The following is a 54811-nucleotide window of genomic DNA, read 5'->3' on the forward strand; positions in this document are numbered from 1 at the left end:
CTCCCGACGCGGGCCTGCCCGCCCCCAGCGGACGGCTCACCTTCACCGAGGGCACCGACGAGGACTTCCTCGACGTCTTCCGGCGGATCGCCGTCGGCAGCCTGGACGGGGAGACCCGCCGCAACCTCGCGCTGGTCGGAGCCGAGGCCACCGCCCGCGAAGAGGTCGACTTCTACCTGAGCTGCCCGGGCGAACGCTCCTGGTGGCGCCTGGCCCGCACCCCCGACGGACAGGTCGCCGGACTGGCCCTGCCGTCCGCGACGCCCTACCACCGCAACGTCGGCTACCTGGGCGTCGTCCCCGAACTGCGCGGCCAGGGGTACGTCGACGACATCCTCGCCGAGATCACCCGCGTCCAGGTGGAAGCGGGCGCCGAACTGATCACCGCCACCACCGACACCGACAACGCCCCCATGGCCGCCGCGTTCGCCCGGGCCGGCTACCGCACCACCCAGACCCGGATGATCTACTCCGCCCCGGAGCCGGCCCGTGCCTCATGACGCCAGCAGCGCCGCCAGCTCCGTACGGGAGGCGACACCGAGCTTGGGGAACGCGCGGTAGAGGTGGTGGCCGACCGTACGCGGGCTCAGGAACAGCTGCCCGGCGATCTCCCGGTTGCTCGCCCCGGACGCCGCCAACCGGACCACCTCACGTTCCTGGGGGCTCAGCAGGCTGATCAGGCCGTCCTCCTTTACGCTCAGCCCCGTCTCCCCGCCCGCGGCCGCCAGTTCGGCCCGCGCACGGGCCTCCCACGGCGCGGCGCCGAGCCCTTCGAAGGCCTCCAGCGCCGTACGCAACGGGCCCCGGGCATCGACCTGGCGCCTCAGCCGGCGCAGCCACTCCCCGTACAGCAGCGCCGTACGGCCCCGCTCGTACGCATTGCCGTCCTGGTGCAGCGCCAGCGCCGCGGTGTAGTGCTCCTCGGCCATACCGTCGGACCCGGTCAGCGCGCGGCAGCGGTGGCTCAGCGCGAGCAGGCCGGGCCGCCCCAGCGAAGCCGCCCACGCGGCGAGCAGCCGGGCCGGTTCCTCGGCCCGCTCGGGACGTCCCGCGCGGCACTCCGCCTCGACGAGATCCGGCAGCAGGGGCAGCGCGAACAGCGGATGGGCCGCCTCCCGGACGGCAGCCGTCAGCTGCTCCGACGCCGCCTGCGCCCGGCCCAGGCCCAGTTCGAGGGCGCCCAGCGCCCCCAGTGCGTCCACCGTGGCGCGTCCCACACCGCGCGGCCGCGCGTACTCCAGGGCCGCGCCCGCCAGCGCACGGGCCTCCCCCTCCTGCCCGCGCACGGCCGCCAGCGCGGCCAGGACGGCCTGCAGGTGCGCGGCCCGGTGGGCCAGGTCGTGGTACTCGGCCAGCCGCAGCGCCTCCGCGGCCGACACCGCCGCCTCCTCGAACCGGCCCCGGGCCAGGGCCGTCCGGGCCAGCAGGTGCAGCGTGGTGGGGAGCCACCCGCCGATCCCCTGCTCCCGGCAGTGGGCGACCGCCGCCGAGGCAGCCCCGTACGCCGCCTCGTGGTCCCCCGCCAACTGGCAGTAGATCCCGGTCATCAGCCGCTCCATGACCCCCGCGTCGGCACCCCGGCCGCCGGCCACGAGTCCGCGCAGCGCCTCCAGGGCGCCCGGCACGTCACCGCCGAACAACCGGTCCGGCACGGCCATGACGGGCAGCCCGGGGGCGCGGCCGGCGATGTCCCGCATCAGCGCGGCGTCCCCCGCCGCGAATGCGGCGTGCACCGCGTCCACCAGCAGCGGCTCCACCAGGTCGGGACGGCCGGCGCCGCCCGCATCGACGCTGTTGATGCTGTCGAGGCAGCCGATGCTGTCGATGCTGTCGAGCAGGATGCGGGCCGCCGTCTGCGGCCTGCGGAAGCCCAGCTCCACCACCGCCCGGGCACGCGCGAAGCGGGCCGCCACACCCGGGTCCGCCAGCGGCAGCGGCACCCGGTCGGCCAGCGCCGCGCACCGCTCGTCCTGCCCGGCATCGGCCGCCCGCTGCGCCGCACGGACCAGCCGGTCCGCATGCAGCAGCGGGTCCTCGCTCAGCTGCGCCGCACGCTCGTAGGCCGCGGACGCGGATGCCATCGCCTGCCGGCTCCCGGCCCACTCGGCCACACCCTCCAGCTCCGCGGCGACCCGCTCGTCCGGACCCGTCGACGCGGCCGCCAGGTGCCAGGCCCGCCGGTGCGCCTGGCCCTCGGCGCCCAACGCCTGCGCCAGCGCCCGGTGTACGGCGATCCGCCGGCCCAGCGGCGCGCCCCGGTAGGCGGCGTACCGCACCAGCGGATGACGGAAGCGCACCCCCGTCCCGGACGTCCCGGACGTCCCGGACAGCAGTACGAACCCGGCGCGTTCCGCGGGTTCCAGGTCCTCGACGGCCACGCCCAGCACCGCCCCGGCCCGCAGCACCGTACCGATGTCCCCGGTGTCGTCGGCGGCGGCCACCAGCAGCACCGTCCGGGTCGCCTCGGGAAGCAGCCGGATCCGCTCCGTGAAACCGTCCCGGAGCCGGTTCGACAACCCGGAGGACGCCTCGGGGAGGGCCAGCGGTCCCAGTTGCCCGGCCCGCTGGGCCGGGGTGAGCGCCGCCGACAGCTCGATCAGGGCCAGCGGGTTGCCGCGGGCCTCGTCGATGACCCGGTCGGCCACGTACGGGGGCAGGCCCTCCAGCAGCGCGGCAGCCGACCCGTCGTCGAGGCCCTCCAGGAGGAGCTGCGGCAGCCCCTCCACGACGGCGCCCGCCTCACCGTCGCGGACCGCGAAGAGCATCACCACCCCTTCCGCCCGCAGCCGGCGCGCGGCGAACGCCAGCAGGTCCACCGACAACTGGTCGAGCCACTGCGCATCGTCCACCAGGCACAGCAGCGGGCCGCCCGCAGCCGCCCCCGACAGCAGCGTGAGCACCGCGAGCCCGACGGTGAACCGGTCGCGCACCCCGTCACCGCTCATCCCGAACACCGCCCGCAGGGCCGCCGCCTGGGGCGCGGGCAGCGTCTGGACGAGGTCCAGTACCGGCAGGAGCAACTGGTGCAGGCCGCCGAAGGCCAGCTCCATCTCCGACTCGATGCCCTCGACCCGCAGCACCCGCCCGTCCGTCGCCTGCTCGGCCGCGTAGTCGAGCAGGGCGGTCTTGCCGATGCCCGCCTCCCCGTGCACGAGCAGGACACCGCTCTCGCCACCCCGGGCCGCCGCGAGCAACCCCCGTATCCGCTCCCGCTCCCCGTCCCGGCCCTGCACGCCCCGCCCCTCGCCCGAATCTCGGAATCTGACTCTCTGAATCTGACCCTCTGAATCTCTGTCCCTGAATCTCCCGAAGCCCGCACTCACCACGCCGCCGACCGGTACGCCACCCTGCGCCCGCCAGCGTGCACAGCCGGCGCCGGGCGGTCATCATCGCAGCTCAGGCGGAGGCCGGGCGCCGACCACGGCAGACGGGAAGGCAGACGGGAAGGCAGACGGGAACGCAGACGGGAACGCAGACGGGAAGGCAGACGGGAAGGCCGACCGTACGCGAGGGCGACATCGGGAGGCGTGGCGTACGGGGGTCGCCGACTCCGGAGGGAGGTCGCCGAAATGTTCAGCGAGCCCGGACGTTTGGAAACCCCGGAACGGCGCAGACGCTCACTGACACCGACTTTATCAACCGAGGTAGGAGAAGCGTCGTGGGCATCATTGCTTGGATTCTGATCGGACTGCTCGCGGGGTTCATCGCGAAGGCGCTCATGCCGGGCAAGGACCCGGGCGGCGTCATCATCACCATGCTCATCGGCATCGCGGGCGGTCTGCTCGGCGGCTTCCTCGGCAAGGTCATCTTTGGCGTCGACTCCATCGACGGCTTCTTCGACCTGTCCACCTGGATCGCCGCCATCATCGGCTCGGTCATCCTCCTCGCCGTCTACCGACTGGTCACCGGCAACAAGCGACACCACAGCCACGCCTGAGCACCCCGCTCAACAGGCGCCCCACGGAAACGGCTCCCCCTCTGTGCGAGAGGGGGAGCCGTTTCCGCTGCCAGCGGCAGCTGACGCAGGAGACGCACGAGAAGTCCGGGGAGGAGCGGGCATGGCGCTGGTCACGAAGGGGTCGCGGCTCATCCACGTGGACGGCACCAGCTACCGGTGGCGCCTGCGCGGACGGCCGACCTACGACAGGGGACTGGCCGCCACGCCGCTTGCCTACGCGGTCGAACTCGCCGAAGCTCCCGGCACCACACTGGTGGTCACCACCGACCAGCCGCACCCGGGCAACTGGATCGGGATCCCCGGCAGTCCCGTCCTGCCCGCCCACGTGGCGGACAGCATCCGCACCGCGCTCAGCGCCGGCTGGACCCCCGAGACCCCCGGCTCGCCGTTCCACCTCGCCCCCGTACGCGACTGAGGCATCCGACGCGGGGCTGGGACTGGGGCTGAGGCCGAGGCCGAGGAGTCAGGCCTTGGCGATCTGGGTGTTCTGGCAGACGGTCAGGAGCCAGCGGCCGTCCTCCTGCTTCGTCATCACGTACGTCGGAACGCCCTCGTCGCCGGGTCCGTCGGCCAGGTGGTAGACCTGGCTGACCTTGACCGCGGCCACGTCCGGGCGAAGGAACTGCAGGTGCGTGACGGTGTAGCTGACCCGGCCGTCCCAGGTCGCGCCGGGCAGCACCGCGCGGGTGAACTCGGCGATGGCGTCGAGGCCGATGAGGACCTTGCCGGCGCCGGTGGTCCACAGGGCGTCGGGGTGGAACAGGGAGAGGAAAGCGTCGGGGTCCTTGGCCTGCTGCGATGCCTCGACGGCAGCCACCACCTGGCGGATGGCTTCGACATCGGCGAGCCGGGCTGCGTTCTCTGTCGTCATGGACATCATGATCAGACCTCAAGAGCCCTTGAGGTCAAGGCACTTCACCCACTCCCGAACAGCCCCCACCCACACCCAAGCGCCACCCGGCCCGCCCCCTGCCGACGAGCCCCGCGCAAGCGGCAAAAAACACGTTGGCCGGTCCCCGGCGGAGCTGCAACGATGCCCCCTGCTCTCTCGGAGGACATTTGTTCGTTTTCGCCTGTGCGGGGTGCGGTTCCAGGCTGACCGTCCCGCTGTCCCAGGTCGCGCTGCCGACCCACGCGCATCAGAAGTACGGGAACGGGATCCGGCTCCCGGTGCTCATGGAGTCCGGCACGTTTGCCGTGGAACCGGAGCCCTGGGGGCCGCCGTGGCGGAGGTGGGAGGAGGTCACTCCGGAAGAGGCGACGGCCCGCGGCATCCACGCTGCGGTCTACTCCCTGTCCGACGGCGCACCGGGCAGCATCGTCATCGCACCCGGCGATTCCCGCGGCATGGTGTTCCTTCCCGAGGAAGGCGGCGGCTACTGCTGCGGCCTCGCCTGGGGTGACGGCCCCAACATGGCATGTGAGGCATGCGGCGTGCCCGTTGCGAGCCGGATCGACGACTGCTCGCTCTGGCAGGCCGTCTGGCTCGCCCCGGACGCCGTACGCCGCCTCCCCGCCGACGACACCGATACGGGTACGGGCACCGGCCCCGGTTCCGCCTTCGGCTCAGGGTCCGGGTCGGGTCCTGCACCGCTCGGCTGGGCGGAACTGCTGGCCGACGAGTACGGCACGCCCCCTGTCGAGCCCGTCGTCAGTTGGGCCTCGGCGCGCGGGATGGACCACTGGTGGTCGTGGAGCCCGCAGTGGGAGGCGGCAGCCGGACAGGCCCTGGCCCACATGTTGGCAGCCTCCGACGGCCGGTCGGTGACCGTCCCACCGGGCCTGACCTCGGAAGTGTTCCGACGCGCCCTCGACGCCCTGTTGCCCGCGGTCCTTCCGGCCCGACGCGCCGTCCTGGCCGGCCCCGGACTGCCCGCCCCCGGCCCGGACGCCGACATGCTCCTCGTCCCGATGCACCCGCAGACGGGGGAACTGTGGAGCCCGGCGGACGCAGCCGACCCGCCCGCGCCCGTGGACCAGGTCGACCGGGCCGCAGCGGCCTACCGGGTTCCGCTGCCGTTCGGGGTGTGGATCCGGATGGCCTACCCCGAACCGCGCCTCCGCCTGCCCGCGCCGGGGGCCATCCCCGCCGGCGTACTCCGCGACGACCCGCCGGCACCGCGCCCCCGCCACCCCTTCCGGATCGACTCCGGAACCTTCGAGCGCACACTGGTCCGCTTGCCGGCCGTCCGCAGCGACTGGCTGCACGACATCCTTGAGAACCTCACCCACCACATGTGCGCCGGCCTCTTCTGACCGCTGCCGGGCATGCAGACCGCAGGCCTACGGGTGAACGATCATGTGACGCTGGCGATGGTGATCACGGTGACGGCGGCCATCGCCGCCTGCATGTCACGTATGGCGGCGCGGACACTCTCGGCAGCCCATCGACCATCGGCGACCTCGGCCATCCTTGCGACAACCGGCTTGAGCGGGATGTCCGGGAAGACCAGCCGGTGCAGCTTGGCGGAGTGGATCAGCGCGATGAGGCCCGCCGTGCGCACGTCCGGCTCGGCACGGTCCAGAACGACGGCTCGGAGCCGGTCACGGAGTTCGACCTCGACCGTGCCGTCGGCTTCGGGGTAGCGCCGCACGGGAAACATCCCGAGAGCCTTGTGCTTCTCCTCCACGACCACCCCGCGCCGGCACAGGCTCTCGAGAGTCGCTGCAACGGCCTTGGGCTGGTCCTTCGTCAGCCATTCCGTCACCCGGCGCTTACCGCGGCCCTGGAGCCAGGTCTCGATCAGGGCCATCCGGCTGTCCAGCAACCGGTCCCCGATCGGAGCCGCGCCCGCCCATGCGAGGTGCTTGCCCGCAACGGAGACCCGACCGGCCAGGACCAGGTCCAGCAGGATTCCTCCTGCCACCGCCCAGCCGACGGCCTGCCGCTGCTGCGTCGAGCCGGTCCTGTCGTCCAGGGACAACAGCATGATCTCTTCGGCCAGCGTGACCGTCACCGCCATGTCCCCTACCCCCATATGCCGTGTGATCGCATGCCCCACCGGGTATGACGACCTGCCGTCCGGAGGAGTTCCCCGACGGCTGAGCCCATCGCGCGCGGCTCACATGGCCTGTGGATCCCCGAGGGTGGTGAACAGGTCGGCGAGGGACGCGACGGTGCGGACCGCCGCGGCCGCCGGACGGCCCTCCCCGTAGGAGCCGACCACGATGCAGGGCGGTCGGTGCACGGCGACGACCCCGGTGCCGCCGTGCCTGCCGTGCAGGAGGCGACCGCCGGCCTCCGCCGCCAGGTAGGTCACGCCCCCGACGGTGATGCCCGCGCTGACGGCGTCCGACGGAGCCCGGAGCAGGGCTGCCAAGCGCCGGCCCTCCTGTTCGCTCGTCAGGGGACGCCCCACCGATCTCCACACGGATCCGTCCTCGTGCAGGACCTCGACGCGGGCGACGGCCCCGGAGTCGAGCGCCTGCTGCAGAACCAGCATCCATTCGTCGATATCCGTACTCCTTCTTCGCATACCTTCGAACGGACGGTGAGGGCGGTGCGCCGGTACGGGCCGGCGGCGCTCCGGCCACCGTGCCCCGCAGCGGCGGGCGCCGCCATCGCGCTTGCTCCGAACGGCCCGGCACGGCCCGGTCTGGTCCGGCCCGGTCTGGTCCGGCCCGGCCCGGGCACGGCACCGGTGTGCGGCCTGCCACCGCTCGCGCGGCTGCAGCGCAGCCCGGGTCGGGTGACAGGCGCACCGAAAGCACCGGCCCATCCCCGCCGGGGCCCGAGACGGCGTAGACCGGCAGGCCGGCTGCACGGCGACGAGCCCATGACCACCGGTTCGTCCGCGCTTTCCTTCGTGCCGTCGGCGGATACCGCCCGCAGCACCCGCCGCGGTAGCGATGAGAGGGTCTCTCAGCCCCAGTTCTGCAGCTGCTGGAGCAGGTCGGCATCGCCCTCCGTCTGCAGCGAGTCGGCCGGGATGCGCATGTACATGAGCAGGGCCACCTCACTCGCCGTGCCGTAGACGGCGGCGGTGGGCTTGCTCTCAGCGGCCTCCGCCGCGGTGAGGCGGGTGAAGCGGGAACCGGCGGCGTCCACCGTCTGGCGCCAGGAGCCGGCCTCGGCTGCGTGGTAGTCCATGGTCGCGGGCTCGCCCGGCCACGGGACCGTGACGGTGCAGACGGTGGCGAGGAACTCCTCGATGGCGTCGACCGCCTCGGTCGTCGGCAGCTCCTGCGGGTTACCGGAGGCCAGCTGGGCGTCGTAGGTGTGGATCAGCGACTCCGGGACGCGGCGGCGGGCCACGGCGGCCGCCGTGTGCGGCGAGGCCAGCGGCTCCCACCAGGCCCAGCAGCCCCGCTCCGGGCCGGCCTCGCGCAGAGTGGAAAGCAGCTGCTCCGTCGAGTCGGCCAGCCAGGATATGAGGGCATCGCGCTCCCTGGGCGCCGCCAGCCCGTCCTTGCCGGGCCGCTCGTCGCCCGGCGTGGTGTTCCGCACGATGTGGGCCCAGAAGCGGTCCCCCTCACTGAGGTGGTTCGCCAGGTCGTACAGCGTCCAGCCCGGGCAGGACGGGACCTCGGCGTCGAGGCTGGGAGCCGCGGCGACGGCGTCGCGGAACGCGGCGGACCACTCGTCGATCATCCGCAGCAGGGTGGGGAATGGGAGATGCTCAGTCACGCAGACCTTGTACCACCCGGACCAGAACTCTCGCACGCGGTTTAGCCCCCGGCCGGGTACCTCCGGGTCGGCCGTCGACTGAGGTCGACGCGTCAACTCCCGTCCGCGGGCTATGACGTGGGTTCTGTTCTTGGCTCTTCCGGTGCCGCGGACCGCCGGCTCAGGAGCTGCTTCGCTGCCTCGAACGCTTCGCGGTCGAGTTCTTCAAAGGACGTCCCCCAGCTCTCCTGGCAGTCAGTCAGCTGAAGGCCACAGGAGGCGAGGGGCTCCAGTTCTGCGGGATGGCCCAGGTCGTAGGCGAGGTCCGCCCAGATGATGTGGGCGCCGGTGGCGGGCTCCAGTGATCCGTCCACGATCCGCTGGGCGACCCAGTAGGCCATCGCCCACTTCGCCGCGCGCGGGTCGGCGGGCGGTTGGAAGACCAGTCCGAGCTCTTCCAGCACGTGGTCGAACAGCGCAGGCGCCTCGGGCTCTTCCTTCCGGAGGAGTCCGGCCAGCAGGGGCAGGGAGGGGCACTCCACCCCGGCCAGCAGCGCGTCCAGCCCGGCTTGGATGAGCCGGTCGGACCCGACATGACCGCAGAACGCCCTCTCACGCGCGAGGTGGCCCAGCTGCTTGACGGCTTCGTCGTGGGTCATCGAAGTCTTCCCGGTCGGCATCTGCGGGGGAGGTGAGGGTCCCACACCTCGTACGTCGCGGCCGTGCGTTGTGGCCGTACGTTGCGGCCCTGCGTCGCGGCCGTGCGTTGTCGCCGTACGTCGCGGCCGTACGTCGCGGTCGTGCGTTGCGGCCGTGGTTGCGCTGCTCTGCGGTCAGCGCCGGCCGGGCGCACGGCTCGCATCGGCCCCACCCGTCCCACGTACCCCAGGCCGCGGGTGCCGCCGGGGCGTCACCCGCCCTCAACTCCCGGCCGGGTTCGCGGCCCCCGGTCGTCCAGGGGTGCGGGGGGCGGTGGGGTGAGCCAGGCGCCGATGCCCGGGAGGGCGTCGGGTCCGTTGTCCCGTTCCACCGAGCCGACGAGGTCGGCGATGGTGACCCCGCGCAGCGACGCCCTCCAGGCGTCCTCGGCGGCGGCCATCACGCGGGCGATCCCGCACGCCTTCGTACACGCCTCCGGCGGGGATCCCAGCGGGCCGCGCTGGCGGATCTCCGTACAGACGAACGCCGGGCCCGCCCCGTCGACGGCCTGCACCACGTCCAGCACGGTGATCTCCGCAGCGGGCCTGGTCAGGGCGTAGCCCCCCGTCTTGCCCTGGACGGAGGCCACCAGGCCGGCCCGGGACAGGGCCTGCATCTGCTTGGCCAGGTAGCTCGGTGAGACGTCGTGCAGCAGCGCCAGGCGGGCAGCGGGCACCGGCTGGCTGGCCGCCGTCAGTACGACGCAGCAGTGCAGCGCCCACTCCACGCCCCCGGACAGTTTCATGCGCCCTCCATTTGACTCGGACACATACTATCCGAGTAACATCTCAGACAAGAAGTGTCCGAGTTTGTGGTGGCGGTCGGAGCTGCCCCGGCTCGGCCCCCCGCACGGAAGGGCGCACTCATGAAGATCACCGTCATCGGCGGTACCGGACTCATCGGTTCCCAGCTCGTCCGCAGGCTCCGCACGGCCGGACACGAGGTGGTCGCCGCCTCGCTGTCCAGCGGGGTCGACCTGCTCACCGGCGCCGGACTGGACGAGGCGCTCGCCGGCGCGGACACCGTCGTCAACGTGACGAACTCGCCTACCTTCGACGAGACCTCCCCGGACTTCTTCCGCACCACCATGGGCAACCTGCTGGCGGCGGGCGAGCGTGCGGGCGTCCACCACCAGGTCGTCCTCTCCATCGTCGGCGTCGACCAGGTGCCGCAGCTGGACTACTACCGTGCCAAGACCCTCCAGGAGGAACTCCTCCAGCAGGGCCCCACGCCGTACTCGATCGTCCGCGCCACCCAGTTCTTCGAGTTCATGGACGCGGTGCTGTCCTGGACCGCCGACGACCAGGCCGTCCGGCTGCCCTCCACCCCCGTCCAGCCGATCGCCGCGGCCGACGTCGTCGCCGCCCTCGCGGACGTCGCCGTCGGCGGACCGCTGAACGGCACCGTCGATGTCGCGGGCCCCGACACCTTCGCCCTGGACGCACTCGGCCGCCTCACCCTGTCGGCGCGGCAGGACCCCCGTACCGTCGTCACCGACGAGGAGGCCGGCATGTTCTCCGCCGTCGAAGGGGACGTCCTGACCGGCGGCCCCGACGCCCGCCTGGCTCCCACCTCCTACCGGGACTGGCTCGCCACGGCCCGCTGAGAAAGCCCTCCGGCGGACGCGCCGGCCCCCGCCGCCCTCACCGCCGGCCGGCGACGTACCAGCGGGCCGGAAGTTCCACCGGGGAACCGTCGAGGCGGGTCTCGCTCATGGCCAGGGCCGTCGCACCCTCGGCGAACACGGTCAGGCCGGCCGCCCTCAACAAGCCGGCGACTTCGCCCTCGGCGACCTCACCGGGGCGCAGGTCGTGCTCCTTGACACGGCGCAGCTTGGAGGAGGGACCGCCCGGCTGCTCGGCCAGGGCCGCGATGACCCCCTTGGCCTCACCGGTCGGTTCCAGGACGAGAGCGCGGCCGCGCGCGCCGACCAGCCGGGCGACGGCCGCGGCCACCGCGGGGCGGTCTTCGGGGTCGCTCTGGTGCAGGACGGCCCGCAGGTAGACATGGGTGTCGCCGAGCCGCTCGTGCAGGGTGGCGGCCGCGGCCGGATCGGCGAGGTTGAGCTGCTCGTACGCGGCGACGCCGTCCGGGTCGGCGCGGCGGGCATGGGCGACGGCGGCCGCGGAGAGGTCGACGCCGACGGCGCGGGCGAAATGGCCGGCGAGGAACCGCGTCTGCGTGCCGTTGCCGCACCCGAGATCGGCGACGGGGAGCGAGGAGTCGGCGTACGGGGCGAGGTGCTCCAGGTCGCGCCGCGCCGTAAGGTCCGGGTCCGCGTCCCAGAACGGCTCGCCCTGTTCACCCGAACTCTGCTCCCAGAAGCCGTCCCAGGCGGTGCGGTAGCGGTCGGACACGGTCATGGGGTCTCCTCGCGGGCTGCGGGCGTGTGAGCTGTACGGGGCACGGGGCACGGGGCACGGCCATGCGGGTTGTACGGGTTGTACGGGTTGTACGGGTTGTACAGGTTGCACGGGTTGGGCGGCACCCGCCGTGTCAGGTGGCTACCCGGCCCGCAGTCGGGCCAGGCCGTCTCTTTCGGGTGGCGCCGGTCCCTACGGGGTTGACCGGCGCGGTCCGAAAGCGACGGCCTGACCCGGGCGGCGGCGGGCACGCCGGGGCAATGCCCCGTCGCGCCGCCCGCCACTCGGCGCCCGGCCGACCGGTGCGCGGTGCCTTCCCCGTCATGCTGCACCGGCCGGAGGCGGGGCCGATGGTTCGTGGCGCACGGTGCGGGCACCCGAGTCGTGGCCGTCGGCCGACACGTCCCCGCGCGCCGCCACCTGGAGGCTGACTGATGCCACGACCGGAGCCACGACTGGGGCCACGACTGGAGATCGACACCCTGGTCTTCGACGTGCTGGGCACGCTCGTCGACGACCAGGCCGGTGTGCGAGCCGGCCTGCGGCAGCTCGCCCCGGGGCTCGCCGGCGCCGAAACCGGGGAGCTCCAGTCGCTGTGGGAGAGGCACGTCGAGGACGAGCAGCGCCGCATCCGCGACGGCGCCCGGCCGTACGCCGCCGGCGATGCCCTCGACGCGGAGGCGGCCCGGCTTGTCGTGGACGCGGTCGGAGCAGCCGCCTCCGGCGCCGGGGAACGGCTGGCCCGGGCGGCCCGCCGGAGGCCGCCGTGGCCCGACACCGTGGCAGGGCTCGCTCGGCTCGCCGAGCGTTTCCGGCTGATCGGGCTGTCGAACGCGAGCCGTCCGGAACTGCTGGAACTGGGCGCCGGTGCGGGGCTGCGATGGCATCTGCTGCTGTCCGCCGAGGAAGTGGCCACGTACAAGCCGGATCCGGCCGTCTACCAACTGGCGGTCAGGGCGTCGGGGCGCCCGCCGGACCGCCTGCTCATGGTCGCCGCCCACGCCTGGGACCTGCGCGGTGCGCAAGGCCAGGGCCTGCGCACCGCCTACGTGGCCCGCCCCACCGGCGAACCGCCGTCCCCCGCCGACCGGTTCGACCTGTACGCCGACGGTCTCTTCGACCTGGCCGACCGGCTCGACCTCGCGTCGGGCTGAGAGAGGGGAGCGGGAGTGGCCCTAGGAGTGGGAGTGGCCTCGGGAGCGGGAGCGGGAGCGGGAGCGGGACGTCAGGACGCGGTCAGGAACACCTGGTCGTGCGGTCGGTGCACGAAGCGTTCGCTGCGCAGTACGCGGGTGGCGACCCGGACGCGCGAGGCGGCGGCGGCGCAGTGGAAGGCGTGGATGTGGTCCAGGACGGCCTCGCGCTGGAGGTCGGATCCGAGGGTGCCGTCCAGGGCGAGGTCCACGTGGTGGTGCTCCTCTGCCGAGCCGTCCGGTGCGAGATGGGTGACGCTGAAGGCGCACAGCAGACGGCCGGTGGACGACAGCCGCTTCAGACGGCAGCTGATGCGGCTCTCCGGGTAGTGGACGTGAATGCTGTCGTCCACACAGGCCACGTGCAGGGCGAGGGCGAGCCGGGGGTCGCCGATCAGCAGGACGAAGCGCAGGGCAAGGCCACGGATCAGGGCGGGGCGCGGCCGGCGCCGCTCAGGGGCGGGGGAGTGCATGCGGTCTCTCCTCGTGGGTGGTGTCGTCTGGCGGGGAGTCGGGGCACCACCGGCTCAGGGAGCTGCTGCGTCGAGTCGCGCCGTCATGGCGTGGCGCAGTCCGTCGGCCCCGGTGTGCGTGCTGTTCCAACGGGCGGAGTGCTCCAGCCCGCGCCGTATGCCTTCCTGATGGGTTTCGCCGAGGACCCGCTTGATGCCCTCCATGACGTGCGCGGGGTGCCGGCACAGTTCGCCGTAGAGGGTGCAGGCCGCGTCGTGCAGAGCAGCGGAGTCGGCGTACACGTCGTTGACCAGGCCGATGCGTGCTGCGCGTGCGGCGTCGATGGTCCGGCCGGTGAAAGCCAGTTCGCGCAGGTGCCCCTGGTTGACGAGGAGCGGAAGGCGCTGCAGCCCGCCGAGGTCGGCGACGACACCCAGCTCGGCTTCGGGCAGGGAGAACCGGGCGCGCCGGGAGGCGTAGCGGATGTCGCAGGCGCTGATCAGTTCCAGGGCGGCCCCGGTGCACTCGCCGTCGATGAGGGCCACGACGGGTTTGGGGCAGTCCGCGACAGCGGTCACGGCGTGCTGGAGGTGGCGGACGTCGTCGTCCATGAAACTGCCGGTCCCGGAGCGCTCGGCGCGCCGCAGGCGTACGAGGTACCAGCGCAGGTCCATGCCCACGGAGAAGGTTCCGCCGTCCCCGGCGAGGACGACGGCCCGGATGTCGTCACGGTGGCCGACGGTCTCCATGAACTCCTTCAGGTCGTCCCAGAACGTGCCGCCGAGCGCGTTGCCCCTGCCGCTGCCGACGATGGTGACCGTGGCGAGCCCGCCGTTCACGACGACGCGGAACGGGGCGCTGCTCATCGCACGGCCAGGGTGGCGGCGGCGGTGCCGGGGATGCTGTCCGTCCGGGCGGACGGCTCCGACGGGGTCATCCGGTAGAGCACTTCCGGAGCATGGGCGTCGGCGCCGTCGTCGGGGAAGTCCGCAGCGGAGAACAGGACTTCGGTGTGGACGTCGAGGCCGCGCTCGTGGGCGAACCGCCGCAGCATGAGCGCGACGGCGCGGTTGCCGGGGTTGACGGTCGTCTCGATGCAGGTGGCTCCGCACCGGTCGGCGCGGTCGGCGAGCTCGTGCATCATCCGCAGGCCGAGTCCGGGCGCGTGCTCGCCGGGGGCGACGGCCGACTGCCACGCCATGAGGGTGTCCGGCCGGCCCGGCCGCAGGTAGGCGGTGACGAAGCCGACGATCCGGCCGTCCGCGGCGGCCGCGACGACGGAGGTGTCGGCGAAGTCGCGGAACCAGAGGTTGTAGTAGTAGAGGCTGTTCGTGTCCAGGATGTCGGAGTCGCGCACCAGTCGCCAGACCGCCGGCGCGTCCGTGGGGCGCGGCGCGCGCAGGGATACGGAGGGGGTGTCGAGGTTGCTCATGGAGGCCTTTCCCTGACGTGAAACGGCGCGGACGTGAAACGGCGCGGACGCGAACGGTGCGGACCATATGGGCGGTGCGGACCATACGGGCGGTGCGGACCATACGAGCGGTACGGGCGGTGCGGACGCCGTGGACGGCGTCGACGGCGTCAACGGCGTGGATGAAGATGCGGTGAATTCTGGGAATGCGGGCGTCCGGATCGCGGCCGGGGTTGCCTCGTGGTTCAGGCCGGGAACCCCGGCTGAAATGCGGAAACGCTCGGAATCCCCTCGGAATTCGTGCGGTGGTTTCGAGCGGTGTACGGGTGCATGAGCCGCGTGAAGAACGCAGGTCGACGGTCGGCCGGGAGGATTTGTTCAACCGGGCGGAAAACGCAATGAAATCTGTCTAGCACACGGCGGTCAGACCGCGCCAGTGCCGACCGGTCTTTCGCCGCTGCCGCCCGGCCGCGGGGCTGCTGCTGGGTGGCCGACGGCCGTTATGGCTGGTTCCGGACCCGGTCCGAGGGCTGGATCGCGACCCGAACGGCGGTGTCGGACCCTGGCCGGGCCGCATGTCAACGGCCTTCGGCAGGAGGTCCATCAGGGGTTTCACGGATGCGGTGCGGCAAGGGCCGGCAGTGGGCGTGCGGTGCCGCCGGGTGCATCGGGTGGAAATGGAGGCATCCATTCCAGGGATTCTTTTGCGACACTTCTCGCCCATCGGGCATGGGATTCAAGATCCCGGCTAGCTGTACCGTCAAGCGCAAACTCGCTGAACCCGTTATGTTCGATACGACTGAACGACGATTCAAAGAGACGAGTGACCCGCATGAGGAGCGCCTTGCCGGCGGCATTACTTCCCGCCGAGCGTATTTCCGTCCGACCTCTCTCCCCTTGTTGTGATGCAGTCCGTTTCGTGAGAAACGCGTAATCATTGACCCTGGGTGCCGCGCTGAACCGGCGGACTCCGGAGGACCACCGCGTCAGGCGCTTCCCGCCGGTGGTGGTGCCGATCGGCGGTAGCGCCCGATCGGCCATGGCGCCCGATCAGTGAGGGCGCCCTGCGGACGGTCCGTTCCGGTCAGGCTTTCAGCGGCAGGCCTTCAGCGGCAGACATTCAGCGGCAAAAATTCAGCGTCAGGCCTTTCTCGGCTTCGGGCCTTTCCTCAGCGTCACGCCTCTCCTCATCGTCAGGAATCCCCCCGAGGGCTCCGGCGTCCGAGGGCCCCGGCGTTCCGCACCCCGCCCGGCGACGCACGCGGCCGTCGGCTCCACCGCCTCGGCTGCCTCCGCCGCTGCACTCCCGGTCGGTCCTCCGTCCTCCGGGACGCCCATCCGCCGAGGCACGGCTGCGCCCTTCCTCCCGCCGCCCCTCCACCGCTCTTCCCTCCACCGCTCTTCCCTCCGCCGACCGCCCGTCGCCCGGTGTGCGGCAGCCGCCTGCCCGGACGCCGCCTGCCCCGGCGCGCCCGGTCCGCGCCCCCAGCCCCCCACGTCCTTCCCGCTCCCCGATGCGCAGGAGACATTCCGCCCATGACCCCGAACGACGTCCTGCACCGCCTCGCCCCCCTGATCGGGGCGCGCACCGCACACCTTCCCGCCGATCCCGCCGACCTGTCGCCCGACACCCGGCTGGAACAGGACCTCCGGATGGACTCGCTGGCGATCGTCCACGTCCTGGAGGACATCGAGGAGTCCTTCGACGTCACCATCACCGACGAGCAACTCGCCGGTGTCTACACGGTCGGTGACCTGGTCGACATCGTGCGAACCACCACCCCGGCCACATCTGCCACCCCGGCCACGTCTGCCACCCCGGCCATGTCTGCCACCCCGACCACGCCCGCGGCCGACGGACGTGCCGCATGAGCACCACGCTGCCGAAACCCGCCGGGACGCCCGCCCCCGTACCGGCGTCCGCCGGGGCCGCGACCCCCGCCGACCCGATCACCGAAGCCGACCCGATCACCGAAGCCGCCCCGCCGACCGAAGCCGACCCGCTGACCGAAGCCATACGGGGGATCGACACCACGGCACTGGACTGCATACAGGTCAACGCGGCCGTCCTGGCCGACGCCGTGCACGGCGCCGGCACCCACCTGGGGCTCGGCGCCCGGCTCCGCTTCGCTCCGCGCTCGCCCGGCGCAGGACGCCTGCCCACCGTGGAGCAGCCCTGGACCGACCAGGTGGCGCGGATGGGCCACCCCCTCGGCCTCGCCCTCCACGCGGCGCAGCCGGTGTCAGAGGGCCGGGCGCTGATGGACCTGCTGCCCGAGGACGGCAGCCCGCTGTACGTCGTCGGCGACGCGTACCGCATGCCCTGGCTCCCGTACCACGGACACCAGCACATGGACCACAGCGTGCTGCTGCGGGCCGTGGACGGCGGGGCCGGCGTCGAGGCGGTGGACGCCTACGACAACGAGACGCCCTACGGCCGGGCCGAGCCCGTGGTGTGCGCCTTCGAACGGGCGCAGGCAGCCGCCCTCTTCGACGCTTCGCCCACCGCGCCGGTAGCGGTACGGTCCGCACGGCCGCCCGCCCGCCGCCCGCTGGACCCGGCCCTGGCGGGCAATGCACGCCGGGCTGCCCGGCTGCTCGCGGGCGACGCCCCGGAACGCTACGCCGCCGCCTTCCGCGACCATCCGGACCAGCAGGAGGCCTGCACGGCCCTGCTGCTGGAGAGCTGGTTGCTGAACCGGACCCGCCGGCTGCACGCCGCCTGGGCGGCGCACCACATGGCCGGCTCCCCCCTGGCCCGTTCCACCGCCGACCAGGCCGACGCCTGGGACGCCTTGACCGGCCAGTGCTACCTGGCCGCGCGGCGCGTACAGCGCGGGCGCCCCGTGCCCCCGCAGATCCACTCCACGCTCGCCGAACTGCTCCGCACGGACGCCCGCATCGCCATCGACGCCGCAACCGCCACCGACGCCCTGCACACCGGACCGGGAGACGCCATGCCGTACGAGCCCGCACGAGTACGCGAGACGGTGGTGAGCACCGTCGCCGACGTCCTCGGCGCCGAGCCCGCGCTGATCGCCGCCACCGACGACCTGAGCGGACTGGACGGCTTCGCCTCCTTCCAGATGGTGGAGACGGTGGAGCGGCTGGAGGACGCGTACGGCGTCGAGTTCGCCCCCGCGGACCTGGAACCCACCGTCCTGCGACGCATCGACGGTCTGGTCGGCCTCGTCCTGCGGACCGCCGACGCAACGCAGGGGGTCCGCTCGTGAGCACCCGCCCGCAGGCCGCCTTGCTGCACGAACTGCTCGACGCCCCCACCGCCGACCCCGGCGCCCCGGCCGTCACCTGCGCGGACCTCACCCTCAGCCGCACCGAACTGGTCCAGGCCAGCCACCGGTACGCCGCCTCCCTGCGCAGCCGCGGACTGGGCCGCGGCGACCGGCTGGTGGTGACCAGCGACAGCGGCCCGCACCTGGCGCCACTGCTGTTCGCGGCCTCCCGGCTCGGCGTGGTCTTCTCCGTCCTGCACGACCAGGTACGCGGCGACGTGCTGCGCCACGTGCTGGCCGACTGCGAGCCGGCCCTGGCGGTCGCCGCATCGGCCGCCACGCGGGACGCCGTCCGCGCAGCCGGCGTACCGGTGGCCGCCCCCGCGGACCTGGACACGCAGCAGGAGCCCGAAGACGGCGTGGAAACCGCCGACGGCCCGCTGCCCGTCGACCCCGTCTGCCTGATCTACACCTCCGGCACCACCGCGCTGCCCAAGGCCGTGGTCTCCACCCACCAGCAGATGCTGTTCGCCGTCCAGGCCATCGCCGAACGGCTCGCCTACCGTGCGGACGACGTCGTCTACTGCCCGCTGCCCCTCTCCTTCGACTACGGCCTCTACCAGGTGTTCCTCTCCGTGCTCGCCGGCAGCCACGTCTGGCTCGGCTCGGCCGCCGAGTCCGGTCCCACGCTCCTGGCCAACCTGGTACGCAGCCGGGCGACCGTACTGCCCGCCGTGCCACCGGTCTCCGCCGCCCTGCTGCGGCTGCTGCGGCGGCGCGGCGGAGAGCGCCCCCCGCTGCGGCTCCTCACCAACACCGGTGCCGCGCTCCCCGCCGACCTGCCCCACGGCCTGCGCGAGATGCTGCCCGGGCTGCACGTGCAGCTGATGTTCGGGCTCACCGAATGCAAGCGGCTCACCATCGCCGAACCGGACGAGGACCTTCTCCGCCCGGGCAGCTGCGGTCTTCCGCTGACCGGCACCGAGGTCTTCGTGGTCGACGAGGCGGGCGTGCGGCTGCCCGCCGGAGAGGTCGGCGAGATCACCGTGCGCGGGCCGAACGTGATGGCCGGCTACTGGCGCCGGCCCGAACTCACCGCTTCGCGCTTCCCGCGACGCGACGGGCTCTTCCCCGAGCTGCGCACCGGCGACTACGGCTGGACCGACGAAGAGGGACGCCTGTACTTCGCCGGCCGCCGCGACGACGTCTACAAGCAGGACGGCTTCCGGGTCAGCGCCGTCGAGGTCGAGGCCGCCGCCCGCCGGCTGCCCGACGTGGACACCGCCGCCCTCCTGACACCCGACAGCTCCCGGCCCGAAGCCGTGCTGGTGGTCACCGGCGCCGCCGACCCCGCGAGTGTCCTGCCCCGGCTGCGCGAGCACCTGGAGGACTTCAAGGTGCCCCGCGTATGCCGCTCCGTCGACGCGCTGCCGGTCAACGCCAACGGCAAGACCGCGAAGGCCGTGCTGGCCGGACAGCTCGCGGAGGCCGGCCGTGACTGACACCGCCCCGCGTACCGGCACCGCCGTACGGCCCCCCGCCCCGCGGCCTGCCCCCGGGGCCCCCGCCGCCCCCGGCCTTCCGCCCGTACCGACTCCGGCGTACCTGTACGACCTGGCCGCGGTGCGCTCCGCGCACGCCCGGCTGCGGTCCTGCCTGCCGGAACCGAGCAGCCTGTACTACTCGTTGAAGGCCAATCCGCACCCGGCCGTGGTGTCCACGCTCCACGGCCTCGGCTGCCGCGCCGAGGTCAGCTCCCCCGGTGAACTGGACGCGGCCCTGGAAGCGGGCGTTCCGGCCGGCGACATCCTCTACACCGGCCCCGGAAAGCGGGACGAGGACCTCGACGGGGCCCTCGGCGCCGGGGTCCGCGACTTCGCCGTGGACTCCGTACACGGGATCGGCCAACTGGACCGGGCCGCCGCCCGGCACGGCGTGCACGTCACCTACCTGCTGCGCGTCAACCCCGGCGGCGGCAGCAGGGGGGCGGGGCTGCGGATGACCGGAGAGCCGTCCGCCTTCGGCGCCGACGCCGAGGACATCGCCGCGCACCCCGGCCGGTACACCGGCGGCCGGCACGCCCGCATCGACGGCCTCCACCTCTACCTGGCCACCAACATCGCCGACGAAGCGGCACTCGGCGACTCCTTCAGCGAGGCCATCGCCGTGGCCCGCACGCTGCGGGAAGCCCTCGAGGTGCCGCTGCGCACCATCGACCTCGGCGGCGGCTTCGGCGCCCCGTACGCCCGGGCCGGCGAGCTGCCGGACTACCCGGGGCTGGCCGGCCGGCTGGCGCAGGAACTGGACGGGGCGCTGCCCGGCTGGCGGCGGAACGACCCCGCTGTGGCCTTCGAGTCCGGCCGCTACCTGACCGCCACCTGCGGGCAGCTGCTGACCCGCGTCCTGGACGTCAAGGCCTCCCACGGGCAGCGGGTCGTCGTCCTCGACACCGGCATCAACCACCTCGGCGGGATGGCAGGACTGCGGCGGGTACCGCCGCTCCACCCCGACGTGGTCCCCCCGGCGGGCCCGGGAACGGAGCGCACCGGCGGCGACGGACCGGACGCCGCCGCCGAACCGCCGGGCCCCGCGATGATCTGCGGCCCGCTGTGCACGCCGCTCGACACCTGGGCACGCTCGCACCCGCTGCCCGCCGTGGCCCCCGGCGACCTGCTCGCCGTACCGAACACCGGCGCCTACGGCCTGCACGCCAGCCTCGTGCTCTTCCTCGGCCACCCCGCCCCGCTCGAAGTCGTCACCGACGGGGGCCGCATCGTGCGCAGCGACAGGCTGGCCTTCGTCCGGCGCGCCGCCGCCACCTGACCGCCCCCGCGCACCCCGCATCCGCGACCCGCAGTCCCGCCCACGCAGCGGACCACCAGCGGACCACCACCCCTCATGAGGAGAAACGCCATGGACCAGGCCTTCGCCGACACCCTCCGTCCCCACCTGCGCTACCTCGCCCCCGACCAGGAACTGCGGCCCGAGGACCGGCTGCGCGACCTGGGGCTCAACTCCATGCAGGCCATCGACCTCGTCTTCGACCTGGAGGACAACTGCGGCGTGACCCTCCCCGACGACCAGCTCACGGACGGCAACTTCGAGACCGCCGGCACCCTGTGGGCGGCCGTGGAGAGCGCACGCGCCCCCCTGGCGGATGCCCGATGAGGGCCCTCGACCCCGCTCTTGCCCACCGCCTGGCACCCGTGCTGGAGACCGTCGGACAGCACGCCGCCGAGAGCGACGAGAAGGCCGCCTTCCCGCTGGAAGGACTGACCGCGATGCGGACCTCGGGGCTCCTGGGGCTCCTCGTCCCGGCCCGCTACGGAGGCCTGGGCGGCAGCGTTCCCGACCTGCTCGCCGCATCCCAGACGATCGCCCGCCAGGACATGTCGGCGGCCATGGTGTTCGCCATGCACGGCCAACAGGTCGCGGCCCTGGTCCACCACGCCTCCGAGGACCTGCGCGAACGGGTACTGCCCAGGGTCGCCCGGGGCGACCTCTACCTGGGCTCGGTCACCACCGAGGCCGGCAAGGGCGGCCACCTGCTCAGCTCGCAGACGGGCACCCGCCGTACGGGCGACCTCGTCGAGCTGGACCGGATGGCCCCGATCGTCACCGGCGGCGCCCACGCGGACGCCTACCTGATCACGGCCCTGGCCCCCGGAGCCACCTCCGACGGCCAGGTGTCACTGGTCTACGCCGAGCGCGACCAACTGGACGTGCAGGTCCTCGGCGGCTGGGACCCGATGGGCATGCGCGGCACCCACAGCGTGCCGATGCGCTTCACCGGCGCCGTGCCGCACGACCAGGTCGTCGGAGCGCACGGCGACTTCCGCAAGGTGACGGTCGACGTCTTCGCCCCGCTCGCCCACCTCGGCTGGAGCGCCTGCTGGCTGGGGACGGCCGCCGGCGCACTCTCCCGCACCCTGCGCTTCCTGCGCAGCCCCGAGGAACGGCGCCGCCGGGACCTCAAGGGCGAGCTGCTGCTGACCCGGCTGGCCCGCGCCCGCCAGCGCATCGACACCGTGCAGGCCATGCTCAGCCACACCGCCGACGTCTACGGCACCCTCTCCGCCGAGGAACGCGGCGGCCCGCCCTGGCAACTCCTGGTCAACGCGCTGAAAGTGACGGCCTCCGAACAGTGCCCGGCGGCGGTGGAAGAGCTCGTCGAGCTGGTCGGGCTCCGCCACGGCTACCTGCGCAACCAGCCGCTCGCGCTGGAGCGCGCCCTGCGCGACCTGCGCTCCGCCTCGCTGAACTACGGCAACGACCGACTGCAGCTGGCCAACGGATCGCTCAGCCTGCTGGACCAGGAGGCCACCCTTGTCTGACACCCTCACCGGCCTGCCCGCCGAGGCCCCGGCCGGTGCGCGCCCGCCCCCGCACCCCGCCCTGCCGCACCCCGCCCCGAACCCCGCCCCGCAACACCCCGCCCTGCCGCGCCCTGCACGACCCGCCGGCGATCCGAGCACCTGCCTGTGGAGGCCGGCCCCCGGAGTCGCCCTCGTACTGGCCCGAGTCGACCGGGTGCTCGCGGCGCCCGCCGCCCTGGACCGGCTGCGGCCCGAAGAGCAGCGGGCCGCCGCCGCCATGGCGCCCTGGCGGGCCCGCGAGCACCTGGCCGGCCGGGCGCTGCTGCGGACGCTCCTCGCCCGACTCCTCGGCGAGGCCGATGCCCGGGGCCCGGTGGTCCCCGAACCGGCCGGCCGGCCCCGGCTGCCCGGCTCACCCCGCACCGGCGTGAGCATCTCGCACAGCGGCCCGTACGCGGCCGCCGCCGTCGGCATCGGCCTGGACGTCGGCGTCGACGTCCAGGTGCCCTGCCCGCCGTCCGCCGGGATGCTGCGCCGCTGCTGCCCGCCGCACACGGCGGCGCGACTGACGTCCCTGCCCCCCGGCGCGGCCGCCCGCGCCTTCGCCCGGGTGTGGACCGTCCAGGAGGCGTGCGTGAAGGCCCGCGGCACCGGCCTGCCGGGCGCGCCCTGGCGCATCCGCGCCGACCTGGACGCCCCGGCCGGCAGCTGGGGCCGACTGCGCTGGAGCCGGCTGACCGTGCCGGCCCCGCCCGCCGCCGAAGTGCCCGCCGTGGCCTGCGCGTTCGGCCCGGCCGACCCCGCAGCAGTGCCCGCGCCCGGCCACCCGACCCCTGCGTGGAGGAACCCGATGCCCACCGAGGACCCCGATGCGTACTGACCCCACCGCCCCCGCCGGCGCCGGACTGAGCTGCTACACCGAGAACCTCCTCGACTACCTGTCCGCGTACTCACCGCACGCCGCGGAGCTGCTGGCCCGCTCCGTCCGCCTCGCCGTGGACCCGGACACCGGCCGCTTCTCGCACCACGACCGCGCCCTGAACGACCTCCCCGGCAACCGAAGGCTCGCCTACCGCGGCGCCCCCGACGCCGCGACGGCCCTCACGGGCATCGCCGCCGAACTCGCCGCGCACGGCCGGGCCCTGGTGGTGGCCGACAGCGCCGCACTGCCCTGGCTCACCGGCACGGCCGACCACCACGCCCCGCACCTGGTCCTGGTGAACGGCCGCACCCCGCACGGGACATGGCAGGTGGCGGACGGCTTCACCGCCCTGTTCAACAGCGGCGGCTCCCAGGACCCGTTCGCCGGCGAGCTGTCCGACTCCGAGTTCACCGCCCTGCTGGCCTTCCCCGACGGGCTGTCCCGGACCCACCGCATCCGCAACACCCTGGCCTTCGGCTTCCCGGTGGCGCCCCCGGCGTACGCGACCTACCAGTGGCTGGCCGTGGAGCAGGGCGCCACCGTGGAGCAGCTGCCCGGCGGCCCCTGGCTCACCGGGACGGCCGCCCTGCAGGAGACCGCCCGGCTGCTGGCCGAGGACATGGCCGGCGACGGACCGCGCGGCGTGCTGGAGGACGTTTGGGCGGCGGCGCAGCACCACCTGTTCCGCGACGCCCACCTGCTGGCCGGGGCGGGCGCCCCGCTCACCCCCGGGGAACGCGAGGCCGTCGAGGCCACCACCGCCAAGTGGCGCGAGGTGCCCCGCATGCTCCGCTTCGCCGCGAACTCCGCCCGCCGCGGCCGCCCCCGGCCGTCGCTGGTCGAGGGCGCGTTCACGGCGCTCGCAGAACGGGAGGCAGCCGCCGCACCGGTGCACGCCGCCCACGGCTGCGCCACCCCCGCGGACCGGCCGACCGCCGGCCGTTCCCCCGTACGGCAAGGAGGCTGACGTGCCCGCACCCGCCCTCACCCTGTGGGACCGCTTCGCCCGCACCGCCGAGCGCCACCCCGACCGCCCGGCCCTCACCGCCGCGGGCACCACCCTGTCCTACGCCCAGTTGCGCACCCGCGCCGAGGCCCTGGCCGCCCGGCTCTGCTCCGGCACGCCACCGCCCCGCCACGCCGCCCTGCTGGCGGTGCGGACCCCCGTGACGTACGCCGCCTACCTGGCGCTGCAGCGACTGGGGGCCGCGGTGGTGCCGCTCAACCCGGCCGCACCGCCCGGCCGCAACGAGGCCGTCGTACGGCAAGCCGACGCGGCCGTCGTCCTGGCCGACGCCTCCTGCGACGCCCGACCTGCGGGCCGGGCCGCGCCGCTCGTCCCGGTCGCGCTCACCGACCGCGCCGACGGCCCCGGCCTGAGCGCCGTCCCCGCCCCCCGCCCGCAGGACACCGCGTACATCCTGTTCACCTCCGGCTCCACAGGGCGTCCCAAGGGCGTCGTGATCCGCCACGACAACACCGACGCCTACCTCGACCACGCCGTCGAGCGCTCCGGGGCCGGCCCGGACAGCCGGCTGTCCCAGACCTTCGACCTCACCTTCGACCCGTCCGTCTTCGACATGTTCGTGGCCTGGAGCACCGGCGCGGCCCTCGTCGTGCCCACCCGCGACGAACTCATGGACCCGGCCGGGTTCGTGGCGCGGCACGCACTGACCCACTGGTTCTCCGTGCCCTCGGTGGTCTCCCTCGCCGCCCGCCTGCGGCGGCTGCCGCCGGACTCGATGCCGACGCTGCGCTACGCGGCCTTCGCCGGTGAACCCCTCACCCTCCAGCAGGCCCGGTCGTTCGCCGCGGCCGCCCCCGGCGCCTGCCTGGAGAACCTCTACGGCCCCACGGAACTCACCGTCACCTGCACCGGCTACCGCCTTCCGGCCGACCCGGCCCACTGGCCGCGCACCGCCAACGGCACCGTCCCCATCGGCACCGCCCACCCCGGCGCCGAGGCCCTGGTGGTGGACGCGCAGATGCAGCCCGCAGCCGAGGGCGAACTGCTCGTACGCGGCCCGCAGCGGTTCCCCGGCTACCTGGACCCCGCCGATGACCACGGCCGGTTCGCCGCCGGAGAACCCGGCACCGGCCCCGCCCCCCGCGAAGGCGAGCCGGTGACCGAGAGGCACTGGTACCGGACGGGCGACCGCGTGGCCCGGACCGCCGACGGCCTGGTGCACCTCGGCCGCCTCGACAGCCAGGTCAAGATCAGCGGCTACCGCGTCGAACTGGGCGAGGTCGAGGAGGCACTGCGCGCACGCCCCGGCGTCGTCGACGCGGTCGTCGTGGCCCGCACCGACCGGCCCGCGCCCGTCCTGCAAGCCGTCTACACCGGAGACGTCGGCGATCCGGCGCCCCTCCAGGAAGCCCTGCACGAGGAACTCCCCGCCTACATGGTCCCGCGCACCCTGCTGCGCCTGCCGGAACTGCCGCGCAACCTCAACGGAAAGACCGACCGCAACGCCGTGGTCGCCGCCCTGGACACGGCTTTCCCCGTCGCAGGACCCCGACCGGAAAGGAACCCGGTGACGTGACCACGACCAGCACCACCGGCACGACCCGTACTCCGCTGCCCGACACCGAGCAGTTCTGCGCCACCATGGCCCAGCTCGCCACCGGCGTCGCCGTCGTCACGACCGTCGGCCCCGACGGCCCCGTCGGATGCACCGCCAACGCCCTGCTCTCGCTGTCCACCGAGCCGCCGTCGGTCCTGGTCTCCCTGGCCAGCGCCGGCCGTACCGTACGGCACGCCCGCGACCACGGCCGGTTCGCCGTCAACATCCTCAGCTGGCAGCAGCGGGACCTGATGGACAGGTTCGCCCGGATGCCCGCGGCCGAGCGCTTCCAGGGCGTGGCCCACCACGACGAAGAGGGCTGCCCGGTACTGGAGGGAACGGCCGCCACCGTGGTGTGCCGCCTCGACCAGGCCCCCACCGCGCTCGACCACACCCTCCTGATCGGCCGCGCGCTGTGGACCGTACAGGACCCCGGCGCCCGGGCCCTGGTGCTCTACCGGCACCAGCAGAACGCCGTGACCGGCTGACCTCCCGCCGCGCGGCACCGGCATCCCGCAGCATCCGCACCGACCAGACAGGGACGCACATGAGTATCTTCGCCAGCATGGAATCAGAGGTCCGCAGCTACAGCCGGGCCTGGCCCACCGTCTTCACCACCGGACGCGGCGCCGAGCTGCGGGACGAATCCGGCCGGTCCTACATCGACTTCTTCGCCGGCGCCGGCGCCCTCAACTACGGGCACAACCCGCCCGAGTTGAAAGCCTCGCTGCTGACGTACCTGACCGGCGACGGCATCACCCACGGCCTCGACATGCACACCGCGGCCAAACGGCTCTTCCTGACGCGGCTGCGCGACCTGGTCCTGGCCCCGCGCGGACTGGACTACCGCGTCCAGTTCCCCGGACCCGGCGGCACCAACGCGGTCGAGGCCGCACTCAAACTCGCCCGCAAGGTCACCGGACGGCACACCGTCGCCTACTTCGAACGGGGCTTCCACGGGATGACGCTCGGGGCCCTGGCGGTCACCGCCAACCCGGCGAAACGCGCCGGGGCGGGAGTACCGCTTCCGCACACCGTGTCCGTGCCCTTCGACGACCCCGCCGACGATGACGCACAGGCAGCGGCGCGGCTCACCCGGGCGCTGGACACCGCCTGCGCCGACGGGCCGCTCGCCGCCGTCGTCGTGGAGACCGTACAAGGCGAGGGCGGCGTCAACCCGGCCCGCCCGGCCTGGCTGCGCACCCTGGCCGCCTGGGCCCGGGAGCACGGCACGCTCCTGGTGGTGGACGACATCCAGATGGGGTGCGGGCGCACGGGACCCTTCTTCTCCTTCGAGCCGGCCGGCATCGTCCCCGACATCGTCTGCCTGTCCAAGTCCCTCAGCGGCTACGGGATGCCCATGGCCCTGACCCTGATCCGGCCCGAGTACGACGTGTGGAAGCCCGGCGAGCACAACGGCACCTTCCGCGGCTACAACCCGGCCTTCGTCACCGCCGCCCGGGCGCTGGAACTGTACTGGTCCGACAGCACGCTGGAGGCGAGGACCGCCGCGCTGGGCCGCCAGGTGGAGCGCGCCCTCACGCAGACCGCCCGCCGGTACGGGCTGAACGCACCGCGCGGGCGCGGCCTGGCCTGGGGGCTGCCCTTCGACCGGCCGGGAGCGGCCCGCGAGGTGTGCGACGCCGCCTACCGCAACGGCCTGCTGCTGGAGACGGCCGGACCGCAGGACGACGTCGTCAAGCTCCTGCCGCCGCTGACGGTGGCGCAGGGACAACTGGACCGGGGCCTGGCCGTCCTCGACGGGGCCGTCGCCGCGATGGTGGGCATACGGACCCTCGTGGCCTGACTCCCGCAGCCGCGGGGGACCAGGGAGCAGGGACCAGGGACCGCCCGGCGGCACACCGGCCGCGGGGCTGACGAACGGAGAGCGGATGTCGGTCGACCTCTTGGGATTCCTCGGCGTGGTGCTGCTCGCGTACCTCGTGCCCGGACCCGACTTCCTCGTGGTGCTCCGGTCGGCGACCGAGCACCCGGCCAAGGGCCGTGCCGCGGCGCTCGGCGCCCAGGCGGGGCTGTGCGTGCACATGCTCGCCGCCGCCACCGGGCTCTCACTGATCGCCGCCCGCTCCCCGGTGGTCTACGACGCCATCAAGTTCCTCGGCGCGGCCTACCTCGTCCACCTCGGGGTCCGCGCCGTCCTGGCCGCCCGGCGGGCCGCCCGCGAGCGGACCGCCGGGCGGCAGGCGGCCGCCGCTCCGGCGCCCGAGGGCCCGGCGGAGCCGGGACCCGCCCGGGGCCGCCGGCGGGCCGGCTTCAGCCAGGGCTTCCTCACCAACGTGCTCAATCCCAAGGCGGCCCTGTTCTTCATCAGCATCCTGCCGCAGTTCGTGCACGGCAGCGGATCCATGACCCGTCAGATCTTCTTCCTCGGCACCCTGGACGTCGTCATCGGCATCGCCTACTGGTTCGCCCTGGTCGCCGTCGCCGCCCGCCTGCGGGCACTCCTCGCCCGCCCCGCGTTCCGCCACCGCTGGGAACTCACCACCGGCTGGCTCTTCATCGCCATCGGCATCGGAGTCGCCGCAACCGCCTGACCCCCGTCCGTCCTTCGTGCACCGGCAGCCGGGCCGGGGAGGGCGTGCTGTCCGCGGCCCACCACGGACTGGCATGCTGTGGCCATGGAAGAGACGAATGACCGGCACACCGCCGTGGTCGTGACCGCCGAAGGCGAGTACGACGCGGACAACCTGGGCCCGCTCACCGACCGGCTGTCCACCGCTGCCGAGACCCACCGCACCGTGGTCCTGGACGCGTCGGCCATCACCTTCGCCGACTCCTCCTTCCTCAACCTCCTGCTCAAGGTGCACCACACCACGGCCCTCAGGATCGCGGGGCCCCGGAACCAGCTCTCCCGGCTCCTCCAGATGACCTGCGCGGACCGGGTCCTGGACCTGCGCCCCACGGTCGAAGACGCGCTCCGGCCCTGAGCGCGCGGCAAGCGGGCCGTGGTGGCAGCCGCAGCCGCAGCCGCAGCCGCGACCGCAGCCGCAGCGGCCGGGGACGAAACTCCCCGCAAAGGCGCTGTCGCCGTGGTGTGCGAGGATCAGGGGGTTTTCGTCCAGTACCGGGTAGACGAGGGGACATGAGGCGGTCACAGATGGGCGATGAGCCGGGCGAGCAACCACCCGGAGCGCGTGCGATGCCGACGCCTTCCTTCCACCCCGCCCCCCTCCCCGCCCCGGCCCCCGCCCCGCTCCCCGCCACCGCCGCCGACGCCCGCGACCGGGTGGTCGCCCTGCTGCAGGCCTGCGGGCTGCCGCCGGAGTCCCCCGCGGTGACCGACGCCCTGATGCTCACCTCCGAACTGGTCACGAACGCGATCCGCCACGGCCGCGGCATGACCGCCTTCCGCGCCGATGTCCACGGCAGCGCCCTGCGCATATCGGTGGCCGACCGCAATCCCGACCCTCCCGTCGCACGGACCGGCGAAGCTCCCGGGATCCGGATAGGCGGCTACGGCTGGCCCCTCGTCCAGAGCCTCGCCGAACACCTCACCGTGACCCGCCACGGCACGGGCAAGCAGATCACCGCCGACCTCAGGATCCGCTGATCCACGGCCCTGCGCGCCCGGCCCGACGGCAGGCCGGGCCCACGGATGTCCGGGGCGGAGCCAGAGGTTCAGTCCAATGGCCTAAGGTTTCCGGAGAGGGGCCGTCAGGCTTCCGCGATGAGGGATGTGTGTTGTGGCCGGTGGGGACGTTGCGAAGCGCTTGGTGAGCCTGCTCTCGGTACGGGGTGAGGACCTGGCCGCGACCTGGGCGGACACCGTCGCCGGCTCGCTCGGCGGACGGGTCAGCCGGGCAGAGGTCCAGCGCGAGCTGCAGGAGCTGTACGACGCCCTGGTGGCGGCGCTCGGCCGCGACAGCCTGGACGCCCACGGCGACGCCTTCGGCGAGGTGCGGGCCCTGCTGACGGAGCTGTCGCGCAGCCGGGCCAAGCAGGGCTTCACGCCCACGGAGACCGCGTTGAGCGTGTACGCGCTCAAGGAGGTCCTGGAGCCGTCGCTGTCCGGCGACGTCGAGGACGTCCAGGCCTACCTGAAGTTCGCCGCCCTGCTGGACGCGCTCGGCCTGTTCACCATCGAGGTGTTCACCCGTACCCGCGAGGCCCTGATCTCCGCCCAGGCCGAACAGCTGCTGGAGCTGTCGACCCCGGTCGTCAAGCTGTGGGACGGCGTGATCGGCGTACCGCTCGTCGGGACCCTGGACTCCGCGCGCACCATGGTCGTCATGGAGAAGATGCTGCAGGCGCTGATCGACACCGGCTCCGAGCAGGCCATCATCGACATCACCGGCGTCCCCGCCGTGGACACCGAGGTCGCCCAGCACCTCCTCAAGACCGTCGTGGCCGCCCGTCTCATGGGCGCTGAGTGCACCATCTCCGGAATCCGCCCCCAGATCGCCCAGACCATCGTGGCGCTGGGCATCGACTTCGGCGACATCGTCACCAAGGCCACCCTCGCCGACGCCCTGCGGCACGCGCTGCGCCGCTCCGGCGTCACCCTCTCCCGTACCGTTGCGCAGGCCGGCCGGTGAGCGAGCAGGTACCGGTCCTGCAGATCGGGCAGGTGCTGCTGGTCTCGATCCAGACGGACCTGGACGACCAGGCAGTGATGCTGCTGCAGGACGACCTGGCCGCCAAGGTGGTGGAATCCGGTGCCCACGGCGTGATCATCGACATCACCGCCGTGGAGATCGTGGACTCCTTCGTGGGCCGCATGCTCGCCACGATCGCCTCCATCTCGCGGATGCTGGACGCCCAGACGGTCGTGGTCGGCATGCGCCCGGCCGTCGCCATCACCCTGGTCGAGCTCGGCCTCTCGCTGGGCGGGGTGCGTACCGCACTGACCCTGGACAAGGGGCTGCGCGTCCTGGAGCGCGCCCGGGCCGAAGCCGGGTACGACGTCCCGGCCGGAGCCGGTGGCGAAGGCATCGTGCCGGATGCCGCGGCCGGCCTGTGAACGCTCCCGGCCCAGGCGGCCCGGAGTTGCTGGAGATCACCGCCAACGCGGGAGTGGTACAGGCACGGCAGGCCGTCCGCGCCCTCGCCCAGGCCTGCAGGCTCTCCCTGGTGGAGCAGACCAAACTGATCACCGCGGCCAGTGAACTGGCCCGCAACACCCTGATCCACGGCGGAGGCGGGACGATGGCCGCCGCCCTCGTCGAAGAGCGCGGCCGGCGCGGAGTACGCCTGGTCTTCGCCGACCGGGGCCCGGGCATCCCCGACGTGGACCTGGCGCTCACCGACGGCTGGACCTCGGGCAGCGGCATGGGCCTCGGCCTCTCCGGCTCCAAGCGCCTGGTCGACGACTTCGTCCTGGACACCACCCCCGGGCAGGGCACCACCATCACCGTCACCAAGTGGGCCCGGTGACCGACCTGCTGACGGACTGTGAGGACGTCGCCTGGTTCCGCGACGAACCCGAGGCCGCCCGAGGCGCCGCCGCCGCCCTGGGACGGCGGATCGGGCTCACCGAGCACCGCACGGCCGAGCTGGTCCTGGCAGTCGCCGAACTGACCACCAACATCACCAAGCACGCCGTCGACGGCTCACTGCTCCTGCGCGTCCTGCGCACCGAGGACGTCGCCGGCGTCGAGGTCGTGGTCGTGGACGGCGGCCCGGGCATGGCCGACGTGGCAGCGGCCCTGCGGGACGGAATGTCGACCGCCGGCACCCTGGGCATCGGCCTCGGAGCGGTCCAACGCCTCGCCGACACCTTCCACATCCACTCCCAGCGCGGACTCGGCACCGTCCAGGTGGCCCGCTTCTGGCCCCGCCCGCTCCACCGCTCCACCACCGGCGAGCCGGCCGTCGGCGGAATCACCCGGCCGATCGCCGGGGAACAGGTCTGCGGGGACGCCTGGGCAGCACGTCCCGACACCGCAGAACAGGACACGCACCGCGACCCCGTACGGACCGGCCCGCCGGCCGGAACCGACCCCCTGCCCCTGGACTGGTCCGACCTCACCGGGACCCGGCCGCCCGGCCGGCGCCTCCAGCCGCCGCAGCGCCCCCGCATCCCCTCGCTGGTGACCCCGCGCGCCTCGCGCTCCGTCCCCGTACGGGCAGCCGCCCCCGGACCCGGCCGGGGAACCCTGGTGATGTCCTGCGACGGACTGGGCCACGGCCCCATGGCCTCCCTGGCCGCCAAGGCCGCCGTCCAGGCCTTCCGCACCGGCACCGCACGCACCCCGGAACAGGCGATGGAGCAGATCCACCGCGCCCTGCGCGGCACCCGCGGCGCAGCGGTGGCCATCGCCCGCCTGGAGCCCGACGGACGCGTACTGTTCTGCGGCACCGGGAACATCACCGCCGCCCTGGTCACCCAGGACAGCCGCGCCAACCTCCTCTCCCACCCCGGCATCGTCGGCCACCAGATGCACCAACTGCGCACCTACGAACAGCACCTGCCCGGCCACGGCGTCCTCGTCATGCACTCCGACGGCCTGAGCGACCGCTGGACGTCCGCCGACCTCGCCGGAGTCCTGCACCACCCGCCCGCCCTCATCGCCACCGCCCTGCTCCGCCTGGCCGGGACCCGGCGCGACGATGCCAGCGCGGTGATCGCCAAGGCCGTCCGGTGAAACGTCAGGTGAGACGGATCGCCACCCGCCCCCGCGACCACGACCGCGCCACGGTGCTGCTCACCCCGATCGCCACCGAGCACGACGTCTTCGCGCTGCGCCGCCACGCCAAGACCATCGCCGGCGCCGTCGGCCTCGACAACCGCGACCAGGTCCGCCTGGCCACCGCACTGAGCGAACTGGGACGCGACCTGCTGCGCCCCGCCGCCATGACGGCCGTCTTCACCGTGCAGCACCACCCGCCCGCGCTGCACACCGCGATGCGATGGAGCGACGACCGCGCTCCCAGCGGCGAATCCCTCGCGGCCGTCACCCGCCTGCTGCCCCAGACGCGCTACGAGCCCTCCCTCGGCGCCCGCGACCGCCCGCAGCCGGCCGCCCCCGACGGCCCGCAGCCGCCTCCGGCCGGCTCCCGGGTCGGCTGGATCGAGATCACCTGCCCCGTCCCGGAACTCGCCGCCCGCAACCTGGACGTGGGCCGGATCCTGGCCCTGGTGCAGGCCGAGACCCCCGCCAGCGCGATCGACGACCTCCAGGCGCAGACCCGGGACCTGCTGGCCGCACTGCACGAAGCCCACGCCCAGCGGGACGAACTCGAGCGGCTCAACGAGGAACTCGTGGAGACCAACGCCGGCGTCATGGCCCTCTACGCCGACCTCACCGTCGAGCACAAGGACGTCGTCGAGCGCTTCGACCAGGAACACGAACTCGCCCTGGCCCTGCAGCGCACCTTCCTGCCCGCCGACCTGCCGACCTCGCCGGGCGTGGAACTCGCGGTGCGCTACCTGCCCGCCACCTCGATGACCGAGATCGGCGGAGACTTCTACGAGGCCGTCACCACCCCCCACGGCCTGCTGCTCGCCGTCGGGGACGTCGTCGGCCACTCCCTGCAAGCCGCCATGGTCATGGGCGGGATCCGCCACGCCCTGCGGGCCTACGCCGCCCTGGGCCACCCCCCGCACCTCCTGCTCCGGCACCTCGACCACCTGCTGGGGCTGCACCACCGCGGATGGACCGCCACGGTGTGCATCGTCCTGGTGGAACCGGGCAACGACCGCATCCAGATCGCCAACGCAGGCCACCTGCCGCCGCTGCTCCTGTCCCCGGGCGCCGATCCCCGCTACCTCACCGAGCACGGGCCACTGCTCGGGCTGGGTTTGGCGCACCCCGAAGCCGTCAGCCACCCGGTCAAGCCCGGGAGCCGCCTCCTGATGGTCACCGACGGGCTCATCGAGACCCGCGACAGTGACCTGCGCGACCGCCAGGCCGCGCTGGCCGCCACCGCCGCCGCGGGACCGGAGGAACCGGAAGCGCTCTGCGCCGCCCTGGTCGAAGCCTTCGGCACGGAACCCGAGGACGACATCATCGTCTTCGCCACCCGCCTGCACCCGCCCGAGAGCCTGTCCTGAGCCCGCCGGCCGGGGGAGCAGGGCCGGCTCCGCCGCCGAGCGGCGTGGCCCGGCGCGCATCCGCCCGGGCGGCCCTACCGTGGTGCGGGTGACAGGAATCGACGCCGAGCGGCGGTGGTCCGAGTCCATGCCGGCCGCCTACGAGCACCACCTCGTGCCGGTGGTCTTCCGGCCCTTCGCCGCGGACCTGGCTGCCCGAGCGGCGCGACTGCACCCACGCCGCATCCTCGAACTCGCCGCAGGTACGGGCGCGTTGACCTCCGCGCTGCTGGCGGCGGCGCCGTCGGCCGAGGTGACGGCCACCGACCTGAACGAGGCCATGGTCGCCCTCGGATCGGCCCGCGCCCCCGGCGCGCTGTGGCTGCAGGCCGACGCGCAGCGGCTGCCGTTCCCGGACGGTTCCTTCGACCTGGTGGCCTGCCAGTTCGGCGTGATGTTCTTCCCCGACCGGGTCGCCGCGTACACCGAGGTCCGCCGGGTGCTCGCCCCGGGCGGCCGGTTCCTGTTCACCACGTGGGGCCCCCTGGACACGCACGCCTTCGGGGCCGCGCTGCAAGCCGGGCTGGAGCGGGCCTTCCCGGCCGACCCGCCGCAGTTCCTCCGTACGGTTCCGCACGGCTACGCCGACCCTGCCGCCGTGGCCGCCGACCTGGCGGCCGCCGGGTTGGCCGTCGCGGAGGAGCAGGAGCTGACGCTGGAGGGCCGGGCCCCGTCGGCCGCCGACGTCGCCACCGGGTTCCTCGCCGGGACACCGGTGCGCGCGGCCGTCGAGGAGCGCGGCGGCGGACCGTCCGCTGTGGCCGCGGTCACCGAGGAGATGACGTCCCGCCTCGGCCCGGGCCCGGTGACCGCCCCGATGACGGCGTACGTCTTCCTCGCGACGGCTTGACGGCCCGGCGGCCCGGCGGCCCGGCGGCTGCGGGCTCCGCTCTGTTCAGTGATCGCCCGGAGGCAGGGTGGAGCCGAGCTGGGTGAGGAGGGCGGCCAGATGGGTCTGCTCTTCGGTGCTGAGTCCGGACAGGAGCCGCCGCTGGTTGTCCAGGTGGACGGCGATGAGTTCGTCGGTCAGGGCGACGCCCTCGTCGGTGAGGGCGACCAGGCGTCCCCGCGAGTCGCTCGCGTCGACGGACCTGGTGACCAGGCCGCGGGCGGAGAGCCGGTCCACCCGCTTGGTGATCGCGCCGGTGGTGACCAGGACGGTGCGGCTGAGCTCGCCCGCGGACAGGGCGTAGGGCGCCCCCGACCGTCGGAGCGCAGCCAGCACGTCGAAGTCCCCGGCGCCCAGACCCGCGGCCCGGAAGGGCGGCCGCAGCCGCTGGTCCAGGGCATCGACCAGCCGGAAGAGGCGGCCGATGACCAGCAGGGGAGCCGTGTCCAGCTCGGGACGCTCGCGCTTCCACTGCGCGGCGATGGCGGAGACGGCGTCGGCGTGGGTGTCCGATTCGGCGTCCGATGCGGCTTCGGCTTCGGTCTGCATGCCTTCATCTTATCTTCCGCGGATGATAAATTACCTTCCATGGAAGATTCCTTGGTGTTGCGGCTTTCCCTGCCCGCTCGGACCCCGGCCGCGGACGCGTCCACCGAGCCGAAGCGGGGCCGTGGTGCACCCGGTCCCCGCTGAACCCGGCCGCCGCACCCGGCGCCGGCTGGTCTCCGCCGGCCTGGTCGGCTCGATCGGCGACGGCATCTACGTACCCCTGACGATGCTGTTCGTCCACTCGCTCACCGCCCTGTCCCTCACGTCGATCGGCGCGGGCCTGACGGTCGCCGGGCTGTGCGCCCTGGCGTTCATGCCGGCCGCAGGCGTCCTCATCGACCGGTTCGGCGGCCGGAGGGTGCTCATCGGCGTACTCGCCCTGCGCGCGGCCGGGTTCGCGGCCTACCCGTTCGCCCACTCCTACCCCGCCTTCCTGGCGATCGCCCTGGTCGTCGCCGTGGGGATGTGGGCCTCCCCGCCCAGCCAGCAGGCCCTCATCGGCGACATCGCCCGAGGGGCCGAACGCGACCGCCTGCTCGCCTGGGACCGCAGCCTGCGCAACGCCGGCATGGGCTGCGGCAGCCTGGCGGCGGCGGGCATGCTGGCATGGAACGGCAGAGCCGGCTTCGTCGCCGCCTCCGTGGCGCTGGCCGCCGTGTTCGCCCTCGCCGCGGTGCTGGTGTCCCGGATCCCGTCGGTCCACGGCGGGGCCGGGCGGCGCGAGGGCCCCCGGGGCGGATACCGCCAGGTCCTCGCGGACCGGCCCTACCTGCTGCTCACGGCCGCCAACTTTCTGATCGCCTTCGGCTACACCGCCCAGGCCATCGCCCTGCCGATCTTCCTCACCCGCGATGCGGGCCTCCCCGACGCCCTGGCCGGGGCCGTGTTCGCGCTCAACACCGTCCTGGTGGCCGCGCTCGGTGTCCCGGCCGCCCGCCTGACCCTGCGCGGCCGGCGCACCCGTACGGCCGCGGCCGGCGCGCTCGTCTTCGCGCTCTCCTTCGCCGGCTTCGCCGTCCTGCCCCAGCTCTCCGACGGCGGCCGCACCAGGCTCCTCGTCGCCGTCCTGGCGGTCGCGGTGCTCTACACCGCCGGTGAACTCATCCACTCCGCCCCCTCGCAGGGCCTCTCCGTCCAGGCCGCCCCCGACCACCTGCGAGGCCGGTACCTGGCGACCTACCAGCTGTCCTGGTCGCTCTGCCGCACCCTCGCGCCCGTACTGCTGGGTCTCCTGCTCGACGCCGGACCGCGCCACCTGTGGACGGCCCTGGCCCTGACGGTCCTGGCCGGTGCGGCCGTCCTGCTGTACGCCGAACGCCTGCTGCCGGCCCACGTCGTGGGCAGCACGCGCACCCCCACCGCCGCCCGGCCGGAGGACGTATGCGCTGCACCGCACGGCTCTAAGTCCAACACCCGCGCCTGACAGCCCAGTTCATGCCCCGTACGGGCGGAGGCGGGCCGGGGCGGACGCCGCCGGCCGGACCGTTTCGAACCGTGGCCCGGGGGCACCCGGCCGCTATGGACACCACTGAGGACATCACTGCGGGCGCCACCGGGGACACCACTGCGGACACCGGGGGAGTGGTCGAGACCCAAGGGGGCGAACACCACGTCGTGCTGAGCGCCGACACGAACGGTGACGGCCGGCCCGACGTGTGGATGACCGATACGACCGGGGACGGGAAAGCCGACCTGTACCAGTTCGACACCACCGGCGACGGCCGCATCGACGTCACCATCGTCGAACGGGCCGACGAGCCCGGCACCGACCGCCTCGTCATCGAGGGCGACGGGGGCCACCCGCCGCAGCAGCCGTGACCCCCGGCGCGCCCCCGCAGGACGCCTGCGCCGACCGGTCCCGGCCCGCGGGGTGCCCGCGCCGTCCGGCCCCGGTGGAGGGCAGGGCGTGATGCCGGTCGCGGTCAGTGTGGTGCTCGTGGTGTTCGGGCTGTTCTTCGCGACGGTCGGCTCCCGCTACCGGGACGCGTACCGGGGCGAGTCCTGGGGGATGGCGGCCGGCGGCGTCCCCTTGCGGGACATGAGCCGCCGCACCATCGTCGGGGTCGGCTGCCTCCTCGTACTGGCGGGAGCAGCAGGCTTCCTCCTCTGACCCGCCGCCGCCCCCCCCGGAAGGGCCCCGAGGTCACGGGGTGTGCCGGCCGAGGCGGGCCCACTCGTGCCGGATGCGCCAGTCCCCGGCGTCGGCAGCCAGCCGGGCGAACCGCTCGGCGCCGGCCTGGTCACCGGCCGCCGCCCGGAGGCGGGCGAGCGCGGCGTAGCCGTTCGGCCTCCCCGCTGCGGCGGCGAGCCGCGCGGCTTCCTCCGCGCCCGCCCGGTCCCCGGCCCGCTCCCGGAGGGACGCCAGCGCCGCCCAGGCGCGTCGCGCCCCCGCCCGGGCCGCCAGAAGATGGAGCCGCTCGGCGTCCACGGTGTCACCGGCTCCTTCGCGCGCCACGGCCAGCCGGTAGAGCGGCAGGTGGTCCCCCGCCCGGGCGGCGCACCGCGCCAGGCGCTCCGCGCCCGCCTGATCCCCGGACCGTGCCCGGGACTGCGCCATCTCCCGCAAGGTGTCCGGGTATCCGGCGGCTGCCGCGAGCCGGGCCAGGCGCACGGCGCTGTCCTCGTCTCCGGCGCGCTCCCGCATCCATGCGAGCAGGGCGTACGCCGAAGGGTCCTCGGCCTCCGCGGCGAGCCGTGCCATGTGCTCGGCGCCCCGGTGGTCGCCGGCCCGTTCCCGCATCTCGGCCAGCACCGCGTACAGGCCCGCTTCACCCGCCCCGGCCGCCCGGCGGGCCAACTGCTCCGCGGTGTCGTCCAGGCCCATCGCCTGCGCCTCCCGGCACAACCGGGCCAGGTGTCGGGCGTCCAGGGCGTACGAGGACGCGGCGGCCCAGAAGGCGGGCGGCGGGACGGTCCCGTCGCGGGTGGTGCGGCCGTGGGCGTCCAGGTAGTCGGCGAGTCGGGAGAAGCCCGGCAGGGCGCCCATCCCGTCGGGCCGGGGCAGGGGTTCGAGGGCCGCGGCGACGTGCTGCACGCGGGTACGGGCGGCGGCGAGGGCGGCTTCGAACCAGTCGGGCCCGGCAGCGGTGCGCTGGTCGTCCGACAGGTAGCCGGGGGCGGCGGCGCGCAGGAAGCCGTCCGGCAGCGGGGCGTTCCAGCCCAGGCGGCAAGCGTCCATGGCCGCGGTGACCAGAGCGCGCGCGAAGCAGGCAGGTGGTTCGTGTGCCGCCGCGTAGCGGTCGGCCAGTTGCAGCCCGGCCGCGAGGGTCTGGGTGATCTTCCCGTCGCGGGAGGTCTCCCTGGCCGCCGCAAGCGCCGGGTCGCCGCCGAGGGCCTCCAGGCGCCGCAGGTCGGCCGGCCCGAAGGCGGGCGGGACGCGTACGGTGGCGCCGGCATGCCCCAGCAGGGCCCGGGCATGGCGGTGCGGGTCCGTACCGCCGGGTGCGGCGTCATCCGCCACCCGGGAGAGCTCGGTGAACCAGCTGTCCCACATGGTGGCGACGACCACGGCCGGACCGGGCCGGGACAGCCGCGAGCACAGGAGGGCAGCCAGCTCCTCACCCCTGGGCCCGGACAGGAGGTCGTGGGCGTCGTCGAGCCACAGCACGGTTCGCGCGGCCGCAGGCGTGTCGGACAGGAGTTGCAGGGCGCCGTCCTGGGTACGGGGGCGCAGCAGGTCCCAGTCCGCGAGGCCGCCGACGGCGCCGAGCGCCTCATAGGCCGACCGGGTCTTGCCCGTGCAGGAGCCCCCGCGCACGACGACCAGGACCGGCTCTCCACCCGTGACGGCGCGGTGCAGGCTCTGGCGGAGCTCCTCGTCGTGGGGGCGCTCGACGTAGAGCGGGACCGTGAACCCGCGGGTGTGTGCGCCGGTCCCGGGGATCGACGGGTGCACGCCCAACTGTGCAGCCGTCCACTGCCCGACCGGCCTCGGGGGGTCGCCGAGGGGAGCGCGCAGGGCGCCGGCACCGGCGGCGTCGAGATCGGCCCGGGCCTTGCGCCCCCGCCGTTCGCGCTCGGCGTCCCGCACCCGTGCCCGGTTGACGGCCGCATGCCACGCGCGCCACCGGCGGCCGTCCAGCAGCGCGGCGTCCGGGTCGACTGCCCCAGGGGGTGCAGGGGGTGCAGGGGGTGCAGGGAGTGCAGGAAGTGCAGGGAGTGCAGGGAGTGCAGGGGTCCCAGGGGGTGCGGACAAGGCGGCAGCGGCGGCCGCGGCCCGGCGGATTCCGCCGATCACCTTGACCAAGACCTCCACGTCCCCGGGAAGCGTCCTGCCCCGAAGCCAGTTGTCGATGGTGTTGTGGGAGCACCCGGCGTCTCGGGCCAGGTCCCTCAGCGAAGGCCGCACCGCAGCCGGCAACCGCTGACGCAGCCCCTCCACGCGCAGGAGGCTGTCGAACAGCCGCTTCTCCAGCGCGGTGGTGCTCTCCTCGTCCTCCATGCCGCCGCCCCTCCCTCGCCCTGCGTGCCGCCCCGCGCACCGGCGGACGCACCCGAATCGTCCAAGGTGCGCTGCGGGGGTCGTTGGACACCGCCTTGGACAGCTCGGCTGGGGCCAACCTAACCGGCTGCACACGTTCGGAGAAGACGATGACCGACGCGCACCTGCTGTTCGACCTGCTCCTGCTCCAGACTGCGGGCACCTGCCTGGCCGCGGGAATCCGGGCGGCCGCCACCCTCTTGACGGTGCGTCGGGCCCTGCGCGGGACGCGGCCCCGGGAGCGCGCGGGGATCCTCCGCTCGGTCGCCCGCATCACGCAGGCCCTCCGCGGCCGGCCGTGACGGGTCCTGGCCGCACCCCTGCCCCCCTTTTCGTCCTCTTGACGATATGCGGGAATCCGATTATCGTCGTATTGACGAAATGAAGGGGGTTCGCCATGGCCGACATCACCCGGCGCTTCGGCTGGCGCCATCTGCGCTCCGCGCCCACCGCCCACATCCGCCACCACAAGCGCGGCCGGATCGTCCACGACGGGCGCGGGCTCAGTTTCTGGTACCGGTCGCTGTCGGCGGCGCTCTCCGAAGTGCCGGTCGACGACCGCGAACTGGCCATGGCGTTCCACGCCCGCACCTCCGACTTCCAGGACGTCGCCGTACAGGCCACCGTCACCTACCGGATCAGCGACCCCGCCCAGGCCGCCGACCGACTCGACTTCTCCGTCGACCCGGACACCGGCAGCTGGCGCGCCGCGCCCCTGGAGCAGATCGCCACCCTCCTCACCGAGACCGCGCAGCAGCACACCCTCGATGTCCTGGCCCGGACGCCGCTGGCCGCCGCCCTGGTGGACGGCGTCGCCTCCGTGCGGGAGCGCGTCGCCGCCGGACTGGCCGCCGAGCCCAGGCTCCCGGCCACCGGCATCGACGTGGTCGCCGTACGGGTCGTGGCGATCCGCCCCGAGGCCGAGGTGGAGCGCGCCCTGCGCACCCCCGCCCGCGAGCAGATCCAGCAGGAGGCGGACCGGGCCACCTACGAACGGCGGGCCGTCGCCGTCGAGCGTGAGCGCGCCATCGCCGAGAACGAGCTGGCCAGCCAGATCGAACTGGCCCGGCGCGAAGAGCAGTTGATCGACCAGCGCGGCACCAACGCCCGCCGCGAGGCCGAGGAGAAGGCCGCCGCGGACGGCGTACGCACCGAGACCGAGGCGGCCCGCAAGGTCCGCCTGGCCCGGGCGGACGCCGAGGCGGCCCGCGCCACGGGCGCCGCCCGCGCCGAGGCCCAGGCCGCCTGGCTGCGCGTCCACGACGAGGCCGGACCGGGCACCCTGCACGCCCTCGCGGCGACCCGGCTGGCGGAGAACCTGCCGCGCATCGAGAGCATCACGCTCTCGCCCGACGTCCTCACCGGGCTCCTCAGCAGGCTCGGACGTCCGGAAAGCGGCCCGGACGCATGAGCCTGGCCCCGCGGGCCGTGCTCGTGCACCGCAGGACCGAGTACGAGGAACTGCTCGCCCGGCACGGGACCCACGGGCAGGCCGCCTTCTTCCTCTCCAGCCGGGGCCGGTCGATCGACGAGGTGGCCCGCCGCCACGACCGTACGCAGCAGGCGCTGCGGGAGGTGGCGGCGGCGGTGCCGCTCACCTGGCGCAGCTCCCGGGTGGAGCGGGCGGACCTGGACCGCTTCCTGTTCGCCCCCGAGGACGTCGTGGTCGTGGTCGGCCAGGACGGCCTGGTCGCCAACACCGCCAAGTACCTCCACGGGCAGCCGGTGGTGGGCATCGACACCGACCCGGGGCGCAACCCGGGCGTCCTGGTCCGCCACCGCAGCGCCGACACGGCCGCCCTGCTGCACGCGGCGGCCGCGGCCGGCGGCCGGGCGCAGGAGCTGACCATGGTCGAGGCCGTCGCCGACGACACCCAGCGCCTCCTCGCGCTGAACGAGATCTACCTGGGCGCGCCCGGCCACCAGACGGCCCGCTACCGCCTGTGCCCCGACGGCGAGCCGGGCCCGGGGGAGGCCCAGGCGTCCTCCGGGGTGCTGGTGGGCACGGGCACCGGCGCCTCCGGCTGGCTGCGTTCCCTGTGGCTGGAGCGCGGCAGCGCCGCAGCGCTGCCCGGCCCCTGCGACCCGCGGCTCCTGTGGTTCGTCCGCGAGGCCTGGCCCTCGCCCACGACCGGGACGGCCTACGTCGCCGGCGAACTGGGGCGGGGGCAGCAACTGCGGCTGACCGTGGAATCGGACCGGATCGTGGTCTTCGGCGACGGGATGGAGAGCGACGCCCTGGAACTGACCTGGGGCCAGAGCGTACGGCTGGGCATCGCCGCCCTGTCCCTGCACCTGGTGACGTGACCGGCGCGGCGGCGCCAGGCCCGCCCGCGGGGCCCGCCCGCCGGAGGCGCGCCCGCCCGCGCCGGGGGCGCGCCCGCCCGCGCCGGCCCTGGCGCGCGGGCGGACGACTACCGGGCCGGCCCGGTGGATCCGGGTGCGGCGGCGAAGTCCACGTCCGCCGTCACGACCGTCGCGGCCGTCCGCCCCGGTGCGCGCTGGCCGGACCAGTACAGGTTCGTGTGCGCGATGACCTGCTTCGGCTCCGGTGCGCCCCAGGCCGTCAGGTCCTCCGTGGTGTGCGCGTCGCCGACGAGGAGGGCGTCGTAGCCCCGCGTGAACGCGCCGTGCAGCGTCGAGCGGACGCAGAAGTCCGTCTGCGCGCCGGTGACGACGAGGCGGCCGACGCCCAGACCCGCAAGCTCGGCCTCCAGCGTGGTGTCCTCGAAGGAATCCCGGTAGCGCTTCTCGACCAGCACCTCGCCGTCGGCCGGCACCAGCTCCGGGACGATCTGCCAGGCGTCGCCCCCCGGGGTCAGCTCCTTGTCGGAGTGCCGGACCCAGACCACCGGGACCTGTTCCCGCCGGGCCTTCTCCAGCAGGCGGCCGATGTTGGCGACCACCGCGTCGCGCGCGTACGCCTGCGCGACGACGCCGTTCTGGACGTCGATCACGAGAAGCGCGGTGTTCGGCCGTTCCGCGAGTGTGGTCATGGCGGTCTCCCCTGGTTCACGACGTGTGCACGACGGACTTCTGCCTCCGCACCGTAGACCCACCCGCTGACAGCGCAGCCCGCGGGGCACGGGGCACAGAACACGGCCCATGCTCCGACGCGGCTCCGGTCAGGCGCCCGGCGCCGGCGGGGGAGCGGCGGCCAGCGGGGCGAGGGCCCAGGCACGTCTCACCCGGTCCACGAGGACGAGGGCGCTGTACGGGGACACGGCCAGTTCCAGCCGCATGTCGGCCAGGCGTTGCACCGAGCCGTCCGGGTCCGCCCGCCCGATGTCGGCGCTGCGCCGGCTGAAGTCCGCGGGGGTGAAGATCTGGAGCAGGGTCAGCACGTACGCGACGTACGCACGGGCCTCGGCGACCAGGGGCCGCGTCGCCTCCGGCAGGGCCGCGTCGTCCGGCCCCGCAGCTCCCGCCGCGCCGGGCGCCGCCGGCGCGGCGAACTCCCGCAGGGCGCGGACGAGCGCCTCGCCCTGCTCCGGGCAGGCGGCGTCCAACTGCTCGGTGAGCAGCCGGTAGCCGGCCATGACCGGCGCGGTCTCCGCTGTCCACGGCTGGGCGGCGAGCAGCGTCCGGAAGCCCGCCAGGGTGTCGGACAGCTCCTCCGCCAGCATCACGAGCGCGATGTCGCGCAGCTCCACGTACGGGGTGCTCTGGCGCAGCTCGACCAGGCTCAGCGCGTAGCGGATGAGGTCCCGCGGGATGCCGCCGGACAGGGCGTGGGCGAGGACCGCGTACGGCAGCGGCAGCCCGGGCACCCGTGCCGTGAGGATCACCACCGATTCGGCGGTCGTCATCGGGCGGACGTGGACCACGTCGTCGAAGGCGCTGTCGGTGCTGTCACGGTGCGGCATGCCGCGGCGCACGAACCCCGCGCTGACGTCCTCGGCCACCGACACCAGGCAGTACACCCGGGGCACGCCGAGGATCGCCTTGACCTCGCCGAGGAACGTCCGTGCCTGCGCCGGGGTGGCCATCCGGTCCAGTTCGTCGATGCACAGGAACACCCGCCCGTCGCCCTGCTCGCCCAGCTCCTGCGCGATCAGCTCCATCAGCGACCGGAACTCCGCGACCAGTTGGGGGAAGTTCGGCGCCACGCTGGAGAGGGTGGAGCCGTGCGCGCTCCCGAAGAAGGCTCCCGGGGCGAGGTTCAGCGCGGCCGACGTGCCCTGGACCGTGCGGAGCCGGAAGAGCTGGTCGAGACAGCGCTTCGCCAGACCGGACTGCTTCGCGTGCCGCCTGCGGCGCCCCGAGGCGAAGCGGACCAGGAGCATCCCGAGCAGCAGCACGGCGAGCCGGCCGGGGTTCTCGGGGTCGGTCACGGCCGGCCGGGTCGCCGCGGAGAGCTGCATCCACCCGATGCAGGCCAGCCCGGCCAGGGTGGCCGCCACCAGCATGCGGTCGCGGACGGTCAGACGCCGCGGCACGTTCGAGGTCGCGACGAGCAGGAACACGAACAGCGTGACCAGCAGCGTGACGAGGAGGACGGTGAACCCCTTCCGCGGCAGGCCCGCCCGGTCCGCCCAATCGGTCGCATCGGGCACGATGTCGACGGCGTCGTACACGGCCACCACCACGTCCAGGACCGGCGCCGCGACGAGCAGCCAGCCGAGTGCCCACAGCAGCACCCAGCCGGCCCGGCGCTCCTGCGCCAGCCCGAGGAACCTCCGCAGCCGCCCCGGCTTGCGGAGCCCCCACACCAGGAGGCTCATCCAGGCGGCCATCAGGCTGACCATGACGTACTGACCCCGCCACAGCCCGTCCACCGCCTGCGCGGCGTCCTGCGCCACACCCGCCGCGAAGGACACGAGGCCCGAACGGCGGCCGTCCCACCAGACGCGCACCGTCACCGCGGCCCCCAGCCCGAGCAGGACGGCGGCGGGCAGGGCGAACAGGAACCACCGCACGGCGCGGTGGGCCAGGCCCGCGACGCCGCGGCCCAGCCGTACGAAGCCCGACAGCCGGGTGAAGTCGGGCACGGGCTGCCCGCTGCGCCGCAGGTACTGCTCGCACACGCCGACGAGGCAGGACAGCAGGAAGTCGTACGGGGTGTAGGCGGCGGGTACGGCGACGCGGATCACCAGGTCGGGCTCCGCGGCCTCCGCCGCCGCCGGCCGGAGCAGCCCGCTCGCCGCGTCGAGCAGGGTGGTCTTTCCCACGCCCCGCGGACCGCTGAGCGCGATGGTGCCGCCGTCGATCAGACTCAGCTTGCGCGCCAACTGCCCCGCGCACAGGGTCCGTACGAAGAAGCGGGAGTCCCGCCGCGAGCGCAGCCCGTGGTAGCCGTCGTACACGAGCACCGAGTGCGGGTCGTCACCGAGCAGTGCCTCGATCACCTCAAGGAGGACCCGGCGCATGCTGCGGGAGGTGAACTCCGCCGCGAGGTGCTGCAGGGCGGTGTCCACGGTGTGGGTGCTCGCCCACACCGACAGGCGGCAGCGGACGTAGACGGACATGCTGCGCAGTTGGCGGAGTGCGCGGGGGCGGCGCCACAGCCAGACGCCCACGCCGGATGCGGCCACCGCCGCCACCGCCTGCGAGGCGGCCCAGGGGCCGCCGGACCCGTTCAGGCTGCCGAGCAGGCCCACCACGACCAGGAGGGCTGCCACCGCGGCCGGTTCCAGCCCGAGCCGGGCCCGGGCGCGGGCCAGGCGCCGCCGCTGCGCCGTCCGCCGGTCCAGCGCCGCGCCGACGGCCTCGTGTTCGGTCCGCGCGAGGAGCAGGACCCGCTCCACGGCCGCGGCTCCGTGCATGGCCGTGCGCACCGCCTCGGCGGTGGCCTCCGGGCGGATCTGCAGCCGGTCGGCGACGGCCGGCAGGGCCAAGAGCTCCTCGACGCTGTTCCGGTAGACCGCGGCCTCGGCCGCATAGCGCCAGCCCCGGAAGGGCGGGAGGGGAGCCCCGGCGCCCGGCGGGGCCGGCTCCGCCGGTGTTGCGGTTGCGGTCACTACTCGGCTCCTCGGCTCCTCACCCACGGGCAGCCCGGCGAGCGTAGAACGAGGGACCCGGCCCGCGCAGAGGAACTCCCCATCCGGGCAGCCCGACCGGTGGACCTGCCTCCCCCCGACCGGTGGACCTGCCTCCCCCGCACCTGCGGGCCGTGCGACCGTTCGTGCGCGTGGCCGGAGGTGAATGCCGCCCGGACGGATCGCCACGTGCTACAGATGTGGGGGTAATAGTCCTACTGTAGGAGGTATCTGATGAATCGTACAGGTCTGCTCCGCGCGGCCGCCGTACTGGGCACGGCCGCTCTCCTGGCCCTCGGCGGCGCCGCGGCGGCCAGCGCGGACGGAGTGGGGAACTCGGGCATCGGGAACTCGGGCGTGGGCAACGCGGGCATCGTGAACTGGGGCGTCGGCAACGCCGGCATCGCCAACGGCGGCCTGGGCAACGCGGGTGTCGCCAACACGGGCATCGGCAGCGCCGGCATCGGCAACTCGGGCATCGGCAGCGCCGGGATCGGCAACTAGCACCGCACCGCACCACGCAGCACCCGCCGCGCGGCACGGACACCGGGCGCCCGGGCAGCACTGAGGCCCGGCCGGAGCCGGCTCCGGACCGGTCGGCCCGGTTGTGCCGGTCCGGGACCGCCCGTACGCACCGGGTGGTCCCGGGCTCGGCCGCCGCCCCGCCGCCCGCCGCCCGTCGCCGCGCCGCCGTGACGGGCCGGCCTGCGGGCGGCGGTAGGGGGGCAAGCCCCACCCCGGGGTGGGCGGGTAGCAGGCTCGTCCCGGATCCGGGACACCGCGAGTGTGGTCCCATGACTGAGACCGCCTCACGCCTCGCCGCACCGCCGACGCCCCTCGCGCCCCTCGCGTCCGTCGCGTCCGTCGCGCCCGCGCCGGGTGCCCGCCGGTTCCGGTGCGAGCTGGGATACCTGCTGTCCGGACTGCCGCTCGGGCTGGCGGCGTTCACCGTCGCGGTGACCGGGGCCGCCCTCGGGGTGTCCACCCTCGTGGTCTGGGTGGGGCTGCCCATCCTGGCCGCAACCCTGCGGGCGGCCCGGGCCCTGGCCGACCGGGAACGCCGGCGGGTGGCGGCCGTCACCGGCCGCCCGCTGCCCCCGTACCGCCCGCGGCCGTCCGGCACGGGAGGGACGGGAGCGCTGCGCGCGGTACGCGATCCGCAGTCCTGGCGCGACCTCGCCCACCCGGTCCTCGCCTTCCCGCTCCAGGTCGTCACCTTCAGCGTGGCCCTGACATGGACCCTCGGCGGCATCGGTGAGCTGCTCTACGCCACCTGGTCGTGGTCGCTGCCCCGGGGAGAGGACAACCAGGGCTTGGCCGAGCTGGTGTTCGGCACCTCCTCACGGGCCGTCGACATCGGCTTCAACACCGCCATCGGCGTCGTCCTGCTGGCGACCGCCGCCCCGGTGGTCCGCGCACTGACCACCGCCCAGACCCGCCTCGCCACCACCCTGCTGACCGACCGGGCGGCATGACGCGGTACGGGGTACGCGTTCGCGGCACGGACGGCACGGCACCTCGTCGAAGACCTCGCGGACGCGGACCAATCCGCCGTCCGGCCCACGCCGAATGGCAGGTGTGAGCACCCTCCGCACGTCTCGCTCCCGCGCCGTACGGGGCGCCGTGTCCGGCCTGCTGGCCGGGTACGTCGCCCTGGCGGTGGCAGAGCTGACGGCCTCCCTGGTACGGCCGCAGGCCGGCCCGGTGACCGTGGTCGGCGGGGCCGCCATCGACCGCACCCCGGCTCCGGTCAAAGACTTCGCGATCCGTACCTTCGGGGAGGACGACAAGCTCGTCCTCCAGCTGGGCATCCTCGCCGTCCTCGGGCTCCTCGGCATCGCCCTCGGGATGCTCGTCCTGCGCCACCGGCGCGCCGGGGCCGCGGGAGTCCTGGCCTTCGGGATCATCGGTGCGGCAGCCGCACTCACCCGGCCTGATGCCCAAGGCCCCGCAGACGCCCTGCCCTCGATGGCCGGCGCGGTCGCCGGCGCGGCCGTCCTGTACTTTCTGGCCGGCAGACTCGCGCCCGACACCGACACCGACACCGACACCGACACCGACACCGACACCGGGACGGGTACGGACCGCTGGTCACGGCGCGGGTTCCTGCTGGCCGCGTCGGTCACGGCCGTCGCCGCCACCGGGGCGGGCGCACTCGGCCGCACCCTGGCCGGCCGCCGCGGGCAGGGCGCCGCGGCCTCGCGGGCCACGGTCGAACTGCCCGCACCCGCCTCCCCGGCCCCGCCGCTCCCCAGGGGCGTCCAGCTGGAGGCGGACGGCATCAGCGCCTTCACCACCTCCAACAAGGACTTCTACCGGGTGGACACCGCCCTGGTCGTCCCCCGGGTCGACGCGGACACCTGGCGGCTGCGCATCCGTGGCAAGGGCGTCACCCGGCCCCGCACCTACACCTTCCAGGAACTGCTGGAGCGTCCGCTGATCGAGCGGGACATCACCTTGACCTGTGTCTCCAACGAGGTCGGCGGCCCCTACATCGGCCACGCCCGCTGGCTCGGCGTACGCCTGGACGACCTGCTGCGCGAGTGCGGCGTCCGGCCGCCGTCCCAGGGCGGCAAAGCCGACCAGCTGGTCGCCCGCTCGGTCGACGGCATGACGCTGGGCTCGCCGGTCGAGGACGTCATGGACGGCCGCGACGCCATCCTGGCGGTCGGCATGAACGGTGAACCGCTGCCCTTCGACCACGGCTTCCCCGTCCGCATGCTGGTCCCCGGCCTGTACGGCTACGTGTCGGCCTGCAAGTGGATCGAGGAGATCGAGCTGACCACCTTCGACGCGTACGACCCTTACTGGGTCAGACGCAAGTGGGCCCGCAAGGCGCCGATCAAGACCCAGGCCCGCATCGACACACCGAAGCCGTTCGCCCGCCCGGCCGCCGGGGTCGTGACGGTCGCCGGAGTGGCATGGGCCCAGCACCGCGGCATCCAGCGCGTCGAAGTCCGCGTCGACGACGGGCCCTGGCAGGACGCGGACCTGGCCCCGCAGGCCGGGGCCGACACCTGGCGCCAGTGGTCCTACCCCTGGCAGTCCACCCCGGGCGGCCACACCCTCACCGTCCGCGCCACCGACGGGACCGGAGCGGTCCAGACCGAGGAACGCGCCCGGACGATCCCCGACGGTGCCAGCGGCCGGCACAGCGTCTTCGTCACCGCGGGATGACCCGCACCGCCAGGCCCGGCCACGGGATCAGCGGTGGTGGCGGTGGCGGCCGTGCCGGGGTGCGCCGGTCGTGGCGAGCAGGACGGCGAGACCGAGCGGCAGCAGGAACAGCAGCGTAATGGTCATGCGGGCGCGGGTGCCCGGCGTGCGCCATTCCATGCCGTACGGGTTTCCGCGGGTCCTTGCGAAGCTCTGCCGAGGCCGGTCGGGACGCAGCCGCCGTGCCGGGCGGGCCCTGGGGACGGGATCAGGGCCGGGTGGCGGCTTCCAGGGTGGGACGCAGGTCGAGCACGCCGTCGGCGCCCGTCATCTCCAGGAGCCGGGACAACTGGGGCTGCGGTGCGGCGATCCGCAGGGCGGTGCTGCGGTGGACCCGCAGGAGGAGGTTCAGGAAGGACGAATCGGCGAAGGTCAGCCGGGAGGCGTCCAGGACCACGATGCGGTGGGTGGCCGCGGCCGCGGCCAGCTCTTCCTCGATCGGCCCGAGCGTATCCGTGTCGTACTCGCCTGCGGCGGCGACGACCGCCACCGTGGTGCGCCCTTCGTGCGTGTCTTCCATGGCCACAGCATGCCATTCCGTGGAGGGCTGCGGACAGGGTGTCAGCTCGGGGCCGGGCCGCCGGGGCCGGGGGAGTCCGTTCGGGGCGTCGAGTTCGTGCGCGAGGCCCGGCCGGCTGTCGAACCCGTAGCCCGGCGGGAAACACCATCAAGCCGGCGGGTTCCCCTCCCGCGTACGGGGCAGACGTGCAGACATGGAACGGTCACCAGGGAGCGATCAGCAGGCGGGCGCGCACGCCCCCCGCCCGGACACCTCGCACGCGCCGCCCCGCTCGCTGCCCGCGACGACGGCCGACGCCCGGCACCTGATCCAGGCCCTCCTGCAGCGCTCCGGACTGTCCTCCGGCGCCCGCGCGGTGACGGACGCGCTGATGGTCACCTCCGAGCTCGTGACCAACGCCATCCGCCACGGCGGCGGCCTGACCGGCTTCCAGGCCGACGTACGCGACGGCGCACTCCGGCTGTCGGTGGCCGACCGCAATCCCCGCGCCCCGCTCGCCCGGACGACCCCGGCGGCCGGCATCCGGATCGGCGGCTACGGCTGGCCTCTGGTCCAGAGCCTCGTCGACCACCTGACCATCACCCCGCACGGCAGCGGCAAGCAGATCACCGCGAACCTGAACCTGAACCCCTGCTGAACGCCTGCTGAAACCCTGCCCATGCGAACCCCCGCCCACCACGCGGCGCAGCGGCTCGGGCGCATCCGGTACGGCGCAACGGGCCGGGGCGGCAACCTGGTGGTTGCCGCCCCGGCCCGTTGCGCGCGGGGTGCGTCGTCCCCGCGCGGGAGCGTCAGACGCCGTGCGGCCGGTCGTAGTAGCCGCCGACCTGGCGGTGGTAGTCCTCGTTCCCGAGGTGCGTGTCCTTGTCGAACTCGGGAGCGGCCTTGATCTGGTCCTTGGTCCAGTCCACGTAGATCTTCTGCTCGTCCGCATCGACGCGGCTGACCGTGCCGGCGGGGAGGAGGACCTCCTTGCCGAAGATCCACGGGCCGGTGTCGACCACGATGTACGCGGAACCGATGTCCTCGGAATGCTTGTCGACCTTGCCGATGGAGCCGTCCGTGGCCTCGACCTTGTAGCCCGTCAGATCGGCGCCGGCCAGGTGGCCGGAGGTGTCGCGGTAGCCCCACACGTTGCCAGTCATACGCATTACTCCTTCATTGATTTCAGTACCTTCTCCGGCGCTCTCAAAGAATCCCGGAGGGCAGCACCGTCGAGAACTCGCCTGCCCTGCACGGCACTTCCCACACGCCCCGATCCGATGTCCCGGATCAAGCGGCAGAGCGTGCGCGCACAGCAGCCGGACATGCCGGTGCCCCCTCCCGGGAGGAGGGGGCACCGCACCGGACCGTGCCGGTCCGGCTCGTCTACCAGCGGTACCAGCGACCGCTGCTGCCCTTCGGACGGGCGACGAAACCGATCAGCCACAGCACCAGGACGGCGATGGCGACCCACCAGAGGATCTTCACCGCGAAACCGGCACCGAAGAGAATCAGAGCGAGCAGAAGAACAAGAAGCAGGGGAACCATAGTTATTACCTCCGAGACGCCTTCTGTCCGCAGGCCGCGGAACCATGCGCACAAATTTTTTGTGTTTCTTGTCGGTGCGGACGGGAAGACGACGCGCCCGCCCGCTCTCCCTCCTCCGCTTTCGGCCCGCATCCCTCCTCTCGGGCGGGGCCGTGCGTTTTTCCTTTCCGGGCGTTTCAAGTCCCCGAGGCAGGACAGGCGGGTTGAGGCAAGGCGATTTCATATCTTCTGAGGAGTGATGGTTGTGTCTGCTGACGAGAAGACCCAGGCCAAGACCGATCAGGCCAAGGGCAAGGTCAAGGAGGCCGCCGGCCGCGTCGTCGGCAACGAACGCCTGACCGCCGAAGGTCGTGCCGACCAGACCAAGGGCGACGCCCGCCAGGCCAAGGAGAACGTGAAGGACGCCTTCAAGCGCTGACCGCGAGGCGGCCGCGCGTGGGTGTGGGCGGGTCCCCAACCAAGGGTTGGGGACCCGCCCACACCCACGCCCGCACCGGGCCGGGCCCGGTGCGCCCCCGCCACCGGAGCACCGTCGGCCGTCCCGGCGACCGCCCCGGCGACCGCCCCGGCGACTTCGCCGTACCCCCCAGCCGCACCCCTCACGCTCCGGGGTGGTGGGGCAGGGGCTGCTGCCGCGCCCCCGGCGGTGCAAACAGTGCCTGGACGGTTCCGGCGGCCAGCTCGCGCAGCCAGGTGTGGGCGCGGTCGTCGTCGTAGCGCTGGTGCCACAGGAGGTACAGGGGGACCTCCGGCAGCGGGAGCGGCGCCGGCAGTGCGACGAGGCCGAGTCGCTCCCGGGCCGAGCGGGTGACCGCGTCGGGGAGGGTGACGACCAGGTCGGTGTCGAGGGCGAGACTCAGGGCGAAGTCGGCGGTGGGCCCGGCGGCGACGACGCGTCGTTCGTGGCCGCGGGCGTTCAGGGCGTCGTCGATCGGGTCGCGCAGGCTCCCCCGCCGCGAAACGGTCAGGTGCTCGGCGGCCGCGTAGCGCTCGACGCTCAGCCGTCCTTCGGTGAGGGGGTGCCCGGGCCGGACCGCGACGACCAGCCGATCGCTGCCGACGAGACGGTGGCGGATGTCGGGCAGCGCCGGAGTGCCGGAGCTCGATGCGAGATCGACCTCACCCCTGCGCAACTCGGCGTCGTCCGACCCGGGTTCGGCCGACAGGCGCAGCCGGACGCCGGGCGCCTGGTCGTGGACGGCTGTGATCAGGGCGGTGCCGCAGGCGGCGGTCAGGGCGTCGTGCCAGCGCACGGTGAACACCCGGTCCAGCGCCGCCAGGTCGAGTTCCTGCTGCGCGGACAGGAGGTGGTGGGCCTGCTGGACGAGGGCGTGGACCTCGGCGCGCATGGCCAGCGCGCGGGTGGTCGCCACCATGCTGCGGCCGGTGCGGACCAGGATCTGGTCACCGGTGGCCTTGCGGATGCGCCCCAGGGAGCGGCTCATGGCCGGTGGGGTGACGTGGAGGCGTGCTGCCGCGCCGGCGACGCTGCCCTCCTCCAGGAGAGCGTCCAGCGCCGTGAGCAGGTTCAAATCCAGTTGCATGGCAGTAACTCTACAACTGCATAGCATGCACTTGTTGTTAATGCCAGTGCGGCCTACCTTCACAGGGCGGGCAGGAGCGAAAGCCACCCGCACTCACCGAAACCGAGGAGCACGCCATGAGCACAGCCCTGCCGTTCGCCGCCGACACCACCCTCCTGGCCGAGGTGACCGCCGCGGTGAAGACCGCCGGCCACACCCTGCGCGACCGCCACACCCCGCACGCACGGGGTGTGAGCCTGGACGAGGTCGTCGCCGAGATCCACGCCAACGACGACGCGGTGCTGGACGTGCTGAAGGAGCCGCTGCTGCGGGCCCGGCCGGGATCGCAATGGGCCGAGGACGAACTGGCCGGCGGCGCGCTCCCGTCGGGGGAGTGGTGGGTCGTCGACCCCGCCGAGGGCAACATCAACCACGTGCACGGCATGGACGACTGGTCCGTCACCGCCACCCTGGTCCGCGACAACCAGCCGGTGCTGACCGTCGTCCACCTGCCCCTGAGCGGCGACACCTACACGGCCACCGCCGGCGGCGGCGCCCACCTCAACGGCCTGCCCCTGCGGGTCTCCGCCAAGACCGACCTGGGCGCCGCGCTCGTCGGCACCGGCCAGGCCAGGCCCGGCGAGGACGAGCGCACCTTCCGGCGGATCGGCGCATCGGTCACCGCCATGCTCATCAACGGCCTGGTCGTACGGGTGTCCGTGCCCGCCACCATGCAGCTCATCCACGTCGCGGCCGGACGCACGGACGCCTTCTGGCAGTTCTCCGACGTCCGCTCCGGCCTGGTCGCCGGCGCCCTGCTGGTCTCCGAGGCCGGAGGCACCGTCACCGACCTGGCGGGCACGCCCTGGAACACGGGCAGCCACGACTTCCTGGCCGCCGCCCCCGGCCTCCACGCCGCCGCCCTCGACGTCCTGGCGCCGCTCGCCTGACGGGCAACCCCCGCCCCCACCCCTGCCCTTCCCCCTCCCCCCTCCCCTCTCCACCTCAGGCCGCAAGGAGCACCACCTCATGACCACCACCATCGGCATCCTGGGCGCCGGCCGCGTCGGCGCCAACCTCGCCGGCAAGCTCGCCGCAGCCGGCCACCGCGTCACCCTCGGCATCCGCAACCCCGAGGGACCCGCAGCCCGCGCCGCCGACACGGACCCGCAGAGCGCCACCGCCCTCCAGCGGGCCATCGCCCCGCAGATCACCTTCGCCGACCAGCGCACCACCGCCCGCACCGCGGACGTGGTCATCAACGCCACGCCCGGCCGCACCTCCCTGGACCGCCTGGCCGGCCTGCGCACCGAGCTCTCCGGGAAACTCCTCATCGACGTCTCCAACGCCACCCACGACGCCGATGACGGCATGCCCGACGGCCTCTGCTACCCGGGCAGCAGCCTCGCCGAGCAACTCCAGGCCGCCCTCCCCGACACCCGGGTGGTCAAGACCCTCAACACCATGCTGTTCACCGTCATGACCGCTCCCGAATCCCTGGCCACCCCACCCACCGCCTACCTCTCGGGCGACGACCGGAACGCGAAGGAGACCGTCTCCGGCCTCCTCGCCGACCTGGGCTGGCAGCCCGCCTGGATCGAAGACCTCGGCGGCATCACCACGGCCCGCGCCACCGAGGCCATGATCCTGGTGGTGCCCCACGTCCTGCGCCGGCACGGCTTCACGCCCTTCGCCGTCTCCCTCGCCCGCTGACCCGCCCGGCCCCGGAGCGGACCCGGATCGGCGCCGCGGCGGGCCCGCGGCAAGGGCAAGGCCGACCCCGCGGTCAGCGGTCAGCGGTCAGCGGACGACGTCGAAGACCTGCTTCTGCAGACCGTTGGCGTAGGCCTCGTGCTCGACGAGCTCCAGCTTCTGCGCGTCCTTGTCCGTGGCGCTGAAGAGCCGCTTGCCCGCGCCGAGCAGGAGCGGGAAGACCAGCAGGTGGTAGCGGTCGATCAAGCCGGCGTCCGAGAGGCCCTGGTTCAAGGTGGCGCTGCCGTGGACGATGATCGGGCCGCCTTCGGTGTCCTTCAGCGCGGCGACCTCGTCGAGCGAGCGCAGGATCGTCGTCTCACCCCAGTTCGACACGAGGCCGCCCTCGCTGAGGGTGGTGGAGACGACGTACTTCGGCATCGACTTGTAGTCGGCGAAGTCCGCCATGTCGGGCCACACCGGGCTGAACGCCTCGTAGCTCGTCCGGCCCAACAGCATCGCCGTCGCCTCCTGCTGCTCCCGCCCCTTGATCTCGAACGCCTCGGGGAGGAAGTCGACGTGCCGGAAGGTCCACCCGGCGTTCCGGTAGCCGGCTTCCCCGCCGGGCGCCTCCACGACGCCGTCGAGCGAGATGAAGGCGGT

Annotated in this window: 59 protein-coding genes (2 of these 59 only partly in view); 39 read left to right on the top strand and 20 right to left on the bottom strand. The window is 73.8% G+C overall.

Annotation, left to right across the window (positions count from 1 at the left end):
* On the top strand, nucleotides 1–500 hold the end of the coding sequence (locus ACLJTM_RS19040; RefSeq protein ID WP_411104841.1) for a GNAT family N-acetyltransferase. 538 nt of this gene lie to the left of the window's left edge; only the last 500 of its 1038 coding nucleotides appear in the window; its start codon lies off the left edge, out of view; it ends in the stop codon at nucleotides 498–500.
* Here ACLJTM_RS19040 and ACLJTM_RS19045 read toward each other — a convergent pair.
* Nucleotides 495–3233 (bottom strand): AAA family ATPase, encoded by a 2739-nt coding sequence (locus ACLJTM_RS19045; protein ID WP_411104842.1) that lies wholly within the window; start codon nucleotides 3231–3233, stop codon nucleotides 495–497. The two genes, ACLJTM_RS19040 and ACLJTM_RS19045, sit on opposite strands and share 6 nt — an antisense overlap.
* Before the next feature lie 425 nt (nucleotides 3234–3658).
* Here ACLJTM_RS19045 and ACLJTM_RS19050 point away from each other — a divergent pair, with 425 nt between their 5' ends.
* Nucleotides 3659–3937 carry a GlsB/YeaQ/YmgE family stress response membrane protein gene (locus ACLJTM_RS19050; protein WP_383198532.1) on the top strand — a complete coding sequence of 93 codons (279 nt, stop codon included), beginning with the start codon at nucleotides 3659–3661 and terminating at the stop codon, nucleotides 3935–3937.
* Nucleotides 3938–4058: 121 nt separating this feature from the next.
* Complete coding sequence (locus ACLJTM_RS19055; RefSeq protein WP_411104843.1) at nucleotides 4059–4373, top strand: hypothetical protein; 315 nt, start codon at nucleotides 4059–4061, stop codon at nucleotides 4371–4373.
* 48 nt (nucleotides 4374–4421) lie between these two features.
* On the opposite strand, the gene ACLJTM_RS19060 is transcribed toward ACLJTM_RS19055, so the two are convergent.
* Entirely contained in the window at nucleotides 4422–4838 is a 417-nt protein-coding gene (locus ACLJTM_RS19060) for an SgcJ/EcaC family oxidoreductase (protein WP_411104844.1), read from the bottom strand.
* Nucleotides 4839–5017: 179 nt separating this feature from the next.
* On the opposite strand from ACLJTM_RS19060, the gene ACLJTM_RS19065 reads away from it, so the two are divergent.
* Complete coding sequence (locus tag ACLJTM_RS19065) at nucleotides 5018–6214, top strand: hypothetical protein (protein WP_411104845.1); 1197 nt, start codon at nucleotides 5018–5020, stop codon at nucleotides 6212–6214.
* 41 nt (nucleotides 6215–6255) lie between these two features.
* Here ACLJTM_RS19065 and ACLJTM_RS19070 read toward each other — a convergent pair whose 3' ends face one another.
* The 5 genes from ACLJTM_RS19070 to ACLJTM_RS19090 form a co-directional block, all read right to left on the bottom strand.
* Nucleotides 6256–6915, bottom strand: coding sequence for a GOLPH3/VPS74 family protein (locus ACLJTM_RS19070; protein WP_411105298.1), 660 nt, complete (start codon nucleotides 6913–6915; stop codon nucleotides 6256–6258).
* A gap of 105 nt (nucleotides 6916–7020) precedes the next feature.
* The gene (locus tag ACLJTM_RS19075) at nucleotides 7021–7401 is read right to left on the bottom strand and encodes a profilin family protein (protein ID WP_411104846.1); all 381 of its coding nucleotides are present in this window, start codon (nucleotides 7399–7401) and stop codon (nucleotides 7021–7023) included.
* 419 nt (nucleotides 7402–7820) lie between these two features.
* Nucleotides 7821–8585, bottom strand: coding sequence for a maleylpyruvate isomerase family mycothiol-dependent enzyme (locus tag ACLJTM_RS19080; protein ID WP_411104847.1), 765 nt, complete (start codon nucleotides 8583–8585; stop codon nucleotides 7821–7823).
* Nucleotides 8586–8695: 110 nt separating this feature from the next.
* Complete coding sequence (locus ACLJTM_RS19085; RefSeq protein ID WP_411104848.1) at nucleotides 8696–9223, bottom strand: hypothetical protein; 528 nt, start codon at nucleotides 9221–9223, stop codon at nucleotides 8696–8698.
* Nucleotides 9224–9474: 251 nt separating this feature from the next.
* On the bottom strand, nucleotides 9475–10008 hold the full coding sequence (locus ACLJTM_RS19090; protein WP_411104849.1) for an RrF2 family transcriptional regulator: 534 nt from the start codon (nucleotides 10006–10008) through the stop codon (nucleotides 9475–9477).
* A 120-nt stretch (nucleotides 10009–10128) separates the two neighbouring features.
* On the opposite strand from ACLJTM_RS19090, the gene ACLJTM_RS19095 reads away from it, so the two are divergent.
* On the top strand, nucleotides 10129–10869 hold the full coding sequence (locus ACLJTM_RS19095) for an SDR family oxidoreductase (RefSeq protein ID WP_411104850.1): 741 nt from the start codon (nucleotides 10129–10131) through the stop codon (nucleotides 10867–10869).
* A 37-nt stretch (nucleotides 10870–10906) separates the two neighbouring features.
* On the opposite strand, the gene ACLJTM_RS19100 is transcribed toward ACLJTM_RS19095, so the two are convergent.
* Nucleotides 10907–11626 (bottom strand): methyltransferase domain-containing protein, encoded by a 720-nt coding sequence (locus tag ACLJTM_RS19100; protein WP_411104851.1) that lies wholly within the window; start codon nucleotides 11624–11626, stop codon nucleotides 10907–10909.
* A gap of 434 nt (nucleotides 11627–12060) precedes the next feature.
* Between ACLJTM_RS19100 and ACLJTM_RS19105 the strand changes: the two genes are divergently transcribed.
* Nucleotides 12061–12780, top strand: coding sequence for a haloacid dehalogenase type II (locus tag ACLJTM_RS19105; protein WP_411104852.1), 720 nt, complete (start codon nucleotides 12061–12063; stop codon nucleotides 12778–12780).
* A 71-nt stretch (nucleotides 12781–12851) separates the two neighbouring features.
* Here ACLJTM_RS19105 and ACLJTM_RS19110 read toward each other — a convergent pair whose 3' ends face one another.
* From ACLJTM_RS19110 to ectA, 3 genes are read right to left on the bottom strand one after another with little or no spacing between them, the layout of a single operon-like run.
* Nucleotides 12852–13292, bottom strand: a complete 441-nt coding sequence (locus ACLJTM_RS19110; RefSeq protein ID WP_411104853.1) for a hypothetical protein — start codon at nucleotides 13290–13292, stop codon at nucleotides 12852–12854.
* A 54-nt stretch (nucleotides 13293–13346) separates the two neighbouring features.
* On the bottom strand, nucleotides 13347–14138 hold the full coding sequence (locus tag ACLJTM_RS19115) for an enoyl-CoA hydratase-related protein (RefSeq protein WP_411104854.1): 792 nt from the start codon (nucleotides 14136–14138) through the stop codon (nucleotides 13347–13349).
* Nucleotides 14135–14704: a diaminobutyrate acetyltransferase gene (gene ectA, locus ACLJTM_RS19120; protein WP_411104855.1), complete on the bottom strand. Its 570-nt coding sequence runs from the start codon at nucleotides 14702–14704 to the stop codon at nucleotides 14135–14137. Before ectA ends, ACLJTM_RS19115 begins: the two co-directional genes overlap by 4 nt.
* A gap of 1515 nt (nucleotides 14705–16219) precedes the next feature.
* Here ectA and ACLJTM_RS19125 point away from each other — a divergent pair.
* The 20 genes from ACLJTM_RS19125 to ACLJTM_RS19220 all read left to right on the top strand — a co-directional run bounded on the left by ACLJTM_RS19125 (nucleotide 16220) and on the right by ACLJTM_RS19220 (nucleotide 34621).
* The gene (locus ACLJTM_RS19125; protein WP_411104856.1) at nucleotides 16220–16555 is read left to right on the top strand and encodes an acyl carrier protein; all 336 of its coding nucleotides are present in this window, start codon (nucleotides 16220–16222) and stop codon (nucleotides 16553–16555) included.
* Nucleotides 16552–17916: an acyl carrier protein gene (locus tag ACLJTM_RS19130; protein ID WP_411104857.1), complete on the top strand. Its 1365-nt coding sequence runs from the start codon at nucleotides 16552–16554 to the stop codon at nucleotides 17914–17916. The genes ACLJTM_RS19125 and ACLJTM_RS19130 overlap by 4 nt, the downstream gene beginning before the upstream one ends.
* Nucleotides 17913–19418 carry a class I adenylate-forming enzyme family protein gene (locus ACLJTM_RS19135; RefSeq protein ID WP_411104858.1) on the top strand — a complete coding sequence of 502 codons (1506 nt, stop codon included), beginning with the start codon at nucleotides 17913–17915 and terminating at the stop codon, nucleotides 19416–19418. The genes ACLJTM_RS19130 and ACLJTM_RS19135 overlap by 4 nt, the downstream gene beginning before the upstream one ends.
* Nucleotides 19411–20739 carry a type III PLP-dependent enzyme gene (locus tag ACLJTM_RS19140; protein ID WP_411104859.1) on the top strand — a complete coding sequence of 443 codons (1329 nt, stop codon included), beginning with the start codon at nucleotides 19411–19413 and terminating at the stop codon, nucleotides 20737–20739. Before ACLJTM_RS19135 ends, ACLJTM_RS19140 begins: the two co-directional genes overlap by 8 nt.
* Nucleotides 20740–20829: 90 nt before the next feature.
* Nucleotides 20830–21084 (top strand): acyl carrier protein, encoded by a 255-nt coding sequence (locus tag ACLJTM_RS19145; RefSeq protein WP_411104860.1) that lies wholly within the window; start codon nucleotides 20830–20832, stop codon nucleotides 21082–21084.
* Nucleotides 21081–22250, top strand: a complete 1170-nt coding sequence (locus tag ACLJTM_RS19150; RefSeq protein ID WP_411104861.1) for an acyl-CoA dehydrogenase family protein — start codon at nucleotides 21081–21083, stop codon at nucleotides 22248–22250. The genes ACLJTM_RS19145 and ACLJTM_RS19150 overlap by 4 nt, the downstream gene beginning before the upstream one ends.
* Nucleotides 22243–23112 (top strand): 4'-phosphopantetheinyl transferase family protein, encoded by an 870-nt coding sequence (locus tag ACLJTM_RS19155; protein WP_411104862.1) that lies wholly within the window; start codon nucleotides 22243–22245, stop codon nucleotides 23110–23112. The genes ACLJTM_RS19150 and ACLJTM_RS19155 overlap by 8 nt, the downstream gene beginning before the upstream one ends.
* The gene (locus ACLJTM_RS19160; RefSeq protein WP_411104863.1) at nucleotides 23102–24121 is read left to right on the top strand and encodes a hypothetical protein; all 1020 of its coding nucleotides are present in this window, start codon (nucleotides 23102–23104) and stop codon (nucleotides 24119–24121) included. Before ACLJTM_RS19155 ends, ACLJTM_RS19160 begins: the two co-directional genes overlap by 11 nt.
* 1 nt (nucleotide 24122) lies before the next feature.
* Nucleotides 24123–25697 (top strand): amino acid adenylation domain-containing protein, encoded by a 1575-nt coding sequence (locus ACLJTM_RS19165; protein WP_411104864.1) that lies wholly within the window; start codon nucleotides 24123–24125, stop codon nucleotides 25695–25697.
* Nucleotides 25694–26206: a flavin reductase family protein gene (locus ACLJTM_RS19170; protein ID WP_411104865.1), complete on the top strand. Its 513-nt coding sequence runs from the start codon at nucleotides 25694–25696 to the stop codon at nucleotides 26204–26206. Before ACLJTM_RS19165 ends, ACLJTM_RS19170 begins: the two co-directional genes overlap by 4 nt.
* Nucleotides 26207–26265: 59 nt before the next feature.
* Nucleotides 26266–27525: a diaminobutyrate--2-oxoglutarate transaminase gene (ectB, locus tag ACLJTM_RS19175; protein WP_411104866.1), complete on the top strand. Its 1260-nt coding sequence runs from the start codon at nucleotides 26266–26268 to the stop codon at nucleotides 27523–27525.
* Between the two features lie 85 nt (nucleotides 27526–27610).
* Nucleotides 27611–28273 (top strand): LysE family translocator, encoded by a 663-nt coding sequence (locus tag ACLJTM_RS19180; protein ID WP_411104867.1) that lies wholly within the window; start codon nucleotides 27611–27613, stop codon nucleotides 28271–28273.
* 84 nt (nucleotides 28274–28357) lie between these two features.
* Nucleotides 28358–28666 (top strand): STAS domain-containing protein, encoded by a 309-nt coding sequence (locus tag ACLJTM_RS19185; RefSeq protein WP_411104868.1) that lies wholly within the window; start codon nucleotides 28358–28360, stop codon nucleotides 28664–28666.
* 212 nt (nucleotides 28667–28878) lie between these two features.
* The gene (locus tag ACLJTM_RS19190) at nucleotides 28879–29289 is read left to right on the top strand and encodes an ATP-binding protein (RefSeq protein ID WP_411104869.1); all 411 of its coding nucleotides are present in this window, start codon (nucleotides 28879–28881) and stop codon (nucleotides 29287–29289) included.
* A 124-nt stretch (nucleotides 29290–29413) separates the two neighbouring features.
* Complete coding sequence (locus tag ACLJTM_RS19195) at nucleotides 29414–30274, top strand: STAS domain-containing protein (protein WP_411104870.1); 861 nt, start codon at nucleotides 29414–29416, stop codon at nucleotides 30272–30274.
* On the top strand, nucleotides 30271–30699 hold the full coding sequence (locus tag ACLJTM_RS19200) for an STAS domain-containing protein (RefSeq protein WP_411104871.1): 429 nt from the start codon (nucleotides 30271–30273) through the stop codon (nucleotides 30697–30699). Before ACLJTM_RS19195 ends, ACLJTM_RS19200 begins: the two co-directional genes overlap by 4 nt.
* Nucleotides 30696–31112, top strand: coding sequence for an anti-sigma regulatory factor (locus ACLJTM_RS19205; RefSeq protein ID WP_411104872.1), 417 nt, complete (start codon nucleotides 30696–30698; stop codon nucleotides 31110–31112). Before ACLJTM_RS19200 ends, ACLJTM_RS19205 begins: the two co-directional genes overlap by 4 nt.
* Entirely contained in the window at nucleotides 31100–32323 is a 1224-nt protein-coding gene (locus ACLJTM_RS19210) for an ATP-binding protein (RefSeq protein WP_411104873.1), read from the top strand. The genes ACLJTM_RS19205 and ACLJTM_RS19210 overlap by 13 nt, the downstream gene beginning before the upstream one ends.
* On the top strand, nucleotides 32320–33732 hold the full coding sequence (locus ACLJTM_RS19215) for a PP2C family protein-serine/threonine phosphatase (RefSeq protein ID WP_411104874.1): 1413 nt from the start codon (nucleotides 32320–32322) through the stop codon (nucleotides 33730–33732). Before ACLJTM_RS19210 ends, ACLJTM_RS19215 begins: the two co-directional genes overlap by 4 nt.
* A 127-nt stretch (nucleotides 33733–33859) precedes the next feature.
* Entirely contained in the window at nucleotides 33860–34621 is a 762-nt protein-coding gene (locus ACLJTM_RS19220; protein ID WP_411105299.1) for a class I SAM-dependent methyltransferase, read from the top strand.
* A 45-nt stretch (nucleotides 34622–34666) separates the two neighbouring features.
* On the opposite strand, the gene ACLJTM_RS19225 is transcribed toward ACLJTM_RS19220, so the two are convergent.
* Nucleotides 34667–35209, bottom strand: coding sequence for a MarR family winged helix-turn-helix transcriptional regulator (locus tag ACLJTM_RS19225; RefSeq protein ID WP_411104875.1), 543 nt, complete (start codon nucleotides 35207–35209; stop codon nucleotides 34667–34669).
* Between the two features lie 121 nt (nucleotides 35210–35330).
* Here ACLJTM_RS19225 and ACLJTM_RS19230 point away from each other — a divergent pair, with 121 nt between their 5' ends.
* From ACLJTM_RS19230 to ACLJTM_RS19240, 3 genes are all read left to right on the top strand, one after another.
* Nucleotides 35331–36632 carry an MFS transporter gene (locus ACLJTM_RS19230; RefSeq protein WP_411104876.1) on the top strand — a complete coding sequence of 434 codons (1302 nt, stop codon included), beginning with the start codon at nucleotides 35331–35333 and terminating at the stop codon, nucleotides 36630–36632.
* A gap of 95 nt (nucleotides 36633–36727) precedes the next feature.
* Nucleotides 36728–37027, top strand: coding sequence for a hypothetical protein (locus ACLJTM_RS19235; protein WP_411104877.1), 300 nt, complete (start codon nucleotides 36728–36730; stop codon nucleotides 37025–37027).
* An 88-nt stretch (nucleotides 37028–37115) separates the two neighbouring features.
* Nucleotides 37116–37319, top strand: a complete 204-nt coding sequence (locus ACLJTM_RS19240; RefSeq protein ID WP_411104878.1) for a hypothetical protein — start codon at nucleotides 37116–37118, stop codon at nucleotides 37317–37319.
* 33 nt (nucleotides 37320–37352) lie between these two features.
* On the opposite strand, the gene ACLJTM_RS19245 is transcribed toward ACLJTM_RS19240, so the two are convergent.
* Nucleotides 37353–39650 carry a hypothetical protein gene (locus tag ACLJTM_RS19245; RefSeq protein ID WP_411104879.1) on the bottom strand — a complete coding sequence of 766 codons (2298 nt, stop codon included), beginning with the start codon at nucleotides 39648–39650 and terminating at the stop codon, nucleotides 37353–37355.
* Nucleotides 39651–39799: 149 nt separating this feature from the next.
* Here ACLJTM_RS19245 and ACLJTM_RS19250 point away from each other — a divergent pair, with 149 nt between their 5' ends.
* The 3 genes from ACLJTM_RS19250 to ACLJTM_RS19260 all read left to right on the top strand — a co-directional run bounded on the left by ACLJTM_RS19250 (nucleotide 39800) and on the right by ACLJTM_RS19260 (nucleotide 41996).
* Entirely contained in the window at nucleotides 39800–39991 is a 192-nt protein-coding gene (locus ACLJTM_RS19250; protein ID WP_411104880.1) for a hypothetical protein, read from the top strand.
* Between the two features lie 95 nt (nucleotides 39992–40086).
* The gene (locus ACLJTM_RS19255; RefSeq protein WP_411104881.1) at nucleotides 40087–41100 is read left to right on the top strand and encodes an SPFH domain-containing protein; all 1014 of its coding nucleotides are present in this window, start codon (nucleotides 40087–40089) and stop codon (nucleotides 41098–41100) included.
* Complete coding sequence (locus tag ACLJTM_RS19260) at nucleotides 41097–41996, top strand: hypothetical protein (protein WP_411104882.1); 900 nt, start codon at nucleotides 41097–41099, stop codon at nucleotides 41994–41996. The genes ACLJTM_RS19255 and ACLJTM_RS19260 overlap by 4 nt, the downstream gene beginning before the upstream one ends.
* A gap of 107 nt (nucleotides 41997–42103) precedes the next feature.
* Here the strand turns inward: ACLJTM_RS19260 and ACLJTM_RS19265 are convergent, their stop codons facing one another.
* Together ACLJTM_RS19265 and ACLJTM_RS19270 are read right to left on the bottom strand one after the other, a co-directional pair.
* Complete coding sequence (locus tag ACLJTM_RS19265) at nucleotides 42104–42685, bottom strand: cysteine hydrolase family protein (RefSeq protein WP_411104883.1); 582 nt, start codon at nucleotides 42683–42685, stop codon at nucleotides 42104–42106.
* Between the two features lie 129 nt (nucleotides 42686–42814).
* On the bottom strand, nucleotides 42815–45649 hold the full coding sequence (locus tag ACLJTM_RS19270) for a hypothetical protein (protein WP_411104884.1): 2835 nt from the start codon (nucleotides 45647–45649) through the stop codon (nucleotides 42815–42817).
* Nucleotides 45650–45901: 252 nt separating this feature from the next.
* On the opposite strand from ACLJTM_RS19270, the gene ACLJTM_RS19275 reads away from it, so the two are divergent.
* The 3 genes from ACLJTM_RS19275 (at nucleotide 45902) to ACLJTM_RS19285 (ending at nucleotide 48844) form a co-directional block, all read left to right on the top strand.
* Nucleotides 45902–46171: a hypothetical protein gene (locus ACLJTM_RS19275; RefSeq protein ID WP_411104885.1), complete on the top strand. Its 270-nt coding sequence runs from the start codon at nucleotides 45902–45904 to the stop codon at nucleotides 46169–46171.
* A gap of 290 nt (nucleotides 46172–46461) precedes the next feature.
* Complete coding sequence (locus ACLJTM_RS19280; RefSeq protein WP_411104886.1) at nucleotides 46462–47142, top strand: sensor domain-containing protein; 681 nt, start codon at nucleotides 46462–46464, stop codon at nucleotides 47140–47142.
* Nucleotides 47143–47236: 94 nt separating this feature from the next.
* On the top strand, nucleotides 47237–48844 hold the full coding sequence (locus ACLJTM_RS19285) for a molybdopterin-dependent oxidoreductase (protein ID WP_411104887.1): 1608 nt from the start codon (nucleotides 47237–47239) through the stop codon (nucleotides 48842–48844).
* A gap of 247 nt (nucleotides 48845–49091) precedes the next feature.
* Here the strand turns inward: ACLJTM_RS19285 and ACLJTM_RS19290 are convergent, their stop codons facing one another.
* On the bottom strand, nucleotides 49092–49403 hold the full coding sequence (locus ACLJTM_RS19290) for an STAS domain-containing protein (protein ID WP_411104888.1): 312 nt from the start codon (nucleotides 49401–49403) through the stop codon (nucleotides 49092–49094).
* A gap of 193 nt (nucleotides 49404–49596) precedes the next feature.
* Between ACLJTM_RS19290 and ACLJTM_RS19295 the strand changes: the two genes are divergently transcribed.
* Entirely contained in the window at nucleotides 49597–50040 is a 444-nt protein-coding gene (locus tag ACLJTM_RS19295; RefSeq protein ID WP_411104889.1) for an ATP-binding protein, read from the top strand.
* A 154-nt stretch (nucleotides 50041–50194) separates the two neighbouring features.
* Here the strand turns inward: ACLJTM_RS19295 and ACLJTM_RS19300 are convergent, their stop codons facing one another.
* Nucleotides 50195–50548, bottom strand: coding sequence for a PRC-barrel domain-containing protein (locus ACLJTM_RS19300; RefSeq protein ID WP_411104890.1), 354 nt, complete (start codon nucleotides 50546–50548; stop codon nucleotides 50195–50197).
* A 223-nt stretch (nucleotides 50549–50771) separates the two neighbouring features.
* A complete protein-coding gene (locus ACLJTM_RS19305; RefSeq protein WP_069924257.1) occupies nucleotides 50772–50933 on the bottom strand; it encodes a hydrophobic protein in 162 nt (53 codons plus the stop codon).
* A 244-nt stretch (nucleotides 50934–51177) separates the two neighbouring features.
* On the opposite strand from ACLJTM_RS19305, the gene ACLJTM_RS19310 reads away from it, so the two are divergent.
* Nucleotides 51178–51351, top strand: coding sequence for a CsbD family protein (locus ACLJTM_RS19310; RefSeq protein WP_411104891.1), 174 nt, complete (start codon nucleotides 51178–51180; stop codon nucleotides 51349–51351).
* A 181-nt stretch (nucleotides 51352–51532) separates the two neighbouring features.
* Here ACLJTM_RS19310 and ACLJTM_RS19315 read toward each other — a convergent pair whose 3' ends face one another.
* Nucleotides 51533–52477: a LysR family transcriptional regulator gene (locus ACLJTM_RS19315; protein ID WP_411104892.1), complete on the bottom strand. Its 945-nt coding sequence runs from the start codon at nucleotides 52475–52477 to the stop codon at nucleotides 51533–51535.
* A gap of 116 nt (nucleotides 52478–52593) precedes the next feature.
* Between ACLJTM_RS19315 and ACLJTM_RS19320 the strand changes: the two genes are divergently transcribed.
* Both ACLJTM_RS19320 and ACLJTM_RS19325 read left to right on the top strand, forming a co-directional pair.
* A complete protein-coding gene (locus ACLJTM_RS19320; RefSeq protein ID WP_411104893.1) occupies nucleotides 52594–53406 on the top strand; it encodes an inositol monophosphatase family protein in 813 nt (270 codons plus the stop codon).
* A gap of 79 nt (nucleotides 53407–53485) precedes the next feature.
* Entirely contained in the window at nucleotides 53486–54169 is a 684-nt protein-coding gene (locus ACLJTM_RS19325) for an NADPH-dependent F420 reductase (RefSeq protein WP_411104894.1), read from the top strand.
* Nucleotides 54170–54256: 87 nt separating this feature from the next.
* Here ACLJTM_RS19325 and ACLJTM_RS19330 read toward each other — a convergent pair whose 3' ends face one another.
* Nucleotides 54257–54811 carry the 3' portion of a dihydrofolate reductase family protein gene (locus ACLJTM_RS19330; protein WP_411104895.1) on the bottom strand. The gene runs 18 nt beyond the window's last position, so only the last 555 of its 573 coding nucleotides appear in the window; its start codon lies beyond the right edge, outside the window; it ends in the stop codon at nucleotides 54257–54259.

This window comes from Streptomyces sp. cmx-4-9 (assembly GCF_046548835.1).
GTDB lineage: Bacteria > Actinomycetota > Actinomycetes > Streptomycetales > Streptomycetaceae > Streptomyces.

Coding starts and splice junctions, on each gene's coding strand:
- ACLJTM_RS19055 (WP_411104843.1), top strand. CDS start 4,059: ATGGCGCTGGTCACGAAGGGGTCGCGGCTCATCCACGTGGACGGCACC.
- ACLJTM_RS19060 (WP_411104844.1), bottom strand. CDS start 4,838: ATGATGTCCATGACGACAGAGAACGCAGCCCGGCTCGCCGATGTCGAA.
- ACLJTM_RS19075 (WP_411104846.1), bottom strand. CDS start 7,401: ATGCTGGTTCTGCAGCAGGCGCTCGACTCCGGGGCCGTCGCCCGCGTC.
- ACLJTM_RS19085 (WP_411104848.1), bottom strand. CDS start 9,223: ATGACCCACGACGAAGCCGTCAAGCAGCTGGGCCACCTCGCGCGTGAG.
- ACLJTM_RS19090 (WP_411104849.1), bottom strand. CDS start 10,008: ATGAAACTGTCCGGGGGCGTGGAGTGGGCGCTGCACTGCTGCGTCGTA.
- ACLJTM_RS19095 (WP_411104850.1), top strand. CDS start 10,129: ATGAAGATCACCGTCATCGGCGGTACCGGACTCATCGGTTCCCAGCTC.
- ACLJTM_RS19100 (WP_411104851.1), bottom strand. CDS start 11,626: ATGACCGTGTCCGACCGCTACCGCACCGCCTGGGACGGCTTCTGGGAG.
- ACLJTM_RS19105 (WP_411104852.1), top strand. CDS start 12,061: ATGCCACGACCGGAGCCACGACTGGGGCCACGACTGGAGATCGACACC.
- ACLJTM_RS19110 (WP_411104853.1), bottom strand. CDS start 13,292: ATGCACTCCCCCGCCCCTGAGCGGCGCCGGCCGCGCCCCGCCCTGATC.
- ACLJTM_RS19115 (WP_411104854.1), bottom strand. CDS start 14,138: ATGAGCAGCGCCCCGTTCCGCGTCGTCGTGAACGGCGGGCTCGCCACG.
- ectA (WP_411104855.1), bottom strand. CDS start 14,704: ATGAGCAACCTCGACACCCCCTCCGTATCCCTGCGCGCGCCGCGCCCC.
- ACLJTM_RS19125 (WP_411104856.1), top strand. CDS start 16,220: ATGACCCCGAACGACGTCCTGCACCGCCTCGCCCCCCTGATCGGGGCG.
- ACLJTM_RS19130 (WP_411104857.1), top strand. CDS start 16,552: ATGAGCACCACGCTGCCGAAACCCGCCGGGACGCCCGCCCCCGTACCG.
- ACLJTM_RS19145 (WP_411104860.1), top strand. CDS start 20,830: ATGGACCAGGCCTTCGCCGACACCCTCCGTCCCCACCTGCGCTACCTC.
- ACLJTM_RS19150 (WP_411104861.1), top strand. CDS start 21,081: ATGAGGGCCCTCGACCCCGCTCTTGCCCACCGCCTGGCACCCGTGCTG.
- ACLJTM_RS19160 (WP_411104863.1), top strand. CDS start 23,102: ATGCGTACTGACCCCACCGCCCCCGCCGGCGCCGGACTGAGCTGCTAC.
- ectB (WP_411104866.1), top strand. CDS start 26,266: ATGAGTATCTTCGCCAGCATGGAATCAGAGGTCCGCAGCTACAGCCGG.
- ACLJTM_RS19180 (WP_411104867.1), top strand. CDS start 27,611: ATGTCGGTCGACCTCTTGGGATTCCTCGGCGTGGTGCTGCTCGCGTAC.
- ACLJTM_RS19185 (WP_411104868.1), top strand. CDS start 28,358: ATGGAAGAGACGAATGACCGGCACACCGCCGTGGTCGTGACCGCCGAA.
- ACLJTM_RS19190 (WP_411104869.1), top strand. CDS start 28,879: ATGCCGACGCCTTCCTTCCACCCCGCCCCCCTCCCCGCCCCGGCCCCC.
- ACLJTM_RS19195 (WP_411104870.1), top strand. CDS start 29,414: ATGTGTGTTGTGGCCGGTGGGGACGTTGCGAAGCGCTTGGTGAGCCTG.
- ACLJTM_RS19220 (WP_411105299.1), top strand. CDS start 33,860: ATGCCGGCCGCCTACGAGCACCACCTCGTGCCGGTGGTCTTCCGGCCC.
- ACLJTM_RS19225 (WP_411104875.1), bottom strand. CDS start 35,209: ATGCAGACCGAAGCCGAAGCCGCATCGGACGCCGAATCGGACACCCAC.
- ACLJTM_RS19235 (WP_411104877.1), top strand. CDS start 36,728: ATGGACACCACTGAGGACATCACTGCGGGCGCCACCGGGGACACCACT.
- ACLJTM_RS19245 (WP_411104879.1), bottom strand. CDS start 39,650: ATGGAGGACGAGGAGAGCACCACCGCGCTGGAGAAGCGGCTGTTCGAC.
- ACLJTM_RS19250 (WP_411104880.1), top strand. CDS start 39,800: ATGACCGACGCGCACCTGCTGTTCGACCTGCTCCTGCTCCAGACTGCG.
- ACLJTM_RS19255 (WP_411104881.1), top strand. CDS start 40,087: ATGGCCGACATCACCCGGCGCTTCGGCTGGCGCCATCTGCGCTCCGCG.
- ACLJTM_RS19260 (WP_411104882.1), top strand. CDS start 41,097: ATGAGCCTGGCCCCGCGGGCCGTGCTCGTGCACCGCAGGACCGAGTAC.
- ACLJTM_RS19265 (WP_411104883.1), bottom strand. CDS start 42,685: ATGACCACACTCGCGGAACGGCCGAACACCGCGCTTCTCGTGATCGAC.
- ACLJTM_RS19275 (WP_411104885.1), top strand. CDS start 45,902: ATGAATCGTACAGGTCTGCTCCGCGCGGCCGCCGTACTGGGCACGGCC.
- ACLJTM_RS19280 (WP_411104886.1), top strand. CDS start 46,462: ATGACTGAGACCGCCTCACGCCTCGCCGCACCGCCGACGCCCCTCGCG.
- ACLJTM_RS19285 (WP_411104887.1), top strand. CDS start 47,237: ATGGCAGGTGTGAGCACCCTCCGCACGTCTCGCTCCCGCGCCGTACGG.
- ACLJTM_RS19290 (WP_411104888.1), bottom strand. CDS start 49,403: ATGGAAGACACGCACGAAGGGCGCACCACGGTGGCGGTCGTCGCCGCC.
- ACLJTM_RS19295 (WP_411104889.1), top strand. CDS start 49,597: ATGGAACGGTCACCAGGGAGCGATCAGCAGGCGGGCGCGCACGCCCCC.
- ACLJTM_RS19300 (WP_411104890.1), bottom strand. CDS start 50,548: ATGACTGGCAACGTGTGGGGCTACCGCGACACCTCCGGCCACCTGGCC.
- ACLJTM_RS19305 (WP_069924257.1), bottom strand. CDS start 50,933: ATGGTTCCCCTGCTTCTTGTTCTTCTGCTCGCTCTGATTCTCTTCGGT.
- ACLJTM_RS19315 (WP_411104892.1), bottom strand. CDS start 52,477: ATGCAACTGGATTTGAACCTGCTCACGGCGCTGGACGCTCTCCTGGAG.
- ACLJTM_RS19320 (WP_411104893.1), top strand. CDS start 52,594: ATGAGCACAGCCCTGCCGTTCGCCGCCGACACCACCCTCCTGGCCGAG.
- ACLJTM_RS19325 (WP_411104894.1), top strand. CDS start 53,486: ATGACCACCACCATCGGCATCCTGGGCGCCGGCCGCGTCGGCGCCAAC.